The following is a 57,671-nucleotide window of genomic DNA, read 5'->3' on the forward strand; positions in this document are numbered from 1 at the left end:
CTAACCGCCAGCGAAGCCGACAAAATAACGCGTGACAAGGATTCCTTGTTTAAATATTTGTTAAAACTTCGCATTAATCAGGATATTTTGGGCGGATATTCGGTGGATGATGAACTGACCTATTTAGCCACACAAAAAGTGCGTGAGGTAAACCAATTGCATGAAGAAAGAGACGAAATAAGATTCAAACTATGCGACACCTCTCACATGACGGCCTACGAACTCTACACCATGATGGTGTATGGCGAAGATGAGGTTTATACATCGAGTTTTCTTGGACTTTTTAACCGTATGATGCAACGTATGAAAGAAAAATCATCATACGAATTTTTGTATAATATGGGCAGAAACAAATACCGAACATTCATAAAAATGTGTGCCGCATACAATGTTTTGCCCGAATTTTTATCAAAAATGAGCATTTGGGAAAGGCGGTCTCTTTTTAATTCGTTTATCGGTGGGTTAGACAAAGAGCTAAATCCGCTGGAACAAGCGGTGGCCGTGGCCGACACCTATGGCAGTTTAAAAGATGATACCACTAAAAATATTTTTGAAACCGCTTTAAAGAAAGAATATCAAAATGTGCGTTGGACAAGTGTGGAAGCTCAAAAACTCTATGGCCTATTGTTAGAACTACTCCACATAAACTCAGAATCTGAAAGCCTTAAAGAAGATTTGGACGGTTTGGTATCTATTGCCACAGAAAACTTGTTTAAAAAAGGAGAACACGTGCAACAACATTTCTTTTTTGATGATGAAGACGGCTGGGCCAGTTACGCATCGTTTGTTGGCACATTTCAACGACCCGGATGGCAAATATTAGACAAAGGTCATTATGTTATTATCCAATCTACTGCCGGGAAAAAAGTAAAAATTTATGCCAATAAGGCCAAAGACGAATATGATGGGCAGGATGATTTAGCCGCCTTGTTTAAAGAAACAAAACGCTACCCGGATGCCGTTATTCACAGAGGACACAGTTATTACGCCAACATTACTATCGAGACCATTACGCCCAATGCGGACTTAGTAATTCTTGGCTCTTGCGGTGGGTATAACAACATTAGTAAGGTACTGGATTATGCTCCAAGTGCTCAAATTATTTCGAGCAAACAGGTAGGAACTATGTATGTAAACAATGAATTGATTTTTACGATTTGCGAATACATTCGTACCGGAAAAGACTTAAACTGGGAAGTTTTGTGGCCAGAAGTGAAACGCAAAATTGGCTCAAACTCGGTGGTGCAAGAACGATTTGACGATTACCTTCCACCACACAAAAATATGGGGGCTATTTTGATAAGAAATTATCGAAAATCACTTTAATTCACACAATTGTTCATAAACCGTTGACTTTATTTACACCGTAGAGACAATAGGTTAAAAGTATATCTTTACCTTTGAAACGCTATGTGTAGTATCATCAAAAAAACGCTCTCGTTGGGATTTGGGATATTAATTTTCTCTGTTTCCATGGCCGCCAAAGATTCTATTCCGCAATACTTTGGCAATCATCAAGACGATTTAGAATCAATTGCCGTAAGTAAGAATATCGTTGCCACAGGCTCGTGGGATAAGAAAATTCAGCTTTTTAAATCAGATTCTACCCACACCTATATTCAGGAACTTTCGGGTCATAATGCCGCTGTTTCGGCACTGCGTTTTACCTCTGATGGAAAAATGCTTGTATCAGGAGGGAAGGATTATAAAATTATTATTTGGAACACCGAAAACCCCGATAACGTTGAAAAAGTAAAAGAACTGAGCATGGTACACAATGCAGGTATAAACAGCATTGCAACAGGTTCTTTAAAAGGTGTTATATACTCAGCCGGAGACGATGGAAGAATTGTTATCAGCTATTATGTAAAAGGCACCAGCCGATTCATCGACAACAAAATACCTATAAATGAAATTGCTGTAAGCCCCAACAATCAATTGATTTACTGTGCCGACGAATCTGTAAATCTGAAGCAATACAACATGCTTGGCGGTTTACTTAGAGAGTTTAAAGGCCACACGGATGAAATAAATGCCGTGGCGTGTAGTAACGACAACCTTATGGTGGTGACCGGAAGTAGCGACAAAACAGCCATTATTTGGAATGTGAGTAATGGAAAACCTAAAAAAGTGCTTTCCGGACATGGTTGGAAGATTACTTCTGTAGCCTTTAGCCCCGACAATAAATACGTAATTACCGGAGGCACAGACGGGATGGTAAAAATATGGGATGCAAACAGCGGAGAAGAAGTGGAATCTTTCTTTGATGAAAAAATAAGAATCCGTCAATTAGATATTAGTTCTGATCTTACTAACATTTATGCTGCCGTGCAACTAAATACCGAAGTGCAACAGGTTTCGTATAAAGCCATCGTTTGGAATACCGGAATGAACATTAAACCAGCCGTAACCGCTCTGCCGAATACATCAACAAACGGAAATACAATCCGAAACGGAAATACTCAAAACAAAGAAACCAACAATGCCACTTCTAAAACTACCTCCGAACCATCCAAACCTTCCCCATCAAAAAATGGAACTACAAATGGTAGCAAAGAAGTATTTTCGCGGGGTGACGAAGTGAAAATATCGATAGAAGATGAGTAGCGAAAAATTTGATTCTGGAAAAGCCCCCGAACCGGTTGGTTTATATCCGCATGCCCGAAAAGTGGGCAACCTATTGTTTTTGAGCGGGGTTGGCCCAAGAGAGCGGGGAACCAAAAAAATACCCGGTGTTGAATTGGACGAGAATGGAAAAATAATTTCCTACGACATTGAGACTCAATGTCACTCTGTATTTAGAAACATTCGATACATATTGGAAGATTCCGGCAGCAGTTGGGATAACATTGTGGATGTAACCGTTTTTTTAACCAACATGAAAGATGACTTTGCCACATACAATCGATTGTATGCCGAATACTTTAAAGACAATCAACCATGCCGCACCACGCTGGAAATCAATTGCTTGCCCACACCTATAGCCATTGAGCTAAAAGTGATAGCGACCATTTAATTGCCCTATTACCAATCTACTTTTTGGTAATCCTTATAAAGACACCCAAACTCAGGTGTTTCATTTAAAATCTGCACAATATTGTGCATTATTCTTGATGCTCCATCCACTGGGTCTAAGGGGGGAATTTGTAATTTCTCGAACTGGTCATTTCTTCGGGCCTCAGATGCTCCGGTTGAAATCCAGCCAACGTCAACCGAATTCATAAAAATATTGTACCCAGCCAAATCAGAGGCAGATGTTTTGGTAAGCATATTCAAAGCCGCTTTAGTCATGTTTGTATGAGGATGAAATACCGTTTTGTTTTTATAACTGAACTGCCCTTCTGACGAAGTTACATTCACGATAATTTTAGGTTGATGAGGCAGTTTTATCATTAACGGTTTTAATTCCGACACAAGCAAGTATGGCGAAATTTGGTTGATCAGATTTACTTCAAGCAGTTCTTCCAATTCAATTTCACCTAATTTGGAGTTCCAGCTATTCTTTGTCCGATAATCTATGGGCTGACCAAATCTGTTTTTGGTTTGGGGAAAATTCTCCAACTCCGGCAAAAACTTATTTGCCTCCTTTTGAATTGGTGTAGAATTGGCTACTACCATAATGGTTGCAGCCTCTATATTTTTAACTTCTTTTGATATGAGTCCGGAATAGTATTCAATGGGATATTTGATGGTTTGAGCCGCATTGTTGATGAGTATATCCAAACACTCCAATTGATTTTTGCAAAATTCAACAAAGTCATACACAGCCTTCAAATTCCTCAAATCTAAACCATAAATAATCAAACGGTCTTTCCAGACCGCAAAGTCCGATTCTTTAGAAAACTCACTCCAAGCTGCTCCCGGAAAACGGGTGGTAACCACAACCCGAGCATTGCACCGAAGCAACCTCAAAGCCGTTGCAAATCCAACCTTTATTCTCCCACCTGTAACAATGGCCGTTTTACCTGACAACTCGATGCCCAACGAGCGGTTTGCATAGTTTAGGGTTGCACATTCCAGACACAGTTTATGGTAAAAAAAGTGCAACTGATTGTACAAATTGTGGCAGATATAGCAGCGTTTCGGATTCTTTAGTTCCGTAAAGATTATGTGTCTGGAATCATCGCTATGGGTAAAATAAGAAGCGTTATTTTTTGCGTTGGTAATGATTGTAGTTGATGAAATTAGCTCATTATCAATTTTCTTCGGATTTATCCACTCTTTATCAAGGTTTATGGTTTTTTGCTTTGCCAATTGCTTTTTGGCCTTTTTAGAAATTTTTGAAATTATATTTTTAAAACGATCATTATCAGGATTATTTAAGGGGTCTTCCACTAAAGATTCCAGCACTTTCATGCATGCATCCCATTCTTCCTGACTGAATTTTATTATTTGATTATCCATTGTTGATCAAAAAATGAGGATACCTGCAAGAATCGAACTTGCTTTTCAGGTTTGTTCACCAGTTTCCTGACCATTAGAAGAAGGTATCCTCTAATTATCGCAGTAGGACTCGAACCCACGACCTCCCGCAGTGCACGTCGGGTAATCTTACCAACTGATATACACGATAATTAGCTCGAATTAAAACAAATTATCCCGCATTAAAAATTTTTTTGCTATGAATTAGGCGAGGTGCCACAGAACGAAACATTCCGCAATTTTTTTGATAGCATTTTTAATAAAATTTCAATTGATTTGTAGAACAACAAAAAAAGTGAGCCAACAATTGTTTTATAGAGCCATTACAGAACTTCGCCGAGATGGTAGTTTGGTTCTTTACCAGAACATTTTTTTTATTGCCGGTGCTGAAGAAACCGAGGTTGCACTTTTTTTAGAAAATGAATATCAGCTTGAAACAAATGGCTACCTGCTCGATGTTCCACCTTTTGATGCCAAAGCTGCGCTATGGGCCGCACGCCTGATTTATCATGCTGCCCAATTTATTTTATACAGAGCAAACAGCATTGCAAGCATTGACGAATTCATTGTTGATTATGAAGCCGAGCCCAACGCCTCATCAGTTTTAAGTGCTGACCTTTGTTTACGCTTTATGCCAATGCTTGTTGAAAGTCTTAGAAAAATTGAACCATCAGACCCGCTTATCGACAAACTATATCAAATAATGAGAAAGTGGCACTTTTCTGGAATAGCCATAACAAAACTATTTGATAATCAGGAAATTGACTTTAATCTCTATGTTAAAAATGCACATCTTTCGAGAGAATACATTAATCGAATTGTTACATTTAGAAATGTAAATCTGGCTCGACATCCAGCATGGCACACTGCCGCAAAAGATGCCATGGGCTTATACCAAGAAACCTTTTGGCCAAATCTAATCAACGTATAGCTTTATTCTGAAAAAAAATGGGGAACAGTCAAAATTTAATTAAACTTCAGGAGGTTTTAAACTACCTAAAAAACTCTTTTGTTGGCAAAAATGAAATTATAGATATACTAGGTATTAGCCTAATAGCTCGGGAGAATGCCTTTTTATTTGGCCCTCCAGGAACGGCAAAATCGGCCATTGTGCGTATGCTTTCCGCGTGTATTGAAAAGGGCAAAAACTTTGAATATCTGCTTACGCGGTTTACCGAACCCAACGAAATTTTTGGCCCGTTCGACATACGTAAACTTAAAGATGGCGAATTGGTAACAAACACCGACGGCATGATGCCCGAAGCCTCCATGGTGTTTTTGGACGAAATATTTAATGCCAACAGTGCCATATTAAATAGTTTGCTGACCTCTCTAAATGAGCGAACTTTTAGAAGAGGCAAAGAAACCCTAAAGCTGCCCACTTTGATGTTTGTGAGTGCGAGCAACTTGCTCCCGGAAGATGAGGCATTAGCGGCCTTGCTGGATAGGTTTTTGATGCGGGTAAGATGCGACTATGTGGACACAGACCTTATTGGCGAAGTTTTATTAAAAGGCAGATCGTTGGAAAAATCTACCCAAACCGATATGCCAACCATAACACCAAACGAAATTATGGAACTGCAAAGTCATTGTCTTAAAATTGACCTATCATTAATTACGGAGACTTATGTAGAACTCATTCATCGACTTAGAAATGCCGGAGTAAAAGTATCCGACCGCAGAGCCGTGAAATTGCAGAATCTCATTGCATCAAGTGCACTTATTTGTGGCCGCGACCAAGCTGAGATTTCTGATTTGTGGGTTTTGAAATACATTTGGGATACAGAAGAGCAAATTGAAATTTTGGCGGGAATTGTTAATCAAATACTGGAAAAATCGTCATCAGAAAAAGCACACCCACAATCTAAATTAAACACGCTGCCGGATGCTGAGGAATTAGCTTCTGATATTGACAAACTGCTATACAACTGGCAAAACGACAAACTTTCGCTGGATGAACAAAACACGATGAAAGACAAACTTCGTTATTTACAATCGAGGGTAAACTGGGTAAGCAACAAAGAGCATCGCACCTTTTTGCAGGAAAAAGTGGATTTGCTATGGAGCAATATGCTTAAATCGGTATGAGTTTTTTCATTCAGATACGAAATTATGAAAAGGAAAGTCTCTACTTTTTGAGAGAATATCCGTTTCTCAGAGTTGCCACCGATGCAGAAAACCTGTGGCTTGCTGACTTTGATGAAAACTTCATTAAACTTCCTCAGATTATTGCCATTAAAAATTTGGTTATTTATAGGGAAGAGGCAAACATTCTGTTTCCTATAAACAGCAGATTACCGGCTGGCAAAGTGCCCGAGGTTTTGTGGACTCCAATAGCTCATTTTTTGCCTGTTACAAAGCCAAAATACAACCACAATTTCTTCGGCATTCATGATAGACTATCAATAAATTTGACACCCTACGACACGCCACAACCCATTCAAGCAATTCTTTCTCCATTAAATTTACTCAAAGACTATATAACTGGAGTACCCAGATTTAGATATGGCCACCTTAAATGGGTACAAATTGGTGAAGAAGCATTGGTTTTTGGTAGTCCTTCGGCCAGTATGCAGGGCAAAAGCTACTGGCAACTTGGGTTTCATTTGCTGCCGGAAGGTTATCATTTTGAATTCCCTCTTTTAGCAGATACAATCCGCAAGGTTTTTCGCAAATCAAAGGATTCGATGTTGTTATGGGAGTTAGATGGCAGTCATACCGCCATTCCATTCGACTATTTTACCCACCTTGCCCCAGATTCATTTGCAGAATTAATAAGATGAAATCAAAACTAATACATATCAAGGATTACTTTCTGCCGGGTAGTAACTATTCGCCCTTTTGGCAATATTCTGAAAATGCCCAAATAATTGAGTTCGACGGAAAAACTATTTGTTATACCAATTATCTTTTGGAAGTATTGGAAACGTTCGAAAACGACAGGCGGCCTCCATTAACACCCTTATTGTTTGCAATAATGGCTACCAATGAAGATGGAATGCAACAAATCGGTAAACTTATTAGCACCAGAGGCGAGTTTTATAAGTTCTTGCAAAACATTCATGCATTGCCAGAATCTTACAAAACAAGTGCAAACAGAATCGTACTTTTTAACACCTTGTTTAAAAACGCACCTGAAAAATATACTTTTTATACCGACAACCTACCATTGGCTCAGGCCTTCGGAAAATATAGAACATTATTTTCGGAAAATAAACCGCCGGAAAAGTGGTGGGCAAATGGGATATTAAATAATTCTAAACCTCTCTATAGAATCATATTTCCTACCACCAAATCCATTAAAGATGCCATCGACTCCAATCCATTTGTTATTCCAAGAAATAAAATCACACTACCCCCCATTTTGCCTGCCAATAATGATACGTTCATAAATGAATTGATTGACCAAAGAAAGACAGAAAAAATTGGGCTACTGATACCGAGTTTGCTTGCGGGTTTGAGAATTCCGGTACATCACTCCGAACCCGGAATTCAGCCAATGGGTGGCACAGCCGACATAAGCAACAAAGGCGATTTATCCAGACTATTATTATCGGAGTTGGCCAATGACGACGACACCCTAATGTTGCGATTGGCAAACCAAGAGGCTCTTTATCTTGAACGGGAGACACCCCCAAAACGAAGCAACAAAACCAGATATATCCTTATTGATGTAAGCCTAAAAAATTGGGGAAGCCCAAAAATAATGGCTTATGCCGTTGCATTGGCGTTGGCCATTCATCCACAAAACGATATAAGATGCGAAATTTGGGTTTTGAGCGGAGAATCATTTTTCTCCATTGAAACCAACCCACCAAATCCGATGCTGATTGAAAACTCCCTGTCAACGGTAAGTACAAATCTGCATTCAACCACTGCCGCCACAAATCTTATTAAATCTCTTTCTGCAAAAAAAGATTACGAAATTGTGCTGATACACGAACACTCCATCCAATACGAAGAGTGGCAAGTATGGTTAACCGAGCAGAGTGAAAAAATCAAATTTATCATTCACACCGAAAGAAACGGCAACCTACACGTGTATGAGAAAGGCAAACTCGGAAAAAGAAAAATACAGAGTATGATGCTGGATTTGGACGTAAAAAGAACGTGGAGTAGAAAGGTAATAGAAACCCCAGAAAAATATTACAACCATTCTGATTTATCCTTGGAATCGGTGCCTATTCTATTTCCTGCAAACCAATGGGCAGATGACATTGTACTTTCTCCAAAAACAATATTTCTGATTCAGGGTTCCCACATATTTGCCCAATGGAGTTGGTTTACGGGAGAAAAACCAAATAAAGATGATATACGTAACAATCTTTTCAGGCCAATACCTTTGACTTACCAAACCAAGCATTGTGGCATCATTGTTTTGGGTAAAAAAATATTCCTGTTTCAGTATTTAGAAAATAGAGGCGAGGTTTTGATTACTAACATACAAAAAAATCAAACCTACGACACTATCAAAGTTTGCTATCCAGGCGATGAAGTTGAGGTGTTTTTTGACTTAAACAGCTTTTTTATTACTGTTTCGGATAAGGTTTATAGCATTGACTCAAATCTAAAACTTATCAGTCATGATTGGAGATATGTTGGAAAAATACACAAAAAAGTTAGTGCTCGAAAACGTATAACAATGAAAAAAATAGGGTTATACCCGCTTCGTTATCTTTTTCGCATCGAACAATTCCTTCCTCACGTTTGGGAAACTCCCGAATACATCAAAATCAACTCATTAGGTTTTAATACTCATACAGCCTTCTCCTTTTTCGAGTTTAAAAGCCACTTAACATCGAAAAAAGATTTTGAGATAATTGGTTACCGCGACAATGACCAATACACTTTTAGCGACGGCAGTTGCATAATTGATACAAATTGTGGTATCCTTATTCTTAAAAGTTCCAATAATAAAGTACCGCCTATATACCTAAACAAAAACCCCTATGTTACCATTTGTGCTACCCAAGAACATTTATGTATCTCGGAAACTTCCATGATTGATGTATATAAGAGGTGGACTCCCGAGACGGTGGAATTATACATAACAAAACTAAGAGGTGAAAAACGATTGATGATAGACTACATACATCAAACAAATCAAATACCTATTCCGAAGATTCATCAATGGGTTAATGATTTTCTTGACTCAACGGATTCTCCTCTCATAGTTAAATGGAGTCACGCCTCGACATTGACAGCGGGGCTAAAAAATAGGTTCAAAACCGAAACTTCCTATAAAATTAAAAGTTTTGCTGACAAATCTAACAAGATGTTAACCATTCTTGAACAAGAAGAATTTGAAGAACAAATTTTATTTCCATTTATAAATACAATTATTGAACATGAACTTAAAACTCACACCCGCAGATAAAAGCAAACATCCTATTGCAGGATTTATCATTCGGTCGGCAAACATGCACGATTGGTTGATTGAATTAAACGCACTTCCCTTAAGAAGGCAGGATTTTGAATTGTTTGCTTTGCCCGGCGATGAAGCCAATACGGTTTGGGGTTGTTTTGTTTGGTTAATAAATCCAATAAATTCAAACATTCGTCATCGAAATCAGCGGATGCAACAAATAGGAAATCAGCTCTTTATACCAGAATATACGGACATTTTTCCGAGGCTAAATGCAACCGAAATAGACACCCTATTTAGCGGGAACATGCATTTGATGCATCCGGAAATAGGTTTGGTTGAATTAAACGAACCATTCACTTTCGAACAAAACATAACTTCTGCAAGCAGCACCATTCCTCCCCAAAAACCTAAAACACCCTATAAAATTCCTACAGTATTATCAACCATAAAAATAGCCAAGGTTGACATTTCTGACCATATAACTGAATTGGAAAAAATGACCAAACCTGATTCTAAGAAGCCTCCATTATCAGGAAAAGAAAAAATTAAATTGTCGATTTATGATTTTCTGATAGACCTGTTGGGAGACAAAAAAAAGGCCGGTTCAACCTCTCGAAAAACGGATGAACCGCCTCAAAAAAATGACTCCGACAAACAAAGTGACCCCTTTAAGAGAGCCAATCATTTTTTTGACAAACTGGGTAAAATCGCACAAGGTATTTTTAAGAAATCAGCCTCACGAATGTCGTTTGATTACAACCAACTGAAGGAGCGAAACATGCGTGAGATGGAAAAACTAATGAAAATGATAGAATCAAACCCTGATTTGGCCTTAAAGTATGCAATGCCCATATCTGACAACCACGAGCGGAGCGGACTACCCAGTGCTTGGAGCATGGGCGGATTTTCATTGTTCAAGTTGTTTGGAGGTAGTAGCAGCGGAAATGGGGGTAGTATTTTATTGGGAGATAAAGCTCTTGAAGATCTTAGAACCAAATATCAGAAAATGGCACGTGCCTATTTGGAAAAAGGAGATTATGAAAAAGCGGCTTATGTTTATATCAAACTACTAAAACAATATCGGGATGGTGCCAAAGCATACGAATCGGGGAAAATGTTTGAAAAAGCTGCCTCTACATACATCAAACTTTTGGATGATAAACATGCCGCTGCGGATTGTTTTAAAAATGCCTCGATGTATCTAAATGCTATAGAAATATTTGAGGAGCTTGAAAACTACGAAGAATGTGGCGATTTGTATATGCGTATTGGCCAACCCACGAGTGCCACAAAATACTTTGAAAGAGCCATAGGGAAGGCCGCCAAAACTCATAATTTTTTGCTGGCTGAGCGTTTGTGCAAAGATAAACTTCATGATTTTAGAAGAGGCCAAAACTACCTTTTGGAGGCTTGGAACCTATTAAAAGATAAATCTGCATTATCCTATTTGACTAAATATTTCCAGGAAGAAAAAAATGAAGATCAATTGATGTCAACCCTTAAAGACATTCACCAAAAACTACCAAACTTGAGCAAAACAAAGCAGTTTATCGAATGTCTGAAAAAGATAAATGTGACCAGCGAAGAAAATAAAAGTTTCATCAAAGAAACAGGTATTCAACTTATTTCTACTGCATCTCGCACCGACCGAATGGTAGTAAAACAGCTAAATGCTTTTATTGGCAGGGATACAGAATTAGAAAAAGATGTAATTCGGTTTACTACCCGCAAAACAATGTGATTTATCCAACAGCCTCAATCATGGCCTATTTCTCCAATCAATTCAGATATAAAAACAACTTATAGGAAATAGTTTGGGGCTTTAGGTGGTCGCATCTATTTTTGCCAAAAAAAAATAAAAAAATGTCTGTATTAGTAGGAAAAAATGCTCCGTCGTTTGTTGCACCGGCGGTTATTAATGGCGAAGAAGTTGTAGAAAACTTCACACTCGATCAATACAAAGGAGAGAAGTATGTAATATTCTTCTTCTATCCAAAAGATTTTACCTTTGTATGTCCGACAGAGTTGCACGCATTTCAAGAAAAATTAGCTGAATTTAAAGCCAAAGGTTGCGAAATTGTGGCCTGTAGCACCGACACCGAAGAATCTCACTGGGGATGGTTGCAAATGAGCAAAGATCAAGGTGGTATTCAAGGAATTACCTACCCAATAGTGGCCGACACCACAAAAACCGTGAGCATCAATTATGGTGTTTTGGCCGGAGAATATGGCTATGACGAAAACGAACATCTTGCCGCCACCGGCCCAATGATAGCCTATAGAGGTCTGTTTTTGATTGACAAAAAGGGCGTTGTTAGACACCAAATAGTGAATGATTTGCCATTGGGTAGAAACGTGAACGAGGCCATGCGAATGTTGGATGCCCTAATTCATCTTGAAACACATGGCGAGGTATGTCCTGCCAACTGGGAAGAAGGGAAAGATGCCATGAACGCTACGCATAGCGGTGTTGCTGATTATTTGGCAAAACATTAATGATTTGATTTTAACACGCCTGTAGGAACACGCCTCGAGGCGTGTTCCTACAGGCGTATTCCTGCAAACGTGTTTAATTATTTCACCCCATTCACAATCTCCGAAATAATTTTGGGTCCGGCATAAATAAACCCAGAATAAACCTGTATCAAATTAGCTCCCGCATTTAGTTTTTCATTGGCATCGGTTGCGGTTTCAATGCCACCAACACCAATAATGATTATCGAATTATTTTTTGACCGGATGTATCTAACTACTTCAGTTGAACGCTTTTTAACGGGTTTTCCGCTGAGGCCACCTGCTCCTAAAGTTTCAACTTCCAGTGAATTTGTCAATAAATTATCGCGAGAAATGGTTGTATTGGTTGCTACAATTCCAGCCAAACCATACGCCTCTACCAAATCCAAAATATCATCAATTTGACTAAAAGAATTGTCGGGCGATATTTTTACGAATAACGGTTTTGGCACTTTATTTTTCATTTTTTCGTCCACCTTTCTTATGGCTTCAAAAATGGTTTTCAAGGCATCTTTGTCTTGCAACTCTCTCAGATTCGGTGTGTTCGGTGAACTCACGTTTACGACAAAATAATCAACATACGTGTAAAGACATTCGTAACATTTGGCATAATCTTCATGGGCATTTTCGTTGGGAGTAACTTTGTTTTTGCCAATATTGCCGCCTACAATTAAATCAGTTTTGGGGAATTTGGCTCTAAAACCGCTTAACCTTTTGACTGCCGTATCCATGCCCTCGTTGTTAAAACCCATACGGTTTAAAAGTGCATGATCCCTTTTTAATCTAAACAATCGGGGCTTGTCATTACCCGATTGAGGCTTGGGCGTGATTGTACCAATTTCAACAAAACCAAAGCCCAGTTTATCCATCACCTCGAGGTATTCAGCATTTTTATCAAAACCCGCAGCCAAACCAAGTTTATTCCTAAATGTGAGCCCTGCCACCTGCTGTTTCTGGTTTTTTAACTGGCCAATCAACAATTGTTTGACAATACCGAAAAGGCCAAATTTATTCAACCACAAAAGCATTTTTGTTACAAAATGATGTGCCTTTTCGGCATCCATCTGAAACAGTATTTTTTTAAGAATTGCGTACATTTAGGTTGCGAAGATACAAGGCTTTTAGAATTGAATTCTTAAAGTTTTGTGCGTTTGGTATATTTGTGCAATGCGACCAATATTCCGCGTAATACTGACTCTTTGCATGATGTGGTTTAACCCTGCCCAAGCCCAGACACTGGATAGTTTTCTCAAAACCAACAAAAGTGCCTTAAACAACAACTTCAACATTGGCTTGTCAAGCAACATACAAAATCCTGCCCCCTTCCATTTTTACCCAGCTGTAAAAGCAAGGGTTGGTCGATTGCAAGTGGCTGGTTTTTACAGTCAGAAAAAGAATGATGACCTCTTAAAAAAATTAGAAATTGACTTGGATTTGTTTCCATTTCACACAAATGAAAGCACTAAGTATTACTTAAAAACCACTTTTGATGCCACCCTTGTCCGTATGATGGCTCAACAAACAACCTTTGATAATCACTTTACTCATGCCTTTGGAATGGGTGTATCACGTTATAAACTCAACAGTCGGCATCAATTTTCGGCCAAAATGGGTGTTGCTTTTGATTGGCAAAGACCTATATTGTGGCGAAGTCCGGTTGTTGGACAAAGCAGTTACCCATTTTTCAAAATATCGTACGACCTTTACATTTTCAAACTGCAAAAGCCGTTTTATGAGGGTCTTGAGTTAAAAAGTGACCACCCTATAACCTTGGGCGTTTTAAATTTTCTTGGAAAGAATTTCAATCCATCGGCTGGTGTCGGTTTTGGGGGTGGCCATTTATTTCATGTTGCTCCAAACATTGGCTGTTCTGTTGGTCGATTTTATTTTAGGGGGTTCACGTTGGATAATTACCAGAATAAAATTGGCTTTGGTACTGACTTTCAAATTGGCCTCAACATATTTCGTTTGGACATACACCCAGCTTACAAAACCTATTTCACAGCATCTTTCGACAACTTTTATTATGATAACTATAGTGTCCGTGACGACTACTTCTACCTTTGGCAAATAGGATTAAACCATTATAAAATAAATGGCTATCACAGCATAAACACAAAAATTGGAATTGCATTGGAATCTATTCCGGGCCTGGCGGCATTGAAATTTTCCAATAGTTTTACCCCGTATGGTGAGTTATCATACAACGTTCATATTTTCAAATTTCGTGATTTGAATATGGAAGAAATTCGATCAATTCAAACAAAAGATACCACCGAAAATGCCGTCTATCATAACCACAATCCATTTTTTAATTTGGGTGCATCAACGGTTCCCGACATTGGCATTTTCTCCTCTATAGGATTTAGTTTTAACAGAATAACCACAGGAGTTCGCGTTGGCTACTTTGATGGAGATTTGGCAGCTGGTCTTTTTGGAGATGTTGATATTTATAAAATTAAAAAAAGGACATCTTATCGCTATTATACTGCCGGAGTCAGCACCATAGGTTCAATTAATTTTATTCCCGGAATCAACATTGGATACAAAAGATACTTTGAAAAAAAGGCCGATTCTATAAAAGTTGGAATAGGTTTGCTAAACAACAAAACAGTAATTCCTACTTTCGAGGCTAATGCCTTTTTTTATGCGTTTAAGTTTAACTTTTCTAAACCCAAGACTAATCAATAAATTTCCCTAAAAACTCATCTCTAAAAATTTCCAATCCTTTGCTTGCTCCAGCCACAATGTGCTTAAATTGTTTTGTAGATTCATGGTTTTCATCGGGATCTATCAAAAAAATGGGACAATGAGCAGGTGCAAATTGCACTAAACCAGCTGCAGGGTAAACCGCCATACTGGTGCCAATAACCAACAAAATATCCGCCTGACCCACAATTTCTACGGCAGGTTCTATCATGGGCACTTGCTCGCCAAACCACACAATATGCGGCCTTACCTGACTTCCTTTGGGGCATTTGTCGCCAAGCTCGATGGTTGGCTTATCTAATTCAAATACCAAACGGTCATCCACTGTGCTTCTTCCTTTTGTTATCTCCCCATGCAGGTGGATAATGTTCGAACTTCCGGCACGTTCATGCAGATTGTCAATATTTTGGGTAATAATCCAAACCTCAACAAATTGCTCCAGTTCTTTCAAAATAAAATGTCCGGCATTGGGCTTTGATTCCAGCACATTTTTTCTTCGTTGATTGTAAAATTCCAAAACCAACGCTTTATCTTCTCTCCAACCTTCTGGGCTTGCCACTTTCATTACATCATACCCTTCCCACAGGCCATTGTTGCCTCTAAATGTTTGTATCCCGCTTTCTGCACTCATGCCCGCTCCGGTCAGCACCACCAGTTTTTTCATTTTTTCTACATTGTTTGAGACGAATATCGCAATCTAATCGTCTTGCTCAAACATTGTTATCTATTTTTGCAGAATCATTTTATTTAAATCGTAAAGGTGCTTAAAAAATTTACCCTCGTCGCTTTTGGACTTATTCTTTTTACTACCACTTTCGCTCAAGGAAGAATTGAAGGATATCTGACTCCCGGAATTGGCTATCGGCAATTGAGTACCTCCTCTACCCTTCTAAAAGATTCATTTTCAAACGCTGATAAATGGCGACAAAATTGGAGCGGAGGCATAAAATATCTAATAAGTCTCGACAAATACACCAAAATTCAGGTTGGTTTGGAGTATAAAGGTCGAAGTTTTACTCGGGTTCGTTCAGGTTTAAAATTTCACGACACCATACATCCAGAAGTAGGATGGCTGAAAGATTTATCGCAAACCACCAACGAAAAAAATGCCTATTACCACATGAAATATCGATACATCTCTATTCCGGTTATTTTTCAGAAAGTTTATAGTAGAAAGTTATTTATGAATAAAATGTATTTTGAATTTGCATCAGGTGTTGAATTTGATTTGAGATATGCAGACAAAATGGCTATTTTTTTAAAAGGCTTTTCGGTGGATGGAAACAACACGTTTAAGGTATCTAACTATTACAAACCCGACCTTTTTAATGTTAGTTTAAATATTGGAAGCCGCATGGAGTATAAACTTTCGGAGCGGTCTGACTTTAGTGTTCAACCCAATTTTACCTTTCCTTTGTTGGTTTCGGCAAAAGATGATTTTACAAAAATAAGGTTGTGGCAGATGGGTGTAGCGGTTGGTGTAAATTATATGTTGAAATAGAAAAAATTAAGAAAAAGAATTCAGATTAATAGACTACGTAAACAGGACCCGAGGCTAACTTTTTCACATAAGTTCCGCCTTCGGGCAGTTGATAGTGAATGATAAAGTAATAAGCACCCGGCATTACCACCTTTCCATTTACAGTACCATCCCAGCCTTTTCCTTCCTCATAAGATTCGAATATTTGCTGACCGTACTCGTCAAAAATGAGCATACTTGTAAAAACAAATAAACCTTTTGGGTAGAAATCCTCGTTCAAATCATCTCGATTGGGTGAGAAAACGTTTGGTATAAATATTTCGCAAGCCGTGGGTAAAATATCAATTTTAATACTATCCGAAACTACCCCGCAAGGGTGAGTAACGGTGGCCACATACAAGCCTGATTGGGTTGCCTGCCGAGAAAATTGGGTGTTGCCGTCGCTCCACAAAATGGTTCCGGCATCTGCCACTACGTTGAGATCAACATATTCTCCACCGCAAATGGATGTGTCGTTACCCAAATTCATTTTTGGCAATACCACTTGCCTAATTTTAATGGTATCTCTAAAGTTACATTTCCCGTTGCTACCCTGAGCCCAATAAGTTCCACCACTTGAAACTGTTCGGGTTTGATTGGTGCTGCCATCATCCCACAAATAATTTAAACCTGCCGAATCAACCTGTAAGACAATATCTGTACCCTTGCACAACAATGTATCTTTTCCCAAATTAAAACTTGGTCGAGCCAATACAGTAGTAGTCATTGGAAAAGTGTCTTTACAATTGCCAATGGTGTACACATAGAAAAAATCAAACGTACCGACTTTATCAGGCGAAAAGGTTGAGTTTGCAGCATCCACACCCGCACCATAAAAATATCCTCCACTCAATTTGGGCTGCAATTGCACCGAATTAACTTCATTCAAACAGTATTCCGTTTTTAGCCCGGCCACCGTATTGTCGGGCGGAGCAAGTACCTCAACGGTATCCGAAAAACTGGCTTTACACCCATTAATATCTTCCACCTCGCAGGTAACCTGAAATTTACCAACAGAGTTGTAAGTCCAAGTTGCTGGATTATTGGTAGAAGTGTTTCCATCACCAAATTTCCAGAGGGTGGAAATAATATTGTTTCCGCTTTGAGAAAAGGTAAATTTATTGGTATTTAGGCAAAGAGCCGTATCACTAAAATGAACCTTAGAGCTATCAATGGTGGGCGGCAGCACAAAGTATCGGTGCGTTATACTATCGTAGCAATACTCCCCTTTTGGGCTAACCTTTCTGCCCATTACCAATGTTACATCAAAATAGCCTGATGCACTGGTGGTGTATTGGAAGTTCTCATAATTTCCTTTAACATTGGTAGATGTGTGCCAAAGATATTTTGTGCCATCATACAAACCGTATATAGGTGGGTTTGGCAAATTTGATTTATTGTCAAAAACAAAAACGTTACTACCAAAACATCTGATGCTGTCGTTGCCGTCAATGGTGTCACTAATTTTAAAATCAACCTTATATGGAATAAGAATCGTATCTCTCAGAATAGTTGACGTTTTGCACCCTGTTGCAGTAGCCGTTAATGTAATGTCAAAAATTCCACCTTTGGTATAAACTCTCGATGCATTGGTACTTGTTTGTTTGGTGCTGCCATCTCCAAAATCCCACTCATAGGTCATGCTTAAACCCAACGAATTGCTTGATGAATTTGAGGTAGTAACACTATTGCCAGACAAGCATTGGTATGTATCGTTTATCGAAAAGGCTGCAACTATATTTTCTGTTTTAACGCTAAGCGTTGCATAACTTCCAGTGGTCAAATACTCATAGGTACCTGAATTAATGTTGTATTCATAAACAGCAAAATAGTACGTGGTATTCTTTTTTAACCCGGTCACATACACATATCCACCGCCGTTGTCATATACCACCTTCGTAACCGATTTGCCGGTTGGGTCGGCATTTTGACTGGTTTTAAAATTAGGGTCGGCAGTGTATGTTTTTGTTGAAGAGGGTACTAAGGAAACTGCTGTATCTTCTCTAATAAACACAATTCTGGCATCTCCATTTCCGTCGGTCCAACTCAACTTTAATTGGTTACAATATACCTCTGAAGCTGCAAGGTTAGAAGTATGCACGGTGGGAGGTTGTGCATTGACAAGTAATGTCAATACCACAAATATGATGGATACTATGAACCTGAAACGGGTCACAACGCTACAAATTTATATAAGTAAGACCGTTTAAGGAAGAAAACGCTGCAAAAACTACCTTATTTTGTTTTCTCAAGCAAAATGCAGTTCGGTTTGAGACAATAAAGGCAGCCCCACAAACCTGAGAAGCACATTTGCCAGCGTAACGACATCTTTTTGGCAATATGTTTTTATTCGCTCCAAATCATGTTCTTCATAATAAACTTGCCAAACCATGCTGCCGTCTATATCATCTTTTGGAGTTGGAATATTGAAGGTGGCCGCTAATAAATCGAGTGAAGTGTAACTTTTAAAATCACCAAATTTCCAAAGCTGCATGGTGTCAATATGGTTTACTTCCCACGGTTTTCTTCCGGCGGTATTGAGCAACATGGGCAATTTAATGCCATGCACCAACATTCTTCTCGACAAATAGGGAAAGTCAAATTCTTTTCCGTTGTGGGCACAAAGTGCTTTATTGGCTCCACTAAAACCGGCATTCAACAGGTTGCAAAATTCTAGGAGAAGAACCCTTTCATCATCCCCTGAAAAACTTTTGATTTTAAAATGGTAACTATCGCTTTGTCTAAAAAAAACACCCACACTTATGCAGACAATTTTTCCGAATTCGGCATAAATTCCGGCTCTATTGTAAATTTCTTCGGCAGTTTGGCCTTCTACCACCAGGTATTGAGCCTTGTGCTGCCACAATTTTTGCCAGCGTTCGTCCAATTTTTCAAATTTTTCGGTGGCCGGAACGGTTTCTATATCCAAAACCAAAATATTTTCGAGTTTCAAATTTTCTAACATGGCCGAAAGTTAGGCTTTTTTATTTCGTTGTCGTACCGCCTCATACACCACAACGGCTGTGGCTGTAGAAACGTTCATGGAATCCGCCTTGCCGAGCATGGGTATTTTTATACATTTATGGGCATTTTCAACCCAAAAATTGGTGATGCCAAAGGCTTCGCTGCCCATAACAATGGCTGTATTTTTTGACATATCAACCTCAAAATGTGGAATGGCACCTTCCAGATACGTACTGAATATGTTGAATCTATTTTCAGCTAAAAACTGCAAACAGGCTTCGTTTGAACATATTGCAAACGGAACGGTAAAAACCGTGCCCAGACTGGCTCTAATTACATTTGGGTTGTAAAAATCGGTATTTGCATTGGCAATTATAATAGCATCAACTCCTGCAGCATCGGCAGTGCGAAAAATTGCACCCAAATTGCCCGGTTTTTCAATAGACTCCAACACAAGAACTATACTATTTTTTGGTAATTTCAAATTGTCCAAACGAGTGTTGAACAATGAGAAAGTGGCCAACACATTTGGCACACTGCTTCTGTAGCTTATTTTTTCAAAAACCTGTTCATCAAGCAAAAATTGCTTTTCACACTCGACTTTTTCGGCATAAGCCTCCAAATCATCATTTGCCCAACAATGATTAAATAACATTTCAGTTGGATGCAAACCGCTTTCAATAGCAAGCTCAACCTCGCGTATTCCTTCCACCAAAAAAAGATGATTGCTTTCTCGGCCTCTTTTTTTATTCAGAGACTGTATTTTTTTTATCAGCGGATTTTTGAGACTCGAAATTTGTTGCACCCTGCAAATTTGATAAAAATATGAAATCATTAAATGGTTTATAATGCTAATTTTGTTGAGTATGAAACGGCCTCTTCTTTTAATCTTGCAGCTTTTTTTGTTTGTTCATTTAGCACAGGCACAAAATGGTTTTAAGAAGTTTTTTAAAAATTCGGAAATTCAATTCAATCTTAGCCCAACCAATGTTTTTAATTTTTCTTACAACAACGATTATTTGGACAAAGCCATAGAGAATGCGGATTTTCAAAACGACCCCAATCATTTAGCTGATGCCACTCCAACCAATGAAATACCAATAAATGTTCAATACGGCTATTACGTTGATGATTTCTATTATTTCGATTATTACGGCTATTCATCGTGGAGGGCATTTTCTACCATATCATTAAAAATCTTCAAACCCATTCATTACCCAAAAACTAAGAAAAAATCGTTCGATGTGGGCTTTGGCCTCGGGCTTCATCCTTTGGGAACCTACGTGCCGACAGATTGGTGGTATGGCAATGATGTTACTAAATATTTTGTTTACAATGGCCTCTATGATACTGTAACGATTACTGCATACAATCAACCCGATAGAACCTTTGTTTTTCCACGTTACGTGAAAGTTACATGTCCTATTGAGGTTCAAAAGGCGTTGAGCATTGAAACTTCTATACAGAAAAGTTTTACAAACCGCAGATATGATGTTAATATGTCGGCCAACTTTTCTTGGTTTCAAAGTTTAGCGAGAGAAGTTCAATTGGTAAGCGAATATTTCGATTACAATAAAATAGCTTCCTCATATTATGTACAAATAAACGATTTGTATATTTACGATATAAATGGCGTAAAAATGGAAAATCGAAGAGAGCCCCTTTCAAAATACGCCAATTTAAAAATACCCACAATTTATGGGTTTACTGCATCGGCTTCGGTTCACATGTATTACAGAATGGCTCAAAAAACACCAATTTATCTGGGTATAGGTGCAGAAAGTGGAATTAGGATGTCGTTTTCAAACAAAGACTTTGTAAACAGAATTGATTTCTTTGCTATTAATTTTGGAGTAAAATATAAGTTTGGGAAATAACCCGTTTCCGTTGTTTTCCGGTAGTTATTCCAACACGTTTCTCTCGATATAATCAATCAAACTATGAATAATTTTTATGTGAATTTCTTGAGCTCTATCGGCATAGTTTGATTTTGGGGCACGAATCTCCACATCGCACAGCTCGGCCATTTTGCCACCATCTTTTCCGGTAAGCCCCACCACTAAAATTCCTTTTTGTTTGGCAGTTTCAATAGCATTTAGCACGTTTTTGGAGTTTCCGCTGGTGCTTATGGCAAGTAGCACATCGCCTTTATTTCCCAATGCTTCAAGGTATCTGGAAAAAATAAAATCGTAGCCATAATCATTGCCCACGCACGATATATGCGAAGCATCGCTGATGCTAACTGCCGGTAAAGCCTTTCTGTTTTCCCTATATCTTCCGCTCAACTCCTCGGCAAAGTGCATGGCATCGCACATACTTCCTCCATTGCCACACGAAATAATTTTACCACCCGACTTTATGGCATCGGCCATTAATTTTCCGGCTTTTTCTATTTTTTCAAAATGGGTATTGTCATTTAAAAATTGCTGCAATACCAATTGAGCTTCTTCAAAATGTGCTTTTATCAATGAGATTTGAGACATAAAATGTGCGTATTTAGATTTGTTAATGCCACTTATGAGCTATACCACTATATTCACGATTCTACCCGGCACCACAATCACTTTTTTAGGAAAGTTCCCATCGATACATTTTTGCACGGTTTCATCTTTTAACACCGCAACCTCAATTTCTTCTTTTGTAAGATTCAAGGGTAATTCAATGTTTGTGCGGGTTTTACCATTGATAGAAATAGGATACACCTTGCTGCTTTCTACCAAAAATTGTTCGTTAAATAATGGCCATTTGGCAAAAACAATCGAGTTTTCGTTTCCGGCTATGCTCCAAAGCTCTTCGCATATATGGGGTGCAAAAGGCGAGAGCAAAATCAAAAATTGCTCCAGCACTTCTTTATTCGTGCAATTTTGTTCGTTAAACTCATTTACGGCAATCATAAAGCTGCTGACACACGTGTTTAACGAAATTCGATTGACATCATCGGTAATTTTTTTGATGCACGTGTGGAGTGTTTTTAGCGATTTTTTATCAGCCTCGCCCGCAACAGGAATGTATGCTCCATTGGCACCTACAAACAATTTCCAAACTTTTTTCAAGAATCGGTAAACTCCGTCTATGCCGCTGATGCTCCAGGGTTTTGAATCTTCCAAAGGCCCCAAAAACATTTCATACAAACGAAGCGTATCGGCTCCATATTCCTCACAAATATCATCCGGATTTACCACATTAAATTTCGATTTCGACATTTTGCCGATTTCTGATTTGGTATAGAATATCGGATCAAAGTCGGTCGATTTTGGCTCAAAAATTCCTTCTTCGTAGTGTCCGTTAGAACACTCAAAAACCGATTTAAAAAATTCAGGTCGCCAATCACGAAACTTATTCAATCCGTTCAAATCCAAAAAAGATTTTGAGTCAGTTTTTTCATAGTCGCTCACAAAATCAACAAATACGGGTATCGGTGTATAATCATCCAGATTTTCAACCAAGTCGGCACTCACAAAAACGGCCTTGCCGTCTTGTTTCTCTTTTTTCATATACAGAGATTCAACAATGCCTTGTATCATGCCTTGATTTACCAATTTTTTGAAAGGTTCGTCAAAGGGTACAACTCCAATATCAAACAAAAATTTGGTCCAAAATCGGCTATACAATAGGTGGCCTGTGGCGTGTTCAGAACCTCCGACATACAAATCCACCTGATTCCAATATCGAATGGCATCAGCCGATGCCAATACATTTTCATTTTCGGGATCCATATATCTTAGAAAATACCAACTACTTCCTGCCCAACCCGGCATGGTATCGGTTTCCCGTTTTCCTTCTGGGGTTTTTACCCAAGATTTTACCGATGCCAACGGCGACTCACCCGTTCCGGTTGGCTTGTAGCTCTGCACTTCCGGCAATTCGAGCGGCAAATCATTATCCGAAATCAATTTTGGCACTCCTGCTTGAAAAACAATCGGAATTGGTTCTCCCCAATATCGTTGACGACCAAAACCGGCATCTCTCAATTTGAAATTGGTTTTGCCCTTCCCAAGTTTTCTTTCTTCAATTTTAGAAATACAAGTTGTTATGGCCTCCAAAACGTCCAATCCATTCAAGAAATCGGAGTTTATACATTTTCCGGTTTTTGAATCGAATGATTCTTCTTGCACATTGGCGGCATCATTCTCAATGACCTGAACGATGGGCAAATTAAATTTTTTGGCAAATGCATGGTCGCGGCTATCGTGTGCCGGAACGGCCATAACTGCCCCAGTTCCGTATCCACCAAGCACATAATCGGCAATCCAAATAGGCAGTTTTTCACCAGAGAAAGGGTGTATGCAATACGAGCCTGAAAAAACTCCTGTCACTTTTTTCACTTCACTCATTCGCTCTCTTTCCGAACGATTTTTAGCCCATTCTACATAGGCTTCGGCCTCTTCTTTTTGGGCAGAAGTAATAAGTTGCGAAACCCACTCATGCTCTGGTGCTATTACCATAAAGGTTGCTCCAAATATGGTATCGGGTCTTGTGGTAAATATTTCTAATTTCTCCGATTTACCGTCTATTTGAAAAAACACCGATGCACCTTTGCTTTTTCCTATCCAGTTTCGTTGTATTTCTTTTATGGAGTCGCTCCAATCAATTTTTTCCAAACCTTGAAGCAATCTTTCTGAGTAGGCGGTTATTCGCAAAAACCATTGTTTCATAGGTTTTTTAATTACCGGATATCCACCTCTTTCCGAAAGGCCGTCTTTTACCTCTTCGTTGGCCAAAACAGTACCCAGCTCCTCACACCAGTTTACAGTGGTTTCTTGCATAAATGCCAACCGATAATGCTGCAATATAGCCTCCTTTTCGGCAGCGTCAAACGACAACCAATCGTCGGCAATAAACAACTCTACCTCTCCACCACAATGCTGCACATTCACATTTCCCTCGTTTTCAAAAATGGCCACCAAATTGTCTATATGCTCGGCTTTGTTCGACTTGGCATTATACCAATGCGAAAAAAGCTGCTTAAAAATCCATTGAGTCCATTTGTAATAGTCTGGGTCGCACGTGCGTATTTCTCTACTCCAGTCAAAGCTAAACCCTACTCTATCCATTTGATGCCGATAGCGTTTGATATTATCTTCGGTAGTGATGGCCGGATGTTGACCGGTTTGTATGGCATATTGTTCGGCGGGCAAACCAAAGGCATCATAACCCATTGGGTGCAACACATTAAAACCATTTAGTCGTTTAAATCGGCTGATAATGTCGGAAGCTATGTAGCCCAGCGGATGCCCCACATGAAGCCCCGCACCCGAAGGGTACGGAAACATATCCAGTACATAATACTTCGGTTTCGACAAATCACTTTTTACCTCATAAAGTTTTTTGTCACGCCAAATTTGTTGCCATTTGTGTTCAATAAACCGATGATTATAGTGCATTTCCGACATTTGCTAATCTTTGTTAGAGGCCGCGAAGATACGTAATGATTTAGAAGCTGTTTTAATTTCTGGAAATGATTTTAGCTTAAAATTCGGAGTGTCGGCCTTCAAAAATAATTGTAAAACTTTCGACACATAATATACCGAAAGTGATGCGGCATAGAACCATTGTTCTTTCAATAACCTACATTTGACGTAAGAAATCTGATAGTTGGTAGATATGAAATCAGTTTTAAAATGGGTTAAACGGTTGGCCATTTTCATTGGCGTTTTGGTTGTTTTGATTGTAGGATTTATTCTAATCTCTGGAAATGACTATATGTTTTTTATGCTCCGACACACTATTTTCAAAGGACGTTTAGGTCCATCAATCGATGAATTTAACATCTATCAAAATCGCACCGTAAAAGCATCTACCCAGCCCGTATCGTGGCAAATGGCAACAAATTTTGGAAAACTATCACTAACAGAAGCTGAGGAAAAATATCTTACAGACTATGAAACTGCAGCCTATTTGGTGGTGCACAACGGTAAAATCCTTTTTGAAAAATATTGGGAAAATTATTCTGACACATCGCACACCAACAGTTGGAGCATGGCTAAGAGCATCGTCAGCCACCTCATCGGCTGTGCCATAAAAGAAGGTTTGATTAAAAGTGTGGATGACCCCATTGGCAACTATCTTCCTGAATACAGAAATGAAAAAGTGACCATTAAAAACTGCCTGACCATGAGTACTGGATTTAATTTTGACGAAAGCTACATCAACCCTTTTGGTTATGCGGCTCGCAGCCTTTATGGCCAAAACATCGAAGAAGTACACAAACGCTATAAAGTTGACCACGAGTCGGGCAAATACTTTGATTACCAAAGTGCCAACACCCAACTTTTGGGCTTTATTTTAAACAAGGTTTATGGCAAAACACTTTCAGAACTTGCCAATGAAAAACTGTGGCAACCCATTGGTGCAGAGCATGATGCATTTTGGAGCATTTACAGAGAAAATGGCCCTGAAAAAGCCTTTTGCTGCTTTAATAGCAATGCCCGAGACTATGCAAAATTTGGATTACTATATTTAAACAAAGGCATTGTAAATGGTGACACACTGATAAAAAGCGACTATTTTGAGGCAGCTACAACTCCAGCAAAATTGGAGTTTCAGAGCGGTGGCGATTGCCGCATTTATGGCTATCAATGGTGGTGCGGAAACATAGATGGAGGGCAGCTTTTTTATGCCCGTGGCATTCAGGGTCAATACATTTTTGTAATGCCCGAAAGCAATATGGTTATAGTTAGGCTTGGCAGAACCGAAGGGCCTGACAACGAAGTTGGGCATCCGAACGATGTTAAAAAATTGATTGACATTGGGCGAAGAATGGAAAAACTTTAAGAAATTATTTCTTATATCGGCTCATTACCACCGAAAAATCAGCTTTGGCAGATGCCTGCATTAGTTCATCAAAAAGGTTGACGTCAATGCTTTCAAGGTTTTTAAAATTGACACATCCCTTTTGCAGTTTTCCAATTTTGCCAAATAATTTTTTGGTAAGCTCATAAATTTCTGGCGAAGAATACATAACCATTGAATGAAAACTTATATGATTTTGAGCCATGGTAAAGGCATATTTGAACACGCCGTCTTGCAGAAAAACATCCACATTTTTGGCAGCCATTACATCACCCTTTTTCATTTCTACTGTGGCATCATTTTTTAGAATTAATTTCTTTAGTTCTTCCAACTTAATTGCCTCAAAATCAATCATTATTTTCTTTTATTGTCCTAAAATTTTGTCAAAACTAAATTTTTTCTTGGCCACCATGCAACTATTTTATAAAAAACGGGACTTATTATTCAGCGAAAAGCCTTACTTTTGGATAAGGCTATTACTTTAAAAAAAGCGAATGAATTGGTTTAATTGGCGTTTTAGAAGTTCTGTATTTATGCTGTTTTTGGCAGTTTCGCTCTTTTCTTGCAAAGAGTCGGAAGACGTAAATTTTGACAACAACGACCCCAAAAGTCCACATCGCATTGCCACCATCAAAATTGAAAACTACGTAAACAGATTATTTATTGATTTGGTTGGAAGGTCGGCATTAGACACCGAACTTGCTGCTGAAACACAGACCCTGAAAGACGCAAATTTGAGCAAAACATCTCGCGAAGATTTAATAAATAAGCTACAAAACGACACCGCCCCCCGAGTTGGCGACAGCAGCTACAATGTGGCATACAACCAGCGACTTTACGATGTGATGAAAGCCCGAATGTGCGAAGGTGCAGACGATAGTGAGTTTTTGAGATATGTGGGCAACGCAAATCACAGCCTGAAAGTTGCCAGACTTAATGGTGACTCTATTGGGGTATATGCCGCATTAGAACTGATTGAAAGAAACCAAAACGTGGTGGATGGCAAATACCAGTTAAGAAGTGGAGACATTACTATTAACCAACTTTTTGCACGCATGATGAACAACAATGTTTATGACAACATCAACATGAATACGTTCAACTTTGTCAATGCCTCGTTTGATGATTTGTTCAGTAGATTTCCAACAAAAACTGAGTTTGATGCGGCCTATTCCATCATTCAACAAAACAAAACAGGTGCATTGCTTGGTGGATTTGCGAGTACGAAAGCCGAGTATTGTACCTTACTAACCGAATGTGATGAGTTTCACGAAGGTCTTATTAGATGGGCTTACATTAGCTTACTCAGTCGTGAAGCCACTTCGCAAGATGTTGTAAACCATTTTAATAATTTAAAACAAACAAAAGATTTTAAGCAATTGCAAAAAGAAATAATGGTGACCGATGAATATGCAGATTTTTAATTTTAGAACAATTGTTTTAACCCTTTTCTCACTGGTGCTTTTTGCCTCGTGCGAAAAGGATGTAGTGGCCACATTTGATGTAAATGATGTGGACATTACCGATAAAAGCTTGGACAAAGACCGAGCAAAAACCAACAAACAATACATTTCTATTTTATACACCACGCTGCATCAAAAAGCCATAAGCAGCAAGCAGTTGGTAAGCACGGAGAGAGTTATTGAGTCGGTAGGTGATAAAGTATTGGTAAATGAACTTATCTATAGCAACTACATGAACTCGGGCGAAGCTGTGGTGCCCACAAACGAAGAAATGCGAGCGGATTTGGAACAATTTGTAAAAGACACCTACAAAAAGTTTTATGTGCGTATTCCCTCCGAGTTGGAGGTGGCCTTTTTTGTAAATTATTTGGAAGCAAACCCACAAATAACGCCGGAAGTGGTTTATATGTCGTTTGCCACCAGCGATGAGTATCAATTTTATTAGCGGAAAGAGTATGAAACGACGAGAGTTTATAAAAAAAGTGGGACTTACCGCTGCCGGAACAATGGCTTTCCCATACATTTTACCTTCGGGTAGATTGTTTGCACGCACCAATGCCGAGCTGGCCGACCATGTGGTGTATATACTTTTTGCGGGAGGAGTTCGTCAACAAGAAGCTGTTTTGAAGCAATATTTAGCCGGAAGCCAAAATGTAAATATTGAGGGAAACATTATGTACAACATGCTTAATGGCACGCCTCCGGACAGAAAAATAGTGTATGGCACCACACCTGCCAATGAACCAATTGGCAGTAATCCAATACCCAAAATTTTGAACCAAACTCTGCAAGCTCAAGGATTACTTTTTCCTGAAGTGCGTGCCGTAAACGGCGGCCACTACGGGGGGTTAGTATCCTTACTCACCGGAAATACGGCCACTGCACAAGGACTAAAAAAACGCCCTGTGCAACCCACTATTTTTGAATATTTACGAAAACACAGAGGCTTTTCGGCCAGCGATATTTGGTTTGTTGGTTCGGGCATTGGCAACTCCTTTCCATTACTTAACAGCAGTGATAATACCAGCTATGGAACTGGCTTTGGAGCCAACTTTGTGGCACCCAGCATCACTTTTGGCAAAGAAGGAGAAGATATTTTGAGCAATGCAAAAATCTATCATCCGGAAGAAGAATTGGAGCCAATGGCCAAAATGCGAGCGTTTTTGAATAACACTTTCCGCATAAAAAACGGAGAGGTTGAAGGCATTAGAAATTCAGAGGAAGAAAAACTAAAAATCAAAGATTTTGTAAAGGTAATGTTTGAAAAACAAGCCAGTAAAACCTTAGCTAGTCCACCCGTAAACGAAGGTGGCGACATGAACACGCTTGCCTATGCAGCAGAGGTGTTGCAATATTTCAAACCAAAGTTATTGGTGGTAAATTTGACCAATGTGGATGGGTGTCATTCCAATTTCTCTGGCTATTTAAGAAGTTTGCACCGAGCCGACCACGGTGTTGGATGGCTTTGGGATTATATCCAAAACAGCATTCCGGAAATGGCCGGAAAAACAGTTATGATGGCCACACCTGAGTGCGGAAGAAATCTTAACCCAAACCCAATTCAAGACGAAAATGATTGGTATGCTTACGACCACAGTGGCGATTTGAACACCCAACGAGTTTGGTCGATATTGGCCGGACCAAATGTGCCGAGCAATTTGGTGGTGGGAAGCGAATCAAATCAAGTGGGAAGAACCACGGACAATGTATTGACCATTGCAGAAATTTTCGGGATAAAAGATGCCGTTCAAAACGCAGGATTTATCGAGTCGAATGCCCGTTCATTGTTTGATAGAATTTAAGAGATTAAGAATGTTTAAATACAAAACACATACTGGTATAATCATATTATCCGGAATTCTATTCGGTTTTTGTATGGCCTTTGTTTCCTGCTCATCCTCCGACCCCGATGTGGCCAATCCATACAACAATCAAACGGTTGACACCGAAGATGAAATTGTGAATGGCAACAATGTTGCCATAGACCCAAACAGTATTCAAGGATTACACAAAAACATTTTTAAACCCACGTGTGCAAACTCTGGTTGTCATGATGGCAATTTTGAACCGGATTTTCGCACCATTCAATCTTCATACAACACCTTGGTTAATCAACCAATAATTAAAAATGATGCCATAAACCCACTCACCGCTCGGGTGGTTCCGGGCAGTGCGGCCAATAGTATGCTTATAAAAAGATTGCTGATAGATTTGAACGGAAACTCAGGGATAATGCCTCTGGTGACTGAGCCAAACAGTGATTGGAAATACAAAAAAGAGGAATACATCAAAAACATTGAAAACTGGATAGACAATGGTGCTCTCGACCAAAACGGAAAACAGCCAACAACTTCCAATTTTCCGGTGCAACTAAAAGGAATTGCCGCCAAAATAAATGGCAATCTTGCGGGCCGGTTGGGAACTTATGACCCCATTTCTGTGCCACCCGGAACATCACAAATTGAGTTGTGGTTTGCCTTTGAAGACGAAAGCCTCAGTGCCGACCAGCTTTCGGGTGCAAGTTTGGATTTATCCATATCCGCAAATGATTTTGATGGCAGCAATAGTCAAAACCTTACATATTCTGCCACACCACTCACCGCCCCGGGTTATTTTGGCGATGACGAAAAATATTACCACAAAGCCACCATCAGTTTGAGCAACTGGAAATCGGGCGATGTGGTTTGGATAAGAACGCAAATATCGGATGGGGTAAACAACAGCGAATTGCCAAATGACAACTCCTTATTTAGAGCAAAACAATATGCAACTTTTAAACTTAAATAAACTTGTATTTGCCCTGTTTATGGGTTTGGTAATAAACGGTTGCACTGAATATACTTTGGTCGATTCGCAACCTGGGCCACCATTTATTGAGTATGTTGACATACAACCACGTGAGGTAAAAGAATTTTCTGATTCTATTTTAATCACATTCAAATATAGCGACCCCGATGGCGATTTAGGAACAGAAAGTCCTGACCAAAAAACACTTTCTATACACGATTTACGATTGCAAAATGCCGACAAACAGCATGTTTCGCTGCTCGCTCCGATTGATTCTAAAATAGACATTTCAGGAATTTTAACTGTCAAACTAAAAAACACCTTTTTGTTGGGCTCGAATGACGAAGAAAAAACCACCTATGAACTTATTCTGACTGACCGTGCCGGAAATGCAAGCAACCCTATTGTTACAGATGAAATTACAATAAAGCGATAATTGAGAAATCTATGGTTCATAGTATTGATGGCTTGCAGTCAAATGATTTTGGCTCAAAACGATTATTACATGACCAATGGAAAAGTCTCTGACTGCAAAGGCAATTTTTTTGACAGCGAAAAAGGAACCATTTCCGGAAATTATGATCACAACGAAAACTACATTTTCACTATATGTGTGCCGGGTGCACAGAGCATAACACTCACTTTTTCGGCATTTTGCACCGAAGATTACGAAGATTACATGATTATTTTTGACGGTAAAGATACCTTTGCCTCAAAACTGAGTGGCAAAATTAGTGGCAGCAACAACCCAGGTAGTTTTACCAGCAGTGATTCTTGCTTAACCATTTATTTTCATAGTGATGTGAGTGTGCCGTGCAGCGGTTGGGAGGCCAGTTGGTCAACCAAAGTTATACCCATTTTACCACCCAAATTCATTGCCCTATCACCGGTTTCTTGCGATGATAACGTATTAAGAATCAAACTTGACCAAAAATGGAATTGTGATTCGCTTTCGGCAGGCAACTTCACAATTACCGGAATTTTGAATCCAAGTATTACCAATTTAACCCCAATAAATTGCGATGCCAACAACGAAACTGATAGTTTTTTACTTTCGTTAAATCCTAAACTTGACCGAAGCGGAAGCTACCAAATTGATTTTGATGCAGTAAAATATGACCGATGCGATTCGGCATGGCAACTACATTCCGATACAACTTTCAACATTACCAACTGCCCCATTTATGTAAATCTAATAGCCGACCCCGATACGGTTTGTCAAGGCACTTGCACCGCAATAACTGCCGAAGTAACCGGGGGTGATTCCACAAAATACAATTTTGCATGGTCAACCGGTATAAACGGAACTTTTGGTCCGCACACCTATTGCCCCAGCACAAGCGGTTGGGTATATCTCACGGTTTCCGATGGCAGCTCCGTGCCAGGTACCGATTCCATTTGGATAGAAGTGGTTAGCCCACCCGTAGCACAGGCCGACACCACTGTTTGCGAATCGGCCTCAGCTTTTTTATTGACCGCAAGCCCTGTTGCTGGAAATTGGCTTGGAAAAGGTATTACAAACACCAATTCGGGACGATATGACCCCCAAAAAGCGGGAGCCGGAATAGATACCTGTGTGTATCAATTTGCGGGCTGCACCGATACCGTTTTGGTAAATATCACGGCATTTGATGCCGGATTTGCCAATGCTTCATGCCCGGGTGCAAGCCCATTTATGGTAACAGGCTTCAGTCCGGCGGGAGGTACGTGGAGTGGCCCGAACATTACGTCAAACGGTATTTTTGACCCCGTTGACACGGGAACCTACACCGTAACCTATACTTGGAATGGATGTACTGATACTAAAACGATTAATGTTTATCCTGTAAATGTGCAGACGTATGACACTGTTTGTCAATCGCAAGATTCGTTAAAATTAAATTTCTCTCCAGTGGGAGGATATTGGAACGGCTTGGGTTTCCTCGATTTTCAGTCGGGATGGTTTTTGCCGCCACGAGCCGGAGGAGGCAATAAACGATTGATTTATGATGCCAATGGTTGCAAAGACACCGCTTATGTTTACGTAAAACCCATTAACGCCCGAGGCAATCAAATAGCCTGCCCCGATGCTCCACCATTTAATATTACACAAGGCTTGCCCACCGGAGGCTATTGGACAGGCGTTGGTTTGACCGACACCATAAAAGGCACTTATGATGCCTCGTTTATTTACGGACTTAATAAAACCTTTTTTAACGATACGCTTTACTACCACATCAATGGTTGCGTGGCTCGAAAAATTGTTTATGTCAGACAAACCGTTGTGCCTTTCGACACACTAAAATTTTGCATAGAGGCTCCAAATCTTTTTCTCGACTTCAACTCCACCAAACGTAGCCCGGGCGGCGGTGTTTGGAGTGGGAATGGTGTTTTTGGCACGTATTTTTTTGGCCCCGACACAGCCGGAAGGGGGGGTAGCAAAATATATTACGATGCCAACGGATGCCGAGATAGCCTCATCATGTTCGTACACCCTCAGTCAATAATTCAAAACGACACTTCTATATGCGAAACCGACAATTCGATAACACTATATGCCAAAGAAAAAGGGGGAAGTTGGGCTGGAAAAGGTACAACAAAAGCCGGAGTTTTCGACCCTAAAATTGCCAAAACTGGGGTTCATACCATTCGTTATACATCAAAAAATGGCTGTTTAGATTCTAGTAAAATAACCGTTTTGCCCCGACCTACAGTAAAAATCACAGGATTCAACCCTATTTACTGTTTTAAAGATTCAAACTTTATCATAAAAACCAATGCTGTGGGAGGAGTTTTTAGTGGCACCACCTTTGGCGATAGCCTGTTTAACCCTCACTTTTCAGGAACCGGAAATCATAAAATTAAATATCAATTTGGCACTGCCACGTGCTATTCGGCAGATAGTGTGGTAGTAAGGGTATTGGATACATTAAAACACAGTTTCACTTTTGATGACGATTCGCTTTGTTTTGGCGAGATAGCCACTTTAACCGCCGGAGGTTCAAGAGGTTCTGGCAAACCAATCAACTATACGTGGTCGAATTCTTCATCGACAGACAGAACATTATTTACACGACCAACATCATCTGGTTGGGTTTCCGTAACCATTTCTGACGGTTGCTCTGACAACGTGCGAGACAGTGTTTTCATTTACGTTTTCCCGAAAATTGAAGTAACTGCCGCCACAAGTGACACCCAGTGTTTCGGCACCGTTGGTTGGGTAGAAGTAAATCCTATTTTAAGCGATCCCTACAAACTAACTTGGCACACCGCCCCGCCACAAAATACCAATAGAATTAACGCTGCCGTGGCTCTAAACTACGCATTTACAGTGCAAAATCTTTATACAAACTGTCGGTTAGACAGCAGCATTTACATCCCCTCCTATCCTCGCATAAAAGCCCATTTCATAACCAGTCCCGCGGCGGGATACTGTCTCAACCCGTTTGACCCCGACTTGCAAATAATCAACTATTCGGTGGGTGCCACCAGTGGCATTTGGCATTTTGGCGACAGCACCTCGGCGGCATACAGCACCACCAGCAATTTGAGCCACGTCTATCAGGTTGACACCAACCGATACACCATTTGGCTATACGTGCAAAACAATGGCGGTTGCCGCGATTCGTTTAGTGTCGAAATTTGCGTTGACGACTCTGTGTATTTGGTTATTCCTAACTCCTTTTCGCCCATCAGTTCTGCCGGAATAAATGATTATTTCAGCGTTAAAACGGCTGGTGTGGTGGAGTTTCAGGTGTCCATTTTTAACCGTTGGGGCGAAAAAATTTATCATTCAACCGACCCAAATTTCAGTTGGGATGGCACCTACAAAGGAAAACCCGTGAGCAGCGGTGTGTATGTTTATGAAATAAATTACAAAGGCAAAAAAACCTTTCATAAATCGGTGAGTGGTACAATCAATGTGATTCGTTGAACAATGCATTTTACCAATGCACCAATCCAGTTGGCCAGAGGTTATTTTTTCTTAATGTGTAGTCCGTATTTTTGAAAAACAATCGTTGCACAAAATGATATTCAGCCCAAGAAAAAAAGAAATAAGCATCAGCCTGCCAAGTCCTTGCCACGAAAAATGGGAGGACATGACAAAAACGGAGCATGGTAGATATTGTGGACAATGCACCAAAGAAGTGATTGATTTTACCCGATTTACCGATGATGAAATGGTGAGTTTCTTTTTCCGAAATAGGGAAAATGTGTGCGGGCAATTTAGAGCAACACAGCTTAATAGACCTATTATTAAAGAAACGACCTACAGAATGCCTTACCTCAACAAAACACTTGCTTTTTTAGGAATTTTAGGAGCCGGAATAAAAGCCCAGGGACAGGATTCTAACACAAAATTTGAATCGAAACAGGAAGTGGTTCAGCCTTCGGCAGTTGATAAAAACATAGAACCCGACAGCCTTCCTAAAACCGAGAAAACTATAACAATAAGAGGTACGGTGGTGGATTCTACAACCCATGAGCCATTGGATTACGCGATTATCTCCGTTAAAGAAACTTCTTATGAACTTTTTACGGATGAATATGGTAATTTTATTTTCAAAATTCCGGACTCATTAGCCAATTCGCACATTACTATTTTTGTCCAATACTTCAATTATACACAATCATTTATAATAAGGCCAGAAGATTTTGCAAAGCCAATTCTTGCAATTACAAATTTTATAAATACCGAAAGCCAATTAAATGGAGCCCCAATTGTTGCCAAACGCAAATGGTGGAAATTCTGGAAACCGAAATACTAAAAACTTCACTGTAATTCATTCTCTTGTTTTAGAATATGGTTTATCAACTTTTCACTGAGCCAAATGTTTTTCTCTTTCAGTTCATGAAACAATGGCTTCAACTCCTTTATTATTCCTTGTCGTTTCGCCTTTACCAATACGCCAAGAGTACCTGTAACGGTTAGACTTGCGTGTTTGGCATGAAATCTACCCAATACTTCGTCTATTATTACCAAATCAGCGTTTAACTCAGTTGCCAAAATTATTGCTTCTGCTTCGCCCAAATCTAAATCTAAAAAATACTTAACAGCATCTTTGTTCTCAATTTCAACAATATTAATCCATTCAATTTTTGATAAGTCTTGATAATATGCTTTGTGTTTTCCAGCTTCAATTTCTTGATATACAGCATTTGGAATAAATATCTCTGAATACAATGATTTTAAAATATCAAGTTTCGAAAGTTTGAGCAGGGATAAAATGGGAGTTGTGTTTGAAACGATTTTAGGCATTGGCAATATCACTATTTATATCTTCAAAGGTCGATTGCCCAAATGCAGAAACTTTGTATTTGACCAAAAGTTCTATAAAATCTACCCGTGATAGACCCAAAACTTTAGCAGCCATACCCGAAGATATTTTGCCTAATTCAAACAATTTTACCAATGCACTTGTCTTCATCTCATTGGTAAAATCTTTTGTGTTTAATTTGAGTGAATTGGCTAAAAATTCGGGATACTCTATGTTTATTATACCGTTCATATTACTTCACGTTTCCGCATTTGCTTACAAATTACAACAAAATTGCTGGTTTTCTGATTCAAAATTCTCGACTAATTAAGGTTATAAAATTATTTTTACCAAAATCATATACAAACTTGTGAGATCGTCGAGCGAATAATCTGTAATACATTTGAGTGCCAATGGTTAGAAACTATTTTTATTTGATAAATGCATCCAATTTTTATACGCTCCAACCAATTGTTTGCCTTCGGCAAATTTGGTTTTGATAAATGCCCCGCGGCAAGATGCCTTAGTGACTTTCAATATTTTTACCAATGCACCAATCCAGTTGGCCAGAGGTTATTTTTTCTTAATGTGTAGTCCGTATTTTTGAAAAACAATCGTTGCACAAAATGATATTCAGCCCAAGAAAAAAAGAAATAAGCATCAGCCTGCCAAGTCCTTGCCACGAAAAATGGGAGGACATGACAAAAACGGAGCATGGTAGATATTGTGGACAATGCACCAAAGAAGTGATTGATTTTACCCGATTTACCGATGATGAAATGGTGAGTTTCTTTTTCCGAAATAGGAAAAATGTGTGCGGGCAATTTAGAGCAACACAGCTTAATAGACCTATTATTAAAGAAACGAACTACAGAATGCCTTACCTCAACAAAACACTTGCTTTTTTAGGAATTTTAGGAGCCGGAATAAAAGCCCAGGGAAAGGATTCTAACACAAAATTTGAATTGAGACAGGAAGTGGTTCAGCCTTCGGCAGTTGATAAAAATATAGAACCTGACAGCCTTCCTAAAACCGAGAAAACTATAACAATAAGAGGTACGGTGGTGGATTCTACAACCCATGAGTCATTGGCCAACGCATATATAGAAATTCAAGAGATTTCTTGGGAATTATTTACCCAAAAAGACGGTTCATTTAGTTTTGACCTTCCCGACTCTCTTGCTAATTCAGCCATTCATATTTTAGTCGACTACCCCCCTTATGAACAGTCATTTGTAATCATTCCAGAGGATTTTGAAAAGCACATTTTACTAACTGTCAATCAAAAATTAAATACCAAATTGGCGACATTTCGAGGAGAAACAGAAACTATTGTAATACTTGGTGGGGCAGTTCAATCAAGTTATAATGAACAAATACCTACCAAACGCAAATGGTGGAAATTCTGGAAACGGAGACATCACTAAAACAAGAATTTGCTTTCTAACCCATACCTTTGGCACTGTCTGAAAAAACACATTTACATACTCAGCGGTTTGGGAGCCGACCATCGAGCCTTTCAACGTATTGACTTTAAAGAATTTAATCATACGTTCATTCAATGGGTTGCTCCAAATAGAGATGAAACTTTATCCCAATATGCCCAACGCATCGCCAAACAACTAACCGAAGAAAATCCAATAATTATCGGACTTTCTTTTGGTGGAATGGTGGCTGTTGAAATAGCCAAACCTATCCCCACAGCTCAACTGATATTGATTTCGTCGGCCAAAACCAAGCATGAAATTCCGAAGTTCTATCGGCTTTTGGGTAAACTAAAATTGCATAAACTTTTACCTGTAACACTTCTTAAGAAATCAAACCCAATGACCAATTGGTTTTTTGGGGTAAAAACCATACACGACAAACAAATTTTGGCAGACATTCTGTACGACACCAACCCCATCTTTCTAAAATGGGCGATGAATGCCGTGATGATTTGGCAAAACGAAATCATTCCACCCAACGTTGTTCATATTCATGGCTCGCACGACAAAATTTTGCCTATTCGTTGCGTAAATGCCACCGAAATTATTCCTGGAGGAGGTCATTTGATGGTATTGAGTAATCATAAAAATTTAAACAAAGTCAATACTTCCATGCTAAATTTGTTTTCATGAATGAAGAGCTGATTTTAAAATGTATTGAAACCGAAAAGTTGCAATATGAAAAAAAAAGGGCTCGAAATATTTTTTTTAACCTCTCTTACTATAGCATTGTTAACCTCGTAATAGCCATTTATTGTTGCACCCCACCCTTACGATATTCTTTTTTCATTGGTGTAATTGTTCTGGTTAATTACGTGCTCTTTATGAAAAATTATGTCAAGAACAGAAGATTTGTCATCTATCCTTACTCAATAAACAATGCCCAATTAGAGAGGGTAATTATTTGTTTTTCAGAATTAGTTGGAAGCCAATTGACCGTAAAATACCAAGAAAATTACCATTCCACCATTTTTTCGGATGGAATAATTTTATACAAATGCGTGGCAATCAATCATCAAAATCAAACCATGATTAATATAAACTATGCCATTGAATATGAGTTCGGCCTTTCTTTCGGAAAGTTAAAAAAATACCACTCCACGTTAAACGACCTTCTAATTGCCGTATGGAAAGGAGAAAATATTGAAGAAAAGACTAACGAAATTCTTGCAACAAGAGCAAATAATTTTTGGGCGAAATCCGAATTTTCTGGATTCCGTCTTTTACAAAAGTTGGTTTTTTATCCGCTCCTTTGCATCTTTATTATCGGGCCAATTGTAATGGCCGTAGTATATCAAAAACTTATTTTCCTGCTCATTTCATTGTTTTTCATCTTTATGTTTTGGCCGTATATAAAAACAGAAATTTACGTAATAAGAAAGAAATGGAAAATGAATCGCGAAAAAAGATTGAAGTAAAAATTTCCAAATCCAATTACATTTGAGGCAAATATTATTTTATAGAATGAAAAAACTAATAATACTCCTAACTGCTTTATTTGTAGGGTTTGTGGCCAATGCCCAAAAAGTAAAAATCAAAAACGAAATTGCCACGGTTGACGGCGTGGAATACGTAAAAGTAAAAAAAGACCCTGTAACAGCCTCTGTAAAAAACGTAGCAACATTGAGCGATTCTACCCTAATCTACCTCAAAACCCAAAGCTATAAAGACCCCAACAGAGTTGATGCAAAAGGAGTTCCTATGTCGGTATATTATTTAGAAGTTATCAATGCCAACACAGGAGAAATTTATTTTGAAAGTGGTGTAGGAATTAAAAATACCATCAAAGCTTTTTACCTCGAAAATGTCATTACCGCCAATGGTATTAATGAGGCGAACATGCAAAAGTTGGCCATTAAATACGGCTTTGATTATTCGCGTAGGAGAGACGAACTAAGCAGATAATACTCTATCAATGAATGGTTAGATTCAATTTTTCTTTGAGCAATTTTAACGAAGGATTTTTCTTGGCCATTTCTTCAAACTTTTCTTGAGCAGTGTAAGCTTTGGTGCCTTCTGCTTTTTTCTTTACCTCCTCAATTTCCAATTGTAGGTTGTCGTTCTGTAATTCTCGTTTTAGAAATTGAACAAAATCGGTTCGCACCTCTTCCAACTGCACTCTGTGTTGTTTTATTAGTTTTATTTCAATCGTATTCCCAACAATAGTTGGTTTTACCAACTTAAACATGGACTGAATGATACCGCTTTCTGAAGCCTCAGCAAATTTGGTTATACAATCATCCAAAGCATCCTGACTAACGGTATTGTTTTGCTGATAAACACCCGATTCTTCAGCAACAACCTCCTTTTTGGGTTCGCTCACCACTTCGATATTGCTGCTCAGCAAATCATCCAAACTGCCTATTTTGGCAACCTTTTCAGAATCTTGCTGCACTTTTTTTATAGCCTCCGCTTTTTTTTCAAATTCGTTGCCGGAGGGTTTTTCAACATTCTGAGTTGATGCTGAAGTTGGAACAACAACCTTACCTGCAACGGAAGAAACAGCCGATGCCACAGGTTTTTCGGTATTATTTTGCTCGAAGTTTAAATCATTTTTTTTTTCGCCCAGTTTTTCAAGACTCGGCAAATAGCACATTTTGATGAGGGCAAGTTCGATATGCAGCCGCTGGTTTCGACTCTGTTTGTAGTTTAAATCAAATTGATTGGCAATGTTTATGGCATTTACCAAAAAACCCTGACTCATATTTTTTGCCGAATCAATATATTTTTGGTGCACATGTGGCGGAACATCGAGCAAAACGAGTGTTTCGCTGGTTCTACCCACCATCAAATCTCTGAAATGATTTGCCAGCCCATTTAGAAATATTTGGCCATCAAAACCATGATTTAAAATTTCGTCGAAGGCCAATAAGGCAGTAGAAATATCTTGATTTTGAAAGGCATCGGTTATTTTAAAATAATAGTCGTAGTCCAACACGTTTAAGTGCTTCACCACATCGGCATATCGCAGCTTTTTATCACCCGATATGCTAATCATTTGGTCGAAGATAGAAAGAGCATCCCGCAAGGCACCGTCGGCCTTTTGACCAATAATGTGCAATGCCTCTTCTTCCATTTCAATGCCCTCGGCCTGACCAATTTTTTTCAAGTGGTTTACAATATCGCCCACGGTTATGCGGCTGAACGTAAAAACCTGACAACGAGACAAAATGGTTGGCAAAATTTTGTGCCGCTCGGTGGTGGCCAAAATAAAAATGGCATAGTGCGGAGGTTCTTCCAGCGTTTTTAGAAACGCATTGAAAGCGGCTGCCGAAAGCATGTGTACCTCGTCTATGATATACACTTTGTACTTTCCAATCTGGGGCGGAATTCGCACCTGCTCGTTCAACATTCTGATGTCTTCCACGCTGTTGTTCGAAGCAGCATCCAGTTCAAAAATGTTGTACGAAAAATCATAAGATTCGTCGGTTATGCTTTCTTTGTTTATTTCTTTGGCCAAAATACGGGCACAAGTGGTTTTGCCTACCCCGCGAGGACCGTTGAATAAAAAAGCCTGAGCCAGTTGGTTATTTTTAATTTCGTTTATCAGCGTTTTGGTAACGTGCTCCTGCCCCACCACCGTATCAAAGGTGGTTGGCCGATATTTACGTGCCGATACAACAAAATTTTCCATTGCTACAAATCAACTAAATTTTGATGGGAATCAATGGTTTTGTGGAAATATAAAATGGTATTTTGCGGTCGTTAAACACCGGCAAGACGCTTCTTTTAAATTTGGCTTAAAAAAACCTCTACCCCAAAACTCCTGTTTGCCAAAGCACCAAGCCAACGAGCAAACCTACGTTTAAGAGCAGCACCCACCACACAAAATTAGTATTGGTATTTGATTTAAAGTATTGTGTAAAATGGCCGTCAACTTTGGCATACAAATTATCCCGAGCCGAATACACATCGCCCACATCGAGGTCTTTAACACTATCGGCCACCACGCCCACCACCGGAATTCTGTCGATAACCATTTCAACCAATTTCTTAACAATGCCTGGCAAATTCTCAAATCGCTCTTTTATCAATGCCAAAAAATCAAATGCATCATTATCCACCTCTGGATCGCTTACTTTTTTAATAACCGCCTCACAAGCGGTTTCGAGTTCCCCCCGAAAACTACCGTACACATTACTTAGGGCATTGTTAATGGCAAATTTATACGCTCTGTATCCCGCATAAATGGTCAACCCTATGCCAACTAACGCCATTGCCCACAGCCACACTCCTGCCATAGAGCCACCAATCACTTTTACTACTCCCCAAATAAAAAGGCCAATGTTTAGAACACTAAAAAGCAATACTACCTTTATGATTTTACCAATTCCCTTTAATCCTGCCTCGCGAATGAATTGCCATGCATTTGCGTATTTTTTTTGAAGGTATGATTCTTCCATTTTTTTAATTTGTTCAATATTAGAAAAATATAATTTATATCCACGAACCAAATCTAACTTACACCTTCTCCATCAAAACAAATATCTAGCCTGCACCCTGCCAATATGAATTATAGGATTGTTGAGACTTCTACGGCCATCGTAGTTAATTAAAATTTGAATGCTGTTCGAAAAACGGCGTTCTATCTGCAAGCCCCATTTTAGGTTTTTTCCATTTTTTAATCCGGCCAAAAGTTCGTACGCCACGGGTGAATTGTCATTGCCCAAATAATTGATGTTGACCAAACCAAAACTGGTCCGCACAATTCCCTGGTTTACCAAATTATACCTTAGTTCGGTAGTGAAGTCATGATTATAAGTGGCCTCTCCACCATAACGCCTTTTGTTGTGAGCTTCGAAATATTGATAGTAAATCTCTGCTCTTAGTTTGGCTTGCAGCTGATACCCCAACTTGGGTTTGAACGCCTGCAAGGTATAATCGAACGCTCGATTGGCTAAAAACTGAGATGTATAGCTTTTAAGCCCTGTTGTGGCCTCCAACGACAGTTCGTAATTTCTTTTTATGTTGTATCGAATTTTGAGTTTGTTTTCAATCGAATTTCGGCTGTCAACTCCGTTTATCAAAAGAGTTTTGTTTTGGGTGTTAAACCATTGATAATCCATACCAAATACCGGGCTGGACTGATTAAATGAAAACACGGAACGAATGGATGAATTGGATGTCAGAAGAGATGTGTCGGCCACATTTTGCACCAATGGATTAAAAAAATCGCTTCCATTGTTGTCGGTTACTTTTTTCTGCACCTTCAGCGAACTTGTATTGCTGAATCTATTAACCATTTTTAGCCATTTTTTATCGGTTTTTCGATAAACTAAAATTGGAGAAACCCGTACGTTTTGATTGAACTCACTACTGTATGATTTTATAAAACCCTGAACAGGCAAAAACTGCCGAATAAAATTTGCTCGTCCTGCATCATAGCCCGAGGCCAATTCAAACTCAGTCAAACTTTGCACCCCATTGCTGTCGTAGTCATTCCAAATATAATTTCCGTTTCCGTCGCCCACTTCCAAATAGCTATACTCCCGTCGTTGCTCCTGCCCGGTTCCCAACTGATAGTATGCATTTGTAGTAATCAACTTTTTCAATAGATTGAACCTTCCCTCCAACCGACCTTGCAGCGTATTTTCCGGTTTTAAATTGCCGGTATCATTCAAAAAGAACAATTGCCGATAGGTGGTATTCAAATCAAACTGGGCGTTGTTTCCGGCATTATACCCCAATCCGAAATTCACATCTCTACCTTCCGTATTTTCTTTAAAAGCTCCATCATTTCCAACAAAATCAACCCTTCTACCCACATTCAAGTTGTACACCATTTTGCCCGAATCGCCATTAAACAGGCTCATTTTGCTGTGCTCAAACCTAAAACTGGAAGCCAAAATAGAGTCTGCGTTTAGGGCAAATTTGCTGCTTTCTATCTGATGGCTAAGTTTGGTAGAAACCCATTTACCCCGTTTCAAAACCTCCGCTTGATAGCGTTCAAAATCATTTTTTAGTTTAGAACTACCCGAAGGTAAATTGCTTTTTACATTTTCCACAACACCACTAAGCTCAAATTTTGGATATCTGATTAAAGAAGAATATTGCTGCGAAAAACCTCCAAATTGATTGCCTCTGTTGTACCAAATTTGGTTTATGTTTAGAAATACTTTTTGGCCTTTACTAATTCCAAAAGAAGCCAAGCCTATTTTTTCTCCATAAAACTGCTGACCCTCAGTTGGGTTTGTTAGTGTTTTGTTCCACGTTCGGTCAAATTCTACATTTCGGTATCGCTCAATGTATCTAAAATTTTTGTCGGTTTGCTCAAAAGATACGGTGCTATTAAGTTTCCATGGGATTGCACTGTCTTTTGTAAGCAATTGCTCGCTTTTCCAAAATGTTTTCAATGCATAACCCAAGTCATTTTCGTGGTCGAGCCGACTAAACGTATTTATTTGATTATTGCTTTGAGCCAACTCCACGCCCAGTTTTGATTTAGAATTCAGTTGATAATCTGCACCAACCGTGAGCATTTGCAGCCGCTTTGGCGGAATCAAAATTTGAACCGGATCATAGTCTCCAATTGCATTACCAACCCACTCAAATACTTTTCCATTGGTGGTAGATATTTTTTGCCGATAGCTACCATTGCCGTTCCCAACATAACTAAAAGTAACACGATACAGGATACCGGTGTCTGCGGGGTTTGCATAAACGAAAATAGAATCACCCAAACTGTCTTTTCGGATATAAAGTATTTGGTTAAAATTTCGCTCCAATGTCTCTTCAAACCGAGGAATATAAACATATTGAGCATCGCCGGCATCGGCAATAAGTTGCCGAACAGATGAGCCATTAATTTCGTAATCCAAATCTTGCTGAAACGGCTGATTTTTGTTGTCTTGCTCACTAAAATAATTGGTTCTTAGTGAAATTTTGCCCTGCGAATAGTTGCCTCCCAACCTAAAAACAGAGCGGCCATAGTTTCTATCGGAATATTGAAATTCGACAATAATCCGACTGTATTGAGTTATTAATTTTCGAGGCATAAAGGTCAACTCGCCTGTGTTGTAATTAACGGTATAATCATTTTGCTCTCCACGTGTCAATAGTTCGCCATCCAAATACACTTGCTCTGTGCCGCTGATAATGATGATAAATGTTTCGCCGTTAGCACCTTTGAGTCTATAAGGCCCTTGGTTTCCTTCAATTCCGGCAAAAATATTTCTCGAAAACCGACCACGACTTACAGCTCCTTCTCCGCTTATTTCGTATTGCCCCTTTTTGGTTGTGTCAAAATAATTGAATTGCAGGCCTCTCGATTTTTTGTTGTATTTCATAAAATACGATGATTTGGGCGTAACCATCGGAAAATCACCGGCAACCAAACCAACACTGTCTTCCAAAAATTGAAATTGAATAAAAACCCTGTCAAAATCCTGAATTTGTTGGGTGTTTCCTTCGGGCTGTATGGGATTATTATCGTCAGAAATGGCGGCCAATACATTCACTTTATTTTGCAACTGCCCATTTAGCCGTAGGTTGAGGTTGCTGTTTACCACCACATCCTGCCTATTTCCGAAACCAATGCCACGCGAAATATTGCCGATGGTTTGAATTTTATCGGTGTTTTGCTCTAAATACTTTTCGTTTTGCGGAACATAGCCAAAGGGGTCATCTTCAAACCAATAACTGATGATATTTGGATTCTTTTTTTGATAAACTTGATTGAAATTGAATTGCAAAACGCGGTAGCTTATACTCACGGAGTCTTTCGGAAAAGTATCCGACCGCCAAATCAAGGCAGATTGTAGAGGCAGCACTTCATACCTTTTTTTTTCGACTCCCTCAATCTCAAACGACTCTAAATCAATAGATAACGTGTCAAAAAAAACAGTATCATGGTTAATAAAAATACGTTTTTGGCGAAGCGATGAATTTTCTTGAGACCAAACACACACTGTTTGGAAAACAAAAATAACCACAAATAGAAACCGCTTAAACGACACCATTTACAAACGACCAAAGGTAAAAAAATGTACTTTTGGGTTGAAAACCATTTATACTTATTGCAGAATACTGACCACTTTTTCAGTATGGTGTACAGAATATAACATTGAAAAGACAAGAAAAATTGGGGTATCAATTACCTTTGCTTTCGAAAGAAATGGTGTCGAAAATCGGTTTATTGTTATTGCTCTGTGGGCTTTCCATTGTCAAATCGATGGGACAAATTAGGCCAACATTGCCGAGCAAAACCCTTATATCTACCGGACAAACTGCCGAAGTTTTATCCGGCACATCGTTTAACAATATAACCATAATCGACCACAGCCAGATACAACTATTTAATTTTCAAACTCTTAACGACCTTTTGCAATATACCCTCAACAATTTTTCGGTGTATTTGGGCAAGGATGGATATGCCTTAAACTATGCTGGAACAGGCCAAAAAAATGTCAAAATTTTATTGGATGGGTTACCCATCTTCCAAACTTCTATTGACCGATATGACTTATCAAAAATTGCACTGCTTGATGTGGAAAGAGTAGAAATATTGACCGGTTCCAACAGTGTTTACAATGGCTCAAATGCGGCTTTGGCCACAATCAACATTATCACAAAAATCAGAAGAAATAGTTTTTGGGATTCCAAAATTTCTGTAAACACAAGCAGTTTGGGCAACTTAAACGGACTTGGCAAAATTGCTCACAACACCGCCCGAACAAATACCAGCTTGGCTTTTGGTCAATACTTTTTTTCAGGTGTTGGTGGCTACGACAGCAATCGGGTTTTTCAATGGAAACCACAACTTAAAACCACGGTTCAGTTCAGCCACATCTACAAAATAACCAACAACCTGTCTGCCTTTGCAAAGATTGAACATAATGACTCGCGGGTTCAGGACAGAGGCTATCCCATTGCCAATACTCTGCGGGTGTATGACACCGACCAAAAAGTGCGACAACAAATATTTCATGGAGGCATCAAAGGCAAACTGAGTAAATATCATACCATCGATTTCAGCCATTCATATACCAATTTTAAATCGACCAATAAGAATACTATCAAAATTTTGAGTACGCTACAGAGTGCCGAAAATTCGGAGAAAAATGCTTTCGATATTTTGCATTACGATGAATTTTTCAGCCAGATGAAAATTTCAAAAAACAATCTGAAAAATCGGTTTAACTATGAAACCGGCATAGAATTTAGCCACCAACGCGACTTAGAACGCAGCGTATTACATATTATCAAAACCAACATAACCCAACTTGCTTTTTTAGGAAATACAACCCTAGCTATAGACACCAATCTATTTCTAAAAACTGGATTTAGACTGAACACCAGCAGCAAATTTGGAACAAAACCCATTGGCGAAATCGGCCTAAAATACCTGATGAGTGAGCAAGCCATTTTACTTGTCAATATGGCTCAAGGATACAGAACTCCAACCTTCAACGAAATGTTTTACACATACCTAAACCCAACGTTGAACATACTGGGAAACCTAGAATTGAAATCAGAAATTTTTAACCAAATTAACAGCACCTTGAGAATAAACTCAAATGAAAAACTTTCGTTTTTAACCAATTTTTACTGGTTGACGAGCCGCAACGGAATACAGCTTGCGAGCGTAAATCCTGAATTACAGCTATACCAATTTGTCAACTCAAAGCACTCCAAACTTATAGGACAGAGTTTTCAGTTTCAATACCACGATGTTAATTGGTTTGTTGAATTTGCTGCTTCCAACAACGGCATAAATCAATATCCAAAAGAATTGGGCAATTATTATTTCAACCGAGAATTTTTGGCAAAATCAAGCTATCTTATCGAATCATTGAACTTTACTTTTTCGGCAGCAACTAAATATTCAAGCCCCCGAAGTGAAACCCGAGAAAATGCCTTAGGTGAGCTTGAAGACTTCAATCAAGCCGGATTTTGGTTGGTAGATATTTCCATCAGACAAAAACTATTTGGTAAAAATATTTTTGGATTATTTGGCGTGAAAAATTTGGGAAACACGCTCAATGTGGCCGGATCCTATTTAAACCTCGACCGGATAAGCGACAGTGAAATTAACAGAAAAGTACCCCTATCCATTGACTATGGCCGCAGATTTTGGTTTTCTTTAGTGTCGGAATTTTGATTGTATTCAAAAAAAATATCGTTTGGGTCATCGTAATGATTTTTGTAAGTTCTTGCTTTACAGAAGAAGAACGCATACAACCACTTCCTGATTCTGAACAGAGCCTTAGCCTTTACAGACCCTTTAATGGTCAGATTTATTATAGTTTGCAACACAGAAAAGTGGTTAAGCAAAACCCTACTCTCGACTGGGATTTGGCGTTTAGCTGTCATCCCGACAAATACACCATATTGCTTAATTATACAAAAGGTATGGCCGCTTTCAACACCCAATCTTCCGACTTTTACAAAATATATAACGAACCCGAATACCCGTGGGTTTTTGAACAATTTTCAACGGAAGAAGCTCAAACTAGCATTGGCGTTTGGGGAGATTTTAGTTTTGAAAACCCGCAAAGCTTTGGACAGGTCTATATAATAAATATGGGTTACGGTTTAAATGGAGAATGGCTTGGTATGAAGAAAATAAAAGTCAAAACTTTTTCCGAAAAAGGATATACCATCAGTTTTGCTGACATGGATAATAGCAACGAGAAAAGCATAGAAGTAGCAAAAAATGATAGTTTCAATTTCGTTTATGTTTCTTTTTTTTACCCCAAAACCATTTTACATTTGGAACCCTCAAAAGACGAATGGGATTTGCTTTTTACCACCTATTGTGATTCGATAAAACCACAAAAAACACACCCGCTTTATTTGCAACATCTCGACAAATCGTTTGAATTGGCCGAGGGTGTGCTATTAAACCCGCATCAACGAAAAATTATACAAGACAGCTTAATTACCTTCAACCAAATCGATTTTTTTAAAATAGAACCCCTCATTTTCGATTATCAGCCGAATTATATCGGGCGAACTTGGTATGTTTGGGATTCGAGAACGCTAAAATACCGTATAGACCCAAATTGTTTTATCATTAAAGACGAAGAGAAAAACTACTATGCGGTGGAATTTACAAATTTTGGCAAAACGGATTTCAACCGATTTTCATTCAATTTCAGGTTTAAAAACCTTTAGTTTAATAGTACTTTTGCCGCAAATTTTAGAAATGAAATACCTCATTATAGTACTTTTGGCTGTTTTGGCAGCTTGCTCCATTATAAAAGGTTCGAAGAACCAAACCACAGAAAGCAATACAAATATTGGCAAACCAGATTTGGCCGATAGTGCGGAAAAACATATTAAAAACCTTCATCAGTTAACCTATGGAGGCAACAATGCCGAAGCCTATTTTAGCTTTAATAGTCGGAAAGTGGTGTTTCAAAGCGATTATTCAAAATGGAATGTTCACTGCGACCAAATATTTATGTTTGATATTGCCCAGGCAGAAAAAGACACCACCAACCCACCCATGGTAAGCACCGGCCGAGGTCGTACCACATGCAGCTTTTTTATGCCCGATGGTGGTCATTTTTTGTATGCCAGCACACACTTGGGAGATAGTGCTTGCCCGCCTCCGGCTCCACACATTCCTGGCAAATATTTGTGGCCAATATATCCAGACTTCGACATATTTGTGGCCGACTTAAAAGGAAATATCACGCAACAATTAACCAATGAAAAAGGCTACGATGCCGAAGCCACCGTTAGTCCCAAAGGCGACAAAATTGTATTTACCAGCACCCGCTCAGGCGATTTGGAACTATACACCATGAATATTGACGGCAGCAATGTAAAACAAATTACCCATGAACTTGGCTATGATGGTGGAGCGTTTTTCTCGCCTGATGGAAGCAAATTAGTTTTCAGAGCCTCTCGGCCAAAAACCGCAGAAGAAATAAAAGAATATAAAGATTTTTTGGCTCAAGGCTTGGTGGCTCCTACCAACATGGAAATATATGTATGCAATGTTGATGGCAGCGACCTACGGCAAGTTACTCATTTGGGCAAAGCCAATTGGGCTCCCTACTTTCATCCAAATGGCAAAAAAATCATTTTCAGCAGCAATCATTTTTCTGAAAGAGGCTATGAGTTTCAGTTGTTTATGATAAACGAAGACGGAACCGGACTTGAACAAATAACCACTCAAAGCGAGTTTAACGCCTTCCCAATGTTTTCTTATGATGGACGACGCATCATGTTTTCATCAAACAGAAACAATGGCGGCACGCATGATACCAACGTATTTATTGGCGATTGGGTGGATTGATTTGGGGTAGTCTTATTCAAATTCAATCTCTTGAATTAGATAATTTTCTCCGTTCTTCTTAATGTAAACCGTCACACGGTAGGTTTTGTTGGTTTTAGTTTTAAAATCGCCCACTGCATATCGGCTGCCAGTGGCAGAGTTTCCTTGGTGTACAATTTTGAATGATGCCGGAGCATTTTTTTCAAAAAAACGTTTCAAAATCATCTGAGCTTGTTGTTTGGAATACATGCCTTCGCTCTCGCCCGGCAATTCTAACTCCACACTGCTGCCCAAATATTGAGACAAAGTAGTGGCGTTTCCGCTGGCTATGGCCGATTCTATAACATTAAATACTTCTTGGTTGGGCATAGCCGAAGTCATTATAAACATCACCACCGTGAACAATATTGCCTTAATCGCTTTCATTTTGTAGGTCAAAATTAATTGTTATTTACCTTTCTTGTTTAAAGAGTATAACGTTTTCTTAAATCTGTATAACTTGCAGGCAGAAATCGTACCAAAAACACAATATGTTTATAGTTCAAAATCTGTCGGAGAGCAATTCTATTGTAAATCAAATACTTAAAGAGTTAAGAGATGTTTCTATTCAGCAAGATAGATACCGCTTTAGAAAAAACATTGAGCGTCTGGGTTTTATTGCGGCCTACGAAATTTCAAAAAAATTAGACTATCAAAACACCAAAACCAAAACCCCGTTGGCTTTGGCAAACACAAAAGAACTTATTAAGCAGCCCGTGGTAGCCACCATTCTTAGAGCCGGAATTCCACTACAAACAGGTGTAAATCAATTATTTAATCAGGCAGATTTGGCCTACATTTCGGCCTATAGGCACCACACAGATGAGAAAAACTTTGAGATAAAAGTAGAATATTTGGCCTGTCCAGATATAGAAAACCGTACCCTCATATTAACCGACCCCATGCTTGCCACGGGTCAATCGCTTGTGTTGTGTTATGAACAATTTATAAAACACGGCACTCCAAAAGAAGTACATTTGGTATCGGTTATTGGTAGCACTCAGGGTGTTGAGTATGTTTCTAAACACATACCCAACAGCACGTTGTGGATAGGTTGCATTGATGATGATTTAAACGAACAAGGCTATATTGTGCCTGGTTTGGGCGATGCCGGAGACCTTAGTTTTGGCGTAAAAATTCAAAAATAGTTTTGGGTTTATTTTCTAAAATACTTTTTTCAATAACACTTATTGTGGGCATTGGTGGCCGATTTTATGGCGGCTACGTCAATTATAAATCGAATGACGACCATGTGGAAGTTGTGCAACGCATTATTAACGGAGAATCTATCAACCGCTACGATTGCTGGGAGTGTTTTCAACCCGGTTTGATGTATAATATACATGCTGGTATAGCAAAATTGTTTGGCCACAGCAATCGAGGTTGGATAAATGCTCAATTGCAGTGGCAAAATGTTTTCTTCTCTTTGCTCGGACTTTTTATTTTGTTTGTGTGGCTGAAAAACAAAAATATCTCGCCACACTTCTCGCTACTTATCATGTCCTTTTGGCTGGTCAATCCTGCATTTTTTGGCATCAGTTTTCAAGCTACCAATGATTTGCTCATTATCGTCATTGGCATGGCCATCGTCTTTTTTGTTGAACAATATTATCATCAAAAAAAAATATTCTCGGCACTTTGTGCCTTATTGCTGGCCGTGCTTGCGGCCTATATTAAAGGGTTGGGCATTGCTCTTCTACTTTTAACCTTTGCTGTGGTTTTATTTTTAATTTTTCAATCAAGAATAAGAAGCCATTTTGGCCTTCTTGTTCCAATGATTCTGGGCGTTTACCTATTGAGCTTTCATTCAAAGTATCACGAACACTATCGGGTTTATGGCAATCCATTCGTTACCAATATAGAAAAACCAAATCCTCCACCGTTTCGAGAACCTGATTATAAAGACACCCACCGACCAGGCATAAACTCAATAGAAACGGGGTTTTTACGACTTCCACTAAAAAACTTTCTCGAAAAACCTTATAACATTAATTCACCAAAGGATTATCCCATTCATCGTACCTCGTTTTGGTTGCAGATGTATGGTTCGTTTTACCACTCCATGTTTTCTATGCATCCTGGCACTTGGCAAAGCAAACAACCAGATATGCTCCATTTAGTAAGGGCAACCTTTGTGTTGGGCATTGTTCCGCTTTTACTATTTGTTTGGGGCTTGCTTCTATCAATCAAAAAAGTGTTTAAGCAGTTTTTTACTACTACTGAAAATAGGTTTGCTTGGGGGGAAATTATTCATGCAGTATTTTGTCTTGGTATGTTAGTATTTAGCATTCAATATGCCATTACCTATCGAGATTATGGCTGCATCAAAGCCATTTTCTTACTTCCCGCATTGCTGTCGTTTACATGGTTTTTTATGGTCGGTTTGCAACAAATAACTCGTCCAAAATGGCAAAAAACTTTGTTTTATACGCTTTCAGCCATAGTCTTGTTGTGCTGCATTAACATTGTCTTTTTATTAAAAACACTTTCAAAATTTTATTTTGCCTGATGACGAATAAATACAAACATATTTTTTTCGACCTCGACCACACACTCTGGGATTTTGAAACCAATAGTCGAATAACGCTCGAAAAATTATTTGACGAACATCGTCTCAATAACTTTGGCGTTCCTGATTTTCAAACCTTTATTGAACACTATGAAAAAACAAATGAGCAACTTTGGGAACAGTATCGAAAAGGTGAGATTGACAAAACCACGATACGAAATGAACGATTTCCAACTGTTTTAAGAGAGTGGAACATTGACAGCAGACCATTGTGCAATCTATTAAGCGAACAATATTTAGATCAAAGTCCCAAACAAGGAAACCTTATGCCTAACGCCTTGACCGCATTGAACTATCTATCGGAAAAATATACCATCCACCTCATTACCAATGGTTTTAAAGAAGTGCAACACACCAAATTACTGCACTCTGGACTTCACAACCGATTTGACACAATTACCACCTCCGAAGAAGTGGGATTTTTAAAACCAGACAAACGAGTATTTCATCATGCCCTACGATTGGCCAATGCCCACCAAAACAATAGCATTTATGTTGGCGACCATATTGAAACTGATGTGCTCGGTGGCAAAAACGCCGGAATGGACACCGTATTTTTTAACCCCCAAAATGCCGCCCATCCAAAAATTGCCACATTTGAAATTCTTGATTTGGCAGAGTTGATGGAGGTTTTGTAGGGTGGTACTTTTTATTTTTGTGCTGCAAGGATATATTTGTTAAAAATGCTAATTGTTAAGAAAATGACATTATTTGATAGATTTAGAATTAAAAAACAAATAGGAAGTAACAAAAAGACACGATCTATTTTTTACCATGAAGACGATTTCAGACAAGTTGAAGTGATTCCAATCGAAAATCTATCACTTCTTGAAGCTGAATCTATTGAAGATAACAACCTGATCAATAAGGAATTAAACCGTTCGTACGGGAATGCATCTTATGTATTAAACAAAATAGGATTGAATCATAGGAAAATAAAACCTAATGACATTGAAAATATGCTTAGTGTACTTGAATTGGAAAAAATTTCTAAAGTTTATACAGGTTATGGACAGACCTACCGTGTAATGCGTGAGAATTGTGTTGCATTCGGCAAAGGTTATAGTGCCGTATTTTATGATTTTACGGACAATGTAGTTGAACACATTTGGTTCACAAATCACTGGAGTATTAACAAAGAATTACTCACTAAAACACTTTATAAAATAGGCACAAAATGGGATTTATTGCTTCAAGATTGGCAATTAACAATTACTGTTGATCTACGAGACAAAAACGCTTTGGAGAAGTACTTGAAAACTTATGATGAATCATAAATTCAGCAAATCACTATCGGTAGAATTCCCATCAAAAAAAAAGCCGAGAACATTCATTCCCGGCTGTATAAAAGGGTGTTTTTAAAAAATTACTTTACCTCTTCGAAGTCAACGTCTTCAACGTTTTCGGTTGAGCCATCGTTGGTGGCATTTTCCGCTCCACCGTTTGCGGCATCGCCGCCGGTTTGTTGCTGTGCGTTATACAAATCTTGTGAAGCTGCCTCCCAGGCTTTATTTAATGTTTCCATCAATCCGTCCAAGCTGTCACCGTCTTTTGCTTCCACGGCCTTTTTCAATGCGTCTTTTGCATCTTCAATAGCCTTGCGTTTGTCTTCCGGAATTTTATCTCCGTATTCTTTGATTTGCTTTTCGGTGGTAAACACTAACGTATCGGCCTGATTGATTTTCTCAATCGATTCTTTCGCCTTTTTATCAGCTTCGGCATTGGCTTCCGCCTCTTTTTTCATTCTTTCGATTTCGGCATCGCTCAAACCGCTTGAGGCCTCAATTCGTATTTTTTGTTCTTTGCCTGTTCCTTGGTCTTTTGCACTTACGTTTAAAATACCGTTGGCATCAATGTCAAAAGTAACCTCAATTTTAGGCACTCCTCTTGGAGCCGGAGGCAAATCGCTCAAATGAAAACGACCAATGGTTTTATTGTCTTTAGCCATAGATCGCTCGCCTTGCAACACATGTATTTCTACCGAAGGTTGATTGTCGGAAGCGGTAGAAAACACTTCCGATTTTTTTGTAGGAATGGTCGTGTTGGACTCAATTAGGCGAGTAAAAACGCCTCCCATAGTCTCAATACCTAATGAAAGTGGTGTTACATCTAATAACAATACATCTTTTACCTCACCTGTCAAAACTCCGCCTTGAATGGCTGCTCCAATGGCCACCACCTCATCCGGATTAACTCCTTTTGAAGGTTTTTTGCCAAAGAATTTTTCTACTTCATCTTGTATGCGAGGAATACGCGTTGAACCTCCTACCAAAATCACTTCATCAATGTCGCTGTTGCTCAATCCGGCATCTTTCATAGCTTGTCGGCAGGGCTCCAAACTTCTTTTTATCAAATCATCGGCAAGTTGTTCAAACTTTGCTCTCGACAATTTGCGAACCAAGTGTTTTGGCACACCATCCACCGGCATAATGTATGGGAGATTAATCTCTGTTTCGGTGCTGCTCGAAAGTTCAATTTTTGCTTTTTCGGCAGCTTCTTTCAACCGTTGCAATGCCATTGGGTCTTTTCTAAGGTCGATATTTTCATCGCTCAAAAACTCTGCTGCCAACCAGTCGATAATAACTTGGTCGAAATCATCTCCACCCAAATGAGTATCGCCGTTGGTTGATTTTACTTCAAACACGCCATCGCCAAGTTCAAGAATAGAAATATCGAATGTGCCACCGCCCAAGTCAAAAACGGCAATGGTCATGTCTTTATCTCTTTTATCAAGCCCGTAGGCCAATGCAGCCGCTGTAGGCTCGTTTACGATTCTTTCAACTTTCAATCCAGCAATTTCGCCAGCTTCTTTTGTAGCTTGTCGTTGTGCATCGTTAAAATATGCCGGAACGGTAATAACCGCACGACTAACCTCTGTACCCAAATAATCCTCCGCCGTTTTTTTCATTTTTTGTAAAACGATGGCCGAAATTTCTTGAGGTGTGTATTTCCTATCTCCAATTTCTACTCGAGGAGTGTCATTGTCGCCTTTCACCACTTTATAAGAAACATGCGATGCTTCGGTAGTTACTTCGCTGTATCGCATACCCATAAACCGTTTGATAGACATAACGGTGTTTTGCGGATTAGTGATGGCTTGTCTTTTTGCGGGGTCTCCCACTTTGCGTTCGCCATTGCCATTATCCAAAAAACCAACGATAGAAGGAGTTGTTCTGCGTCCTTCGCTGTTTGGAATAACAACCGGCTCGTTGCCTTCCATAACGGCAACACATGAATTTGTTGTTCCTAAATCTATACCAATTACTTTGCTCATAATATAGCCTCTTTTTTTTAATTGGGGCTAAGGCAATTGAAGTGCCAAGCATTATTTTTTTTTTGAAATGACCAAAATTGACCGATTTAGAAGTTCAAATTTGGCAAAAAGGTGACAAATAGTCACTAAGGGGTGACAAAGTTAAGCTTTTCGGTACGCGGAGAGTTGGCCAAAGAAGAATGTGTTGCCCCAGTCAGTTCGATATGGTCGTATGCTTTTATGTGAACTGAAGAGAAAACACCCAATCCATTGGAAATATTGGTAAACTCCGGTTTCTTCTGCACAATACCTATGCTGGGTTTATTTACTTGAACATACGTATAAATGTCTTCGCCGGAGGCATAAAAATACATTCCCACATCTATTGCCTGACGCTCGTAGCCTGGTTTTTCGGGCAAAACCGTTGCCAAGAAATCGTAAAACACATAGCTCTTTTGCGGGTAGATTTGCTGTTCGTATCCACGAAGTCGAATGGTTTCTTTTCCTTTAAAAATAGTCCAACTCACGCTGTCCACCACAGCTTTATTGGGTTCACCAGCGGGGTATTCTTTATACCTAAATCGAAGTTCGCAATCATACATTTTAGCTTGCGATGCCTCCCGATAGTTGATAAACAAAAAGCGAGAAGTATCATCTTCAATGCTCAGTTTTGTGGTTCTATCGCTAACCGGAGAGAAAACTTCAGTAAGTCCAACTGTATTTGCCTTTGACTCGTAGGTTTTACCGCTTTTATTATTGGTAATGACAAGTTTATAGTTGTATAATGCCGCAAAACTGGATGCTTTTATCGGAAAATTGGTTCGGTAAAGTACATTGGGCGAGTTGGCAAAAAGACCGGAATCTTTTGGAAGGCCAATTGTATCACCAATCACCTTTTCGAGGGTTATAACATTCGTTTCCGCTCCATCTTTAAACTCCACCATTTTTACCGTTAAATCTTCAAACTGGAGGCTATCAGAAACACCGGCATAGCTCAAAGCATTGCCTTGTTCGTTGAGGTAAACCTTATTAATTCGTATGTAATTGTATGTTGCTGATGGATTAAGCAGCCCATACACCACCGGAATTTCTTTCCAATCGGCCGTTACATCCAATGTATTGTTGCATCCACCGAAAAAAGCCGCCAACAATAAGGCTACCCAACCAATCCTATTATTTATTTGTATGTGCATTAAATCAATTACTTTAGCTTTGCACCCAAAGCATTCGACAAAAATGAAATATTTAAAACTGATATTGCTGTTATTGTTGTCAAATTTTACGAACGGTCAAAACAAAGAACGCGTTTTAGCCGATTTCTCTACGGTAGTAGTGTTTGACAACTTTTCTACCGGTGCCAACCGATGGGAACAAAAAAATACCGAAAGCGAACAATTCATTATTTCCGAAAATAAATACAGCATTTCTCGACTTAAACCGGATTACTTTTCGGTGGCTTTGGCCAAAGATATTGGAGAATATTCTGACTTTGAATTGGTAACAAAAATTGAGGCCGAAAAGGTAAAATCAAACAAAAACGCTGGGGGTGGCGTAATTATTAAAGCTCAAAAAGATGGCAGCGGTGCGTTGATTATTGAAATAAACGCAAAAAAACAGTATCGAATCAAATTGCTAAAAAACGGTGTCTTCACTCCCCTATTTCATACAAAAAATGGTGGCTGGGAAAAATCTAAACACCTAAAAAAAGGTGAAAATGAGTTGAAAATAAGAACAAAAGGCAATGAGTTTGATATTTATTTTAACGGGAAATTTGAACGCTCATTTATCGAAACATCTTTTGCAAAAGGTAGGCAAGGATTTTATGTAAACGGAAACAGTCGTATTAAAGCAGGATTGTTTTTGCTGAAGGCCAACGAAATTTCAGAATTAAAACAAAATCCGATAGACTCAAAAACAACTGGAAATGACCAAACTTATACTGAATTGGTTAAGGTTTTTAAAGACAAAATTGACAAACAAAACCAAGAAATAGAACGTCTGACCGAAGAATTAAATATTTGCAAAACCAACTTGACTATAGACACAACCTCGGCCAGCAAAGTGAAGGAACTAAACAAAGACAATGTTGAGTTGAAAAGCAAAGTGGCTCAACTGGAAACCGAATTGCAACAAGCCCAAAAGCGTTTGACCTATTTGGAATCAATGAAAGAAGATATTGAAAAGCAAACAGATGGCGATTTGGTGCTGAGTTTGACCGAATTACTTTCGAAGGAAAAAGAAAAAAATAAAGCACTCAAGGCCGAAAATGATGCTCTAAAAAAAGAGGTTGGCGAACTGCGTCGACGCGGAAATTAACAATAC

Annotated in this window: 49 protein-coding genes and 1 tRNA gene; 32 read left to right on the top strand and 18 right to left on the bottom strand. The window is 39.0% G+C overall.

Annotation, left to right across the window (positions count from 1 at the left end; all coding sequences use genetic code 11):
• The 3 genes from H6607_06305 to H6607_06315 all read left to right on the top strand — a co-directional run.
• Window positions 1–1,326, top strand: a 1,326-nt coding sequence (locus tag H6607_06305) for a hypothetical protein (GenBank protein ID MCB9261968.1), incomplete at its 5' end; no start/stop codon positions are given.
• Between the two features lie 84 nt (window positions 1,327–1,410).
• Complete coding sequence (locus H6607_06310) at window positions 1,411–2,607, top strand: WD40 repeat domain-containing protein (protein MCB9261969.1); 1,197 nt, start codon at window positions 1,411–1,413, stop codon at window positions 2,605–2,607.
• Window positions 2,600–3,016, top strand: coding sequence for a RidA family protein (locus H6607_06315; GenBank protein ID MCB9261970.1), 417 nt, complete (start codon window positions 2,600–2,602; stop codon window positions 3,014–3,016). The genes H6607_06310 and H6607_06315 overlap by 8 nt, the downstream gene beginning before the upstream one ends.
• 8 nt (window positions 3,017–3,024) lie before the next feature.
• Here the strand turns inward: H6607_06315 and H6607_06320 are convergent, their stop codons facing one another.
• Both H6607_06320 and H6607_06325 read right to left on the bottom strand, forming a co-directional pair.
• Window positions 3,025–4,404, bottom strand: a complete 1,380-nt coding sequence (locus H6607_06320) for an SDR family oxidoreductase (protein MCB9261971.1) — start codon at window positions 4,402–4,404, stop codon at window positions 3,025–3,027.
• Window positions 4,405–4,498: 94 nt separating this feature from the next.
• Window positions 4,499–4,573, bottom strand: a tRNA-Ala gene (locus tag H6607_06325).
• Between the two features lie 144 nt (window positions 4,574–4,717).
• On the opposite strand from H6607_06325, the gene H6607_06330 reads away from it, so the two are divergent.
• The 6 genes from H6607_06330 to H6607_06355 all read left to right on the top strand — a co-directional run bounded on the left by H6607_06330 (window position 4,718) and on the right by H6607_06355 (window position 12,286).
• Entirely contained in the window at window positions 4,718–5,353 is a 636-nt protein-coding gene (locus tag H6607_06330; GenBank protein MCB9261972.1) for a hypothetical protein, read from the top strand.
• 17 nt (window positions 5,354–5,370) lie between these two features.
• Window positions 5,371–6,510 carry an AAA family ATPase gene (locus H6607_06335; GenBank protein MCB9261973.1) on the top strand — a complete coding sequence of 380 codons (1,140 nt, stop codon included), beginning with the start codon at window positions 5,371–5,373 and terminating at the stop codon, window positions 6,508–6,510.
• Window positions 6,507–7,205: a hypothetical protein gene (locus tag H6607_06340; protein ID MCB9261974.1), complete on the top strand. Its 699-nt coding sequence runs from the start codon at window positions 6,507–6,509 to the stop codon at window positions 7,203–7,205. Before H6607_06335 ends, H6607_06340 begins: the two co-directional genes overlap by 4 nt.
• On the top strand, window positions 7,202–9,799 hold the full coding sequence (locus H6607_06345; protein ID MCB9261975.1) for a hypothetical protein: 2,598 nt from the start codon (window positions 7,202–7,204) through the stop codon (window positions 9,797–9,799). Before H6607_06340 ends, H6607_06345 begins: the two co-directional genes overlap by 4 nt.
• The gene (locus H6607_06350) at window positions 9,771–11,531 is read left to right on the top strand and encodes a hypothetical protein (GenBank protein ID MCB9261976.1); all 1,761 of its coding nucleotides are present in this window, start codon (window positions 9,771–9,773) and stop codon (window positions 11,529–11,531) included. Before H6607_06345 ends, H6607_06350 begins: the two co-directional genes overlap by 29 nt.
• 122 nt (window positions 11,532–11,653) lie before the next feature.
• Complete coding sequence (locus H6607_06355; protein MCB9261977.1) at window positions 11,654–12,286, top strand: peroxiredoxin; 633 nt, start codon at window positions 11,654–11,656, stop codon at window positions 12,284–12,286.
• A gap of 77 nt (window positions 12,287–12,363) precedes the next feature.
• Here the strand turns inward: H6607_06355 and H6607_06360 are convergent, their stop codons facing one another.
• On the bottom strand, window positions 12,364–13,401 hold the full coding sequence (locus tag H6607_06360; protein ID MCB9261978.1) for a quinone-dependent dihydroorotate dehydrogenase: 1,038 nt from the start codon (window positions 13,399–13,401) through the stop codon (window positions 12,364–12,366).
• Between the two features lie 70 nt (window positions 13,402–13,471).
• Between H6607_06360 and H6607_06365 the strand changes: the two genes are divergently transcribed.
• Window positions 13,472–14,995 carry a hypothetical protein gene (locus H6607_06365; GenBank protein ID MCB9261979.1) on the top strand — a complete coding sequence of 508 codons (1,524 nt, stop codon included), beginning with the start codon at window positions 13,472–13,474 and terminating at the stop codon, window positions 14,993–14,995.
• On the opposite strand, the gene H6607_06370 is transcribed toward H6607_06365, so the two are convergent.
• Window positions 14,985–15,677, bottom strand: coding sequence for an NAD-dependent deacylase (locus H6607_06370; protein MCB9261980.1), 693 nt, complete (start codon window positions 15,675–15,677; stop codon window positions 14,985–14,987). The genes H6607_06365 and H6607_06370 overlap by 11 nt on opposite strands.
• Before the next feature lie 96 nt (window positions 15,678–15,773).
• Between H6607_06370 and H6607_06375 the strand changes: the two genes are divergently transcribed.
• Window positions 15,774–16,514 carry a hypothetical protein gene (locus H6607_06375; protein ID MCB9261981.1) on the top strand — a complete coding sequence of 247 codons (741 nt, stop codon included), beginning with the start codon at window positions 15,774–15,776 and terminating at the stop codon, window positions 16,512–16,514.
• 25 nt (window positions 16,515–16,539) lie between these two features.
• Here H6607_06375 and H6607_06380 read toward each other — a convergent pair whose 3' ends face one another.
• The 3 genes from H6607_06380 to H6607_06390 all read right to left on the bottom strand — a co-directional run bounded on the left by H6607_06380 (window position 16,540) and on the right by H6607_06390 (window position 20,331).
• Window positions 16,540–18,666, bottom strand: a complete 2,127-nt coding sequence (locus H6607_06380; GenBank protein ID MCB9261982.1) for a gliding motility-associated C-terminal domain-containing protein — start codon at window positions 18,664–18,666, stop codon at window positions 16,540–16,542.
• Window positions 18,667–18,780: 114 nt separating this feature from the next.
• Window positions 18,781–19,497 (bottom strand): 3'-5' exonuclease, encoded by a 717-nt coding sequence (locus H6607_06385; protein MCB9261983.1) that lies wholly within the window; start codon window positions 19,495–19,497, stop codon window positions 18,781–18,783.
• Between the two features lie 9 nt (window positions 19,498–19,506).
• Window positions 19,507–20,331 (bottom strand): RNA methyltransferase, encoded by an 825-nt coding sequence (locus H6607_06390; GenBank protein ID MCB9261984.1) that lies wholly within the window; start codon window positions 20,329–20,331, stop codon window positions 19,507–19,509.
• Window positions 20,332–20,362: 31 nt separating this feature from the next.
• Here H6607_06390 and H6607_06395 point away from each other — a divergent pair, with 31 nt between their 5' ends.
• The gene (locus tag H6607_06395; GenBank protein MCB9261985.1) at window positions 20,363–21,373 is read left to right on the top strand and encodes a hypothetical protein; all 1,011 of its coding nucleotides are present in this window, start codon (window positions 20,363–20,365) and stop codon (window positions 21,371–21,373) included.
• A gap of 24 nt (window positions 21,374–21,397) precedes the next feature.
• Here the strand turns inward: H6607_06395 and lpcA are convergent, their stop codons facing one another.
• A complete protein-coding gene (gene lpcA, locus H6607_06400) occupies window positions 21,398–21,979 on the bottom strand; it encodes a D-sedoheptulose 7-phosphate isomerase (GenBank protein ID MCB9261986.1) in 582 nt (193 codons plus the stop codon).
• 39 nt (window positions 21,980–22,018) lie between these two features.
• Complete coding sequence (locus H6607_06405; protein ID MCB9261987.1) at window positions 22,019–24,880, bottom strand: leucine--tRNA ligase; 2,862 nt, start codon at window positions 24,878–24,880, stop codon at window positions 22,019–22,021.
• Window positions 24,881–25,100: 220 nt separating this feature from the next.
• Between H6607_06405 and H6607_06410 the strand changes: the two genes are divergently transcribed.
• Window positions 25,101–26,270, top strand: coding sequence for a serine hydrolase (locus H6607_06410; GenBank protein MCB9261988.1), 1,170 nt, complete (start codon window positions 25,101–25,103; stop codon window positions 26,268–26,270).
• 4 nt (window positions 26,271–26,274) lie between these two features.
• On the opposite strand, the gene H6607_06415 is transcribed toward H6607_06410, so the two are convergent.
• Window positions 26,275–26,643, bottom strand: coding sequence for a hypothetical protein (locus H6607_06415; GenBank protein MCB9261989.1), 369 nt, complete (start codon window positions 26,641–26,643; stop codon window positions 26,275–26,277).
• A 139-nt stretch (window positions 26,644–26,782) separates the two neighbouring features.
• Here H6607_06415 and H6607_06420 point away from each other — a divergent pair, with 139 nt between their 5' ends.
• The 7 genes from H6607_06420 to H6607_06450 all read left to right on the top strand — a co-directional run bounded on the left by H6607_06420 (window position 26,783) and on the right by H6607_06450 (window position 35,286).
• Window positions 26,783–27,712 carry a hypothetical protein gene (locus H6607_06420; protein ID MCB9261990.1) on the top strand — a complete coding sequence of 310 codons (930 nt, stop codon included), beginning with the start codon at window positions 26,783–26,785 and terminating at the stop codon, window positions 27,710–27,712.
• Complete coding sequence (locus tag H6607_06425) at window positions 27,693–28,196, top strand: hypothetical protein (GenBank protein MCB9261991.1); 504 nt, start codon at window positions 27,693–27,695, stop codon at window positions 28,194–28,196. The genes H6607_06420 and H6607_06425 overlap by 20 nt, the downstream gene beginning before the upstream one ends.
• A complete protein-coding gene (locus tag H6607_06430; protein MCB9261992.1) occupies window positions 28,177–29,553 on the top strand; it encodes a hypothetical protein in 1,377 nt (458 codons plus the stop codon). Before H6607_06425 ends, H6607_06430 begins: the two co-directional genes overlap by 20 nt.
• A 10-nt stretch (window positions 29,554–29,563) precedes the next feature.
• The gene (locus H6607_06435; GenBank protein ID MCB9261993.1) at window positions 29,564–30,538 is read left to right on the top strand and encodes a hypothetical protein; all 975 of its coding nucleotides are present in this window, start codon (window positions 29,564–29,566) and stop codon (window positions 30,536–30,538) included.
• A 19-nt stretch (window positions 30,539–30,557) separates the two neighbouring features.
• On the top strand, window positions 30,558–30,974 hold the full coding sequence (locus H6607_06440) for a hypothetical protein (protein MCB9261994.1): 417 nt from the start codon (window positions 30,558–30,560) through the stop codon (window positions 30,972–30,974).
• A gap of 27 nt (window positions 30,975–31,001) precedes the next feature.
• Window positions 31,002–34,451, top strand: a complete 3,450-nt coding sequence (locus tag H6607_06445) for a gliding motility-associated C-terminal domain-containing protein (protein ID MCB9261995.1) — start codon at window positions 31,002–31,004, stop codon at window positions 34,449–34,451.
• Window positions 34,452–34,545: 94 nt separating this feature from the next.
• Complete coding sequence (locus tag H6607_06450; protein ID MCB9261996.1) at window positions 34,546–35,286, top strand: carboxypeptidase-like regulatory domain-containing protein; 741 nt, start codon at window positions 34,546–34,548, stop codon at window positions 35,284–35,286.
• Window positions 35,287–35,291: 5 nt separating this feature from the next.
• Here H6607_06450 and H6607_06455 read toward each other — a convergent pair whose 3' ends face one another.
• Both H6607_06455 and H6607_06460 read right to left on the bottom strand, forming a co-directional pair.
• Entirely contained in the window at window positions 35,292–35,777 is a 486-nt protein-coding gene (locus H6607_06455) for a DUF3368 domain-containing protein (GenBank protein MCB9261997.1), read from the bottom strand.
• On the bottom strand, window positions 35,770–36,027 hold the full coding sequence (locus tag H6607_06460; GenBank protein MCB9261998.1) for a UPF0175 family protein: 258 nt from the start codon (window positions 36,025–36,027) through the stop codon (window positions 35,770–35,772). The genes H6607_06455 and H6607_06460 overlap by 8 nt, the downstream gene beginning before the upstream one ends.
• Before the next feature lie 374 nt (window positions 36,028–36,401).
• Between H6607_06460 and H6607_06465 the strand changes: the two genes are divergently transcribed.
• From H6607_06465 to H6607_06480, 4 genes are all read left to right on the top strand, one after another.
• Window positions 36,402–37,202 (top strand): hypothetical protein, encoded by an 801-nt coding sequence (locus H6607_06465; GenBank protein ID MCB9261999.1) that lies wholly within the window; start codon window positions 36,402–36,404, stop codon window positions 37,200–37,202.
• Between the two features lie 39 nt (window positions 37,203–37,241).
• Window positions 37,242–37,895, top strand: coding sequence for an alpha/beta hydrolase (locus tag H6607_06470; GenBank protein ID MCB9262000.1), 654 nt, complete (start codon window positions 37,242–37,244; stop codon window positions 37,893–37,895).
• 191 nt (window positions 37,896–38,086) lie between these two features.
• Window positions 38,087–38,680, top strand: a complete 594-nt coding sequence (locus H6607_06475) for a hypothetical protein (GenBank protein ID MCB9262001.1) — start codon at window positions 38,087–38,089, stop codon at window positions 38,678–38,680.
• A gap of 46 nt (window positions 38,681–38,726) precedes the next feature.
• On the top strand, window positions 38,727–39,167 hold the full coding sequence (locus H6607_06480; GenBank protein ID MCB9262002.1) for a hypothetical protein: 441 nt from the start codon (window positions 38,727–38,729) through the stop codon (window positions 39,165–39,167).
• A 7-nt stretch (window positions 39,168–39,174) separates the two neighbouring features.
• On the opposite strand, the gene dnaX is transcribed toward H6607_06480, so the two are convergent.
• From dnaX to H6607_06495, 3 genes are all read right to left on the bottom strand, one after another.
• A complete protein-coding gene (dnaX, locus tag H6607_06485) occupies window positions 39,175–40,896 on the bottom strand; it encodes a DNA polymerase III subunit gamma/tau (protein MCB9262003.1) in 1,722 nt (573 codons plus the stop codon).
• Window positions 40,897–41,014: 118 nt separating this feature from the next.
• Complete coding sequence (locus H6607_06490) at window positions 41,015–41,665, bottom strand: hypothetical protein (GenBank protein MCB9262004.1); 651 nt, start codon at window positions 41,663–41,665, stop codon at window positions 41,015–41,017.
• Window positions 41,666–41,737: 72 nt separating this feature from the next.
• Window positions 41,738–45,220, bottom strand: a complete 3,483-nt coding sequence (locus H6607_06495; GenBank protein ID MCB9262005.1) for a hypothetical protein — start codon at window positions 45,218–45,220, stop codon at window positions 41,738–41,740.
• Between the two features lie 212 nt (window positions 45,221–45,432).
• On the opposite strand from H6607_06495, the gene H6607_06500 reads away from it, so the two are divergent.
• Genes H6607_06500 through H6607_06510 form a run of 3 tightly spaced genes read left to right on the top strand, consistent with a single transcriptional unit; the run spans window position 45,433 to window position 49,509 of the window.
• Complete coding sequence (locus H6607_06500) at window positions 45,433–47,361, top strand: TonB-dependent receptor plug domain-containing protein (GenBank protein MCB9262006.1); 1,929 nt, start codon at window positions 45,433–45,435, stop codon at window positions 47,359–47,361.
• Window positions 47,362–47,396: 35 nt separating this feature from the next.
• Window positions 47,397–48,377 carry a hypothetical protein gene (locus H6607_06505; GenBank protein ID MCB9262007.1) on the top strand — a complete coding sequence of 327 codons (981 nt, stop codon included), beginning with the start codon at window positions 47,397–47,399 and terminating at the stop codon, window positions 48,375–48,377.
• Between the two features lie 31 nt (window positions 48,378–48,408).
• Complete coding sequence (locus tag H6607_06510) at window positions 48,409–49,509, top strand: PD40 domain-containing protein (GenBank protein ID MCB9262008.1); 1,101 nt, start codon at window positions 48,409–48,411, stop codon at window positions 49,507–49,509.
• Between the two features lie 12 nt (window positions 49,510–49,521).
• Here the strand turns inward: H6607_06510 and H6607_06515 are convergent, their stop codons facing one another.
• The gene (locus H6607_06515; GenBank protein ID MCB9262009.1) at window positions 49,522–49,914 is read right to left on the bottom strand and encodes a DUF4783 domain-containing protein; all 393 of its coding nucleotides are present in this window, start codon (window positions 49,912–49,914) and stop codon (window positions 49,522–49,524) included.
• A gap of 104 nt (window positions 49,915–50,018) precedes the next feature.
• On the opposite strand from H6607_06515, the gene upp reads away from it, so the two are divergent.
• From upp to H6607_06535, 4 genes are all read left to right on the top strand, one after another.
• A complete protein-coding gene (gene upp, locus H6607_06520) occupies window positions 50,019–50,675 on the top strand; it encodes a uracil phosphoribosyltransferase (GenBank protein ID MCB9262010.1) in 657 nt (218 codons plus the stop codon).
• Between the two features lie 2 nt (window positions 50,676–50,677).
• The gene (locus H6607_06525; protein ID MCB9262011.1) at window positions 50,678–52,036 is read left to right on the top strand and encodes a hypothetical protein; all 1,359 of its coding nucleotides are present in this window, start codon (window positions 50,678–50,680) and stop codon (window positions 52,034–52,036) included.
• Window positions 52,036–52,734, top strand: coding sequence for a noncanonical pyrimidine nucleotidase, YjjG family (locus H6607_06530; GenBank protein ID MCB9262012.1), 699 nt, complete (start codon window positions 52,036–52,038; stop codon window positions 52,732–52,734). The genes H6607_06525 and H6607_06530 overlap by 1 nt, the downstream gene beginning before the upstream one ends.
• A gap of 63 nt (window positions 52,735–52,797) precedes the next feature.
• Entirely contained in the window at window positions 52,798–53,373 is a 576-nt protein-coding gene (locus tag H6607_06535; GenBank protein MCB9262013.1) for a hypothetical protein, read from the top strand.
• An 89-nt stretch (window positions 53,374–53,462) separates the two neighbouring features.
• Here H6607_06535 and dnaK read toward each other — a convergent pair whose 3' ends face one another.
• Window positions 53,463–55,370 carry a molecular chaperone DnaK gene (gene dnaK, locus H6607_06540; protein MCB9262014.1) on the bottom strand — a complete coding sequence of 636 codons (1,908 nt, stop codon included), beginning with the start codon at window positions 55,368–55,370 and terminating at the stop codon, window positions 53,463–53,465.
• Window positions 55,371–55,495: 125 nt separating this feature from the next.
• Window positions 55,496–56,542, bottom strand: coding sequence for a hypothetical protein (locus H6607_06545; protein ID MCB9262015.1), 1,047 nt, complete (start codon window positions 56,540–56,542; stop codon window positions 55,496–55,498).
• A gap of 43 nt (window positions 56,543–56,585) precedes the next feature.
• Between H6607_06545 and H6607_06550 the strand changes: the two genes are divergently transcribed.
• A complete protein-coding gene (locus H6607_06550) occupies window positions 56,586–57,665 on the top strand; it encodes a hypothetical protein (protein ID MCB9262016.1) in 1,080 nt (359 codons plus the stop codon).
• Window positions 57,666–57,671: the final 6 nt, after the last annotated feature.

Source organism: Flavobacteriales bacterium, assembly GCA_020635395.1.
Taxonomy (GTDB): domain Bacteria; phylum Bacteroidota; class Bacteroidia; order NS11-12g; family UBA9320; genus UBA987.

Coding starts and splice junctions, on each gene's coding strand:
- H6607_06310 (MCB9261969.1), top strand. CDS start 1,411: ATGTGTAGTATCATCAAAAAAACGCTCTCGTTGGGATTTGGGATATTA.
- H6607_06315 (MCB9261970.1), top strand. CDS start 2,600: ATGAGTAGCGAAAAATTTGATTCTGGAAAAGCCCCCGAACCGGTTGGT.
- H6607_06320 (MCB9261971.1), bottom strand. CDS start 4,404: ATGGATAATCAAATAATAAAATTCAGTCAGGAAGAATGGGATGCATGC.
- H6607_06335 (MCB9261973.1), top strand. CDS start 5,371: ATGGGGAACAGTCAAAATTTAATTAAACTTCAGGAGGTTTTAAACTAC.
- H6607_06340 (MCB9261974.1), top strand. CDS start 6,507: ATGAGTTTTTTCATTCAGATACGAAATTATGAAAAGGAAAGTCTCTAC.
- H6607_06345 (MCB9261975.1), top strand. CDS start 7,202: ATGAAATCAAAACTAATACATATCAAGGATTACTTTCTGCCGGGTAGT.
- H6607_06350 (MCB9261976.1), top strand. CDS start 9,771: ATGAACTTAAAACTCACACCCGCAGATAAAAGCAAACATCCTATTGCA.
- H6607_06355 (MCB9261977.1), top strand. CDS start 11,654: ATGTCTGTATTAGTAGGAAAAAATGCTCCGTCGTTTGTTGCACCGGCG.
- H6607_06360 (MCB9261978.1), bottom strand. CDS start 13,401: ATGTACGCAATTCTTAAAAAAATACTGTTTCAGATGGATGCCGAAAAG.
- H6607_06365 (MCB9261979.1), top strand. CDS start 13,472: ATGCGACCAATATTCCGCGTAATACTGACTCTTTGCATGATGTGGTTT.
- H6607_06370 (MCB9261980.1), bottom strand. CDS start 15,677: ATGAAAAAACTGGTGGTGCTGACCGGAGCGGGCATGAGTGCAGAAAGC.
- H6607_06385 (MCB9261983.1), bottom strand. CDS start 19,497: ATGTTAGAAAATTTGAAACTCGAAAATATTTTGGTTTTGGATATAGAA.
- H6607_06390 (MCB9261984.1), bottom strand. CDS start 20,331: ATGATTTCATATTTTTATCAAATTTGCAGGGTGCAACAAATTTCGAGT.
- H6607_06395 (MCB9261985.1), top strand. CDS start 20,363: ATGAAACGGCCTCTTCTTTTAATCTTGCAGCTTTTTTTGTTTGTTCAT.
- lpcA (MCB9261986.1), bottom strand. CDS start 21,979: ATGTCTCAAATCTCATTGATAAAAGCACATTTTGAAGAAGCTCAATTG.
- H6607_06405 (MCB9261987.1), bottom strand. CDS start 24,880: ATGCACTATAATCATCGGTTTATTGAACACAAATGGCAACAAATTTGG.
- H6607_06410 (MCB9261988.1), top strand. CDS start 25,101: ATGAAATCAGTTTTAAAATGGGTTAAACGGTTGGCCATTTTCATTGGC.
- H6607_06415 (MCB9261989.1), bottom strand. CDS start 26,643: ATGATTGATTTTGAGGCAATTAAGTTGGAAGAACTAAAGAAATTAATT.
- H6607_06420 (MCB9261990.1), top strand. CDS start 26,783: ATGAATTGGTTTAATTGGCGTTTTAGAAGTTCTGTATTTATGCTGTTT.
- H6607_06425 (MCB9261991.1), top strand. CDS start 27,693: ATGAATATGCAGATTTTTAATTTTAGAACAATTGTTTTAACCCTTTTC.
- H6607_06430 (MCB9261992.1), top strand. CDS start 28,177: ATGAGTATCAATTTTATTAGCGGAAAGAGTATGAAACGACGAGAGTTT.
- H6607_06435 (MCB9261993.1), top strand. CDS start 29,564: ATGTTTAAATACAAAACACATACTGGTATAATCATATTATCCGGAATT.
- H6607_06440 (MCB9261994.1), top strand. CDS start 30,558: ATGGGTTTGGTAATAAACGGTTGCACTGAATATACTTTGGTCGATTCG.
- H6607_06445 (MCB9261995.1), top strand. CDS start 31,002: ATGGCTTGCAGTCAAATGATTTTGGCTCAAAACGATTATTACATGACC.
- H6607_06450 (MCB9261996.1), top strand. CDS start 34,546: ATGATATTCAGCCCAAGAAAAAAAGAAATAAGCATCAGCCTGCCAAGT.
- H6607_06455 (MCB9261997.1), bottom strand. CDS start 35,777: ATGCCTAAAATCGTTTCAAACACAACTCCCATTTTATCCCTGCTCAAA.
- H6607_06460 (MCB9261998.1), bottom strand. CDS start 36,027: ATGAACGGTATAATAAACATAGAGTATCCCGAATTTTTAGCCAATTCA.
- H6607_06465 (MCB9261999.1), top strand. CDS start 36,402: ATGATATTCAGCCCAAGAAAAAAAGAAATAAGCATCAGCCTGCCAAGT.
- H6607_06475 (MCB9262001.1), top strand. CDS start 38,087: ATGAAAAATTATGTCAAGAACAGAAGATTTGTCATCTATCCTTACTCA.
- H6607_06480 (MCB9262002.1), top strand. CDS start 38,727: ATGAAAAAACTAATAATACTCCTAACTGCTTTATTTGTAGGGTTTGTG.
- dnaX (MCB9262003.1), bottom strand. CDS start 40,896: ATGGAAAATTTTGTTGTATCGGCACGTAAATATCGGCCAACCACCTTT.
- H6607_06490 (MCB9262004.1), bottom strand. CDS start 41,665: ATGGAAGAATCATACCTTCAAAAAAAATACGCAAATGCATGGCAATTC.
- H6607_06495 (MCB9262005.1), bottom strand. CDS start 45,220: ATGGTGTCGTTTAAGCGGTTTCTATTTGTGGTTATTTTTGTTTTCCAA.
- H6607_06500 (MCB9262006.1), top strand. CDS start 45,433: ATGGGACAAATTAGGCCAACATTGCCGAGCAAAACCCTTATATCTACC.
- H6607_06505 (MCB9262007.1), top strand. CDS start 47,397: ATGATTTTTGTAAGTTCTTGCTTTACAGAAGAAGAACGCATACAACCA.
- H6607_06510 (MCB9262008.1), top strand. CDS start 48,409: ATGAAATACCTCATTATAGTACTTTTGGCTGTTTTGGCAGCTTGCTCC.
- H6607_06515 (MCB9262009.1), bottom strand. CDS start 49,914: ATGAAAGCGATTAAGGCAATATTGTTCACGGTGGTGATGTTTATAATG.
- upp (MCB9262010.1), top strand. CDS start 50,019: ATGTTTATAGTTCAAAATCTGTCGGAGAGCAATTCTATTGTAAATCAA.
- H6607_06530 (MCB9262012.1), top strand. CDS start 52,036: ATGACGAATAAATACAAACATATTTTTTTCGACCTCGACCACACACTC.
- H6607_06535 (MCB9262013.1), top strand. CDS start 52,798: ATGACATTATTTGATAGATTTAGAATTAAAAAACAAATAGGAAGTAAC.
- dnaK (MCB9262014.1), bottom strand. CDS start 55,370: ATGAGCAAAGTAATTGGTATAGATTTAGGAACAACAAATTCATGTGTT.
- H6607_06545 (MCB9262015.1), bottom strand. CDS start 56,542: ATGCACATACAAATAAATAATAGGATTGGTTGGGTAGCCTTATTGTTG.
- H6607_06550 (MCB9262016.1), top strand. CDS start 56,586: ATGAAATATTTAAAACTGATATTGCTGTTATTGTTGTCAAATTTTACG.